Source organism: Nonomuraea sp. NPDC050202, assembly GCF_040656115.1.
Classification (GTDB): domain Bacteria; phylum Actinomycetota; class Actinomycetes; order Streptosporangiales; family Streptosporangiaceae; genus Nonomuraea.
The window spans coordinates 109,419-165,490 of record NZ_JBFALF010000016.1 but is presented as its reverse complement, the minus strand read 5'-3'; the positions used below and the strand labels follow the sequence as shown (position 1 = coordinate 165,490).

At 73.1% G+C, this 56,072-nt stretch carries 47 protein-coding genes (2 of these 47 cut by a window edge); 13 read left to right on the top strand and 34 right to left on the bottom strand.

The features are described 5' to 3' along the window. On the top strand, positions 1 to 327 hold the end of the coding sequence (locus tag AB0I79_RS34795) for a monooxygenase (protein WP_357882385.1). Its footprint begins 834 nt before the window's first position; the window shows 327 of its 1,161 coding nt (coding positions 835-1,161); its start codon lies beyond the left edge, outside the window; it ends in the stop codon at positions 325 to 327. A gap of 6 nt (positions 328 to 333) precedes the next feature. Here AB0I79_RS34795 and AB0I79_RS34790 read toward each other — a convergent pair whose 3' ends face one another. Genes AB0I79_RS34790 through AB0I79_RS34770 form a run of 5 tightly spaced genes read right to left on the bottom strand, consistent with a single transcriptional unit; the run spans position 334 to position 4,584 of the window. After that, entirely contained in the window at positions 334 to 1,800 is a 1,467-nt protein-coding gene (locus AB0I79_RS34790) for an aspartate aminotransferase family protein (RefSeq protein ID WP_357882382.1), read from the bottom strand. Further along, positions 1,797 to 3,113, bottom strand: a complete 1,317-nt coding sequence (locus tag AB0I79_RS34785) for an MFS transporter (protein ID WP_357882379.1) — start codon at positions 3,111 to 3,113, stop codon at positions 1,797 to 1,799. Before AB0I79_RS34785 ends, AB0I79_RS34790 begins: the two co-directional genes overlap by 4 nt. Continuing rightward, entirely contained in the window at positions 3,110 to 3,730 is a 621-nt protein-coding gene (locus AB0I79_RS34780) for a TetR/AcrR family transcriptional regulator (RefSeq protein ID WP_357882376.1), read from the bottom strand. The genes AB0I79_RS34785 and AB0I79_RS34780 overlap by 4 nt, the downstream gene beginning before the upstream one ends. A 56-nt stretch (positions 3,731 to 3,786) precedes the next feature. Then, entirely contained in the window at positions 3,787 to 4,167 is a 381-nt protein-coding gene (locus AB0I79_RS34775; protein ID WP_357882373.1) for a YbaB/EbfC family nucleoid-associated protein, read from the bottom strand. A gap of 27 nt (positions 4,168 to 4,194) precedes the next feature. Further along, complete coding sequence (locus AB0I79_RS34770) at positions 4,195 to 4,584, bottom strand: YbaB/EbfC family nucleoid-associated protein (protein ID WP_357882370.1); 390 nt, start codon at positions 4,582 to 4,584, stop codon at positions 4,195 to 4,197. Positions 4,585 to 4,723: 139 nt separating this feature from the next. Here AB0I79_RS34770 and AB0I79_RS34765 point away from each other — a divergent pair, with 139 nt between their 5' ends. From AB0I79_RS34765 to AB0I79_RS34755, 3 genes are read left to right on the top strand one after another with little or no spacing between them, the layout of a single operon-like run. Next, positions 4,724 to 5,038: a hypothetical protein gene (locus tag AB0I79_RS34765; RefSeq protein WP_357882367.1), complete on the top strand. Its 315-nt coding sequence runs from the start codon at positions 4,724 to 4,726 to the stop codon at positions 5,036 to 5,038. Then, complete coding sequence (locus AB0I79_RS34760) at positions 5,029 to 5,940, top strand: hypothetical protein (RefSeq protein ID WP_357882363.1); 912 nt, start codon at positions 5,029 to 5,031, stop codon at positions 5,938 to 5,940. Before AB0I79_RS34765 ends, AB0I79_RS34760 begins: the two co-directional genes overlap by 10 nt. 2 nt (positions 5,941 to 5,942) lie before the next feature. Then, complete coding sequence (locus tag AB0I79_RS34755) at positions 5,943 to 7,079, top strand: tetratricopeptide repeat protein (RefSeq protein ID WP_357882360.1); 1,137 nt, start codon at positions 5,943 to 5,945, stop codon at positions 7,077 to 7,079. Positions 7,080 to 7,187: 108 nt separating this feature from the next. On the opposite strand, the gene AB0I79_RS34750 is transcribed toward AB0I79_RS34755, so the two are convergent. The 11 genes from AB0I79_RS34750 to AB0I79_RS34700 form a co-directional block, all read right to left on the bottom strand. Further along, positions 7,188 to 7,607: a hypothetical protein gene (locus tag AB0I79_RS34750; RefSeq protein ID WP_357882357.1), complete on the bottom strand. Its 420-nt coding sequence runs from the start codon at positions 7,605 to 7,607 to the stop codon at positions 7,188 to 7,190. Positions 7,608 to 7,638: 31 nt separating this feature from the next. Continuing rightward, a complete protein-coding gene (locus AB0I79_RS34745) occupies positions 7,639 to 8,820 on the bottom strand; it encodes an ABC transporter permease (protein ID WP_357882354.1) in 1,182 nt (393 codons plus the stop codon). After that, positions 8,820 to 9,497, bottom strand: a complete 678-nt coding sequence (locus tag AB0I79_RS34740) for an ABC transporter ATP-binding protein (RefSeq protein ID WP_357882350.1) — start codon at positions 9,495 to 9,497, stop codon at positions 8,820 to 8,822. Before AB0I79_RS34740 ends, AB0I79_RS34745 begins: the two co-directional genes overlap by 1 nt. After that, the gene (locus AB0I79_RS34735; protein ID WP_357882347.1) at positions 9,490 to 11,223 is read right to left on the bottom strand and encodes a peptidoglycan-binding protein; all 1,734 of its coding nucleotides are present in this window, start codon (positions 11,221 to 11,223) and stop codon (positions 9,490 to 9,492) included. The genes AB0I79_RS34740 and AB0I79_RS34735 overlap by 8 nt, the downstream gene beginning before the upstream one ends. A gap of 10 nt (positions 11,224 to 11,233) precedes the next feature. Beyond that, a complete protein-coding gene (locus AB0I79_RS34730) occupies positions 11,234 to 12,127 on the bottom strand; it encodes a hypothetical protein (protein ID WP_357882343.1) in 894 nt (297 codons plus the stop codon). A 34-nt stretch (positions 12,128 to 12,161) separates the two neighbouring features. Further along, positions 12,162 to 13,058 (bottom strand): hypothetical protein, encoded by an 897-nt coding sequence (locus tag AB0I79_RS34725; protein WP_357882340.1) that lies wholly within the window; start codon positions 13,056 to 13,058, stop codon positions 12,162 to 12,164. Then, a complete protein-coding gene (locus AB0I79_RS34720) occupies positions 13,055 to 13,378 on the bottom strand; it encodes a PadR family transcriptional regulator (protein WP_357882337.1) in 324 nt (107 codons plus the stop codon). The genes AB0I79_RS34725 and AB0I79_RS34720 overlap by 4 nt, the downstream gene beginning before the upstream one ends. 57 nt (positions 13,379 to 13,435) lie before the next feature. Continuing rightward, complete coding sequence (locus AB0I79_RS34715) at positions 13,436 to 15,964, bottom strand: glycoside hydrolase family 9 protein (RefSeq protein WP_357882334.1); 2,529 nt, start codon at positions 15,962 to 15,964, stop codon at positions 13,436 to 13,438. Between the two features lie 171 nt (positions 15,965 to 16,135). Beyond that, entirely contained in the window at positions 16,136 to 16,360 is a 225-nt protein-coding gene (locus AB0I79_RS34710; protein WP_357882331.1) for a hypothetical protein, read from the bottom strand. Further along, positions 16,347 to 16,538 carry a hypothetical protein gene (locus AB0I79_RS34705; protein WP_357882328.1) on the bottom strand — a complete coding sequence of 64 codons (192 nt, stop codon included), beginning with the start codon at positions 16,536 to 16,538 and terminating at the stop codon, positions 16,347 to 16,349. The genes AB0I79_RS34710 and AB0I79_RS34705 overlap by 14 nt, the downstream gene beginning before the upstream one ends. Positions 16,539 to 16,599: 61 nt before the next feature. Further along, a complete protein-coding gene (locus AB0I79_RS34700; RefSeq protein WP_357882325.1) occupies positions 16,600 to 19,965 on the bottom strand; it encodes a BTAD domain-containing putative transcriptional regulator in 3,366 nt (1,121 codons plus the stop codon). Positions 19,966 to 20,135: 170 nt separating this feature from the next. On the opposite strand from AB0I79_RS34700, the gene AB0I79_RS34695 reads away from it, so the two are divergent. Next, positions 20,136 to 20,603 (top strand): hypothetical protein, encoded by a 468-nt coding sequence (locus AB0I79_RS34695; protein ID WP_357882322.1) that lies wholly within the window; start codon positions 20,136 to 20,138, stop codon positions 20,601 to 20,603. 134 nt (positions 20,604 to 20,737) lie between these two features. Continuing rightward, positions 20,738 to 21,925, top strand: coding sequence for a helix-turn-helix domain-containing protein (locus AB0I79_RS34690; protein WP_357882319.1), 1,188 nt, complete (start codon positions 20,738 to 20,740; stop codon positions 21,923 to 21,925). A gap of 40 nt (positions 21,926 to 21,965) precedes the next feature. On the opposite strand, the gene AB0I79_RS34685 is transcribed toward AB0I79_RS34690, so the two are convergent. The 4 genes from AB0I79_RS34685 to AB0I79_RS34670 all read right to left on the bottom strand — a co-directional run bounded on the left by AB0I79_RS34685 (position 21,966) and on the right by AB0I79_RS34670 (position 26,452). Further along, complete coding sequence (locus AB0I79_RS34685; protein ID WP_357882316.1) at positions 21,966 to 22,817, bottom strand: SGNH/GDSL hydrolase family protein; 852 nt, start codon at positions 22,815 to 22,817, stop codon at positions 21,966 to 21,968. A 190-nt stretch (positions 22,818 to 23,007) separates the two neighbouring features. Further along, positions 23,008 to 24,123: an alkaline phosphatase PhoX gene (locus tag AB0I79_RS34680; protein ID WP_357882313.1), complete on the bottom strand. Its 1,116-nt coding sequence runs from the start codon at positions 24,121 to 24,123 to the stop codon at positions 23,008 to 23,010. A gap of 161 nt (positions 24,124 to 24,284) precedes the next feature. Then, on the bottom strand, positions 24,285 to 24,947 hold the full coding sequence (locus AB0I79_RS34675) for a GNAT family N-acetyltransferase (protein ID WP_357882310.1): 663 nt from the start codon (positions 24,945 to 24,947) through the stop codon (positions 24,285 to 24,287). Positions 24,948 to 24,970: 23 nt separating this feature from the next. Continuing rightward, positions 24,971 to 26,452: an APC family permease gene (locus AB0I79_RS34670; protein WP_357882307.1), complete on the bottom strand. Its 1,482-nt coding sequence runs from the start codon at positions 26,450 to 26,452 to the stop codon at positions 24,971 to 24,973. Between the two features lie 315 nt (positions 26,453 to 26,767). Between AB0I79_RS34670 and AB0I79_RS34665 the strand changes: the two genes are divergently transcribed. Together AB0I79_RS34665 and AB0I79_RS34660 are read left to right on the top strand one after the other, a co-directional pair. Beyond that, a complete protein-coding gene (locus AB0I79_RS34665) occupies positions 26,768 to 28,453 on the top strand; it encodes a carbamoyltransferase C-terminal domain-containing protein (protein WP_357882304.1) in 1,686 nt (561 codons plus the stop codon). 88 nt (positions 28,454 to 28,541) lie between these two features. Beyond that, complete coding sequence (locus AB0I79_RS34660) at positions 28,542 to 29,339, top strand: N-acetylmuramoyl-L-alanine amidase (RefSeq protein WP_357882301.1); 798 nt, start codon at positions 28,542 to 28,544, stop codon at positions 29,337 to 29,339. Here the strand turns inward: AB0I79_RS34660 and AB0I79_RS34655 are convergent. Continuing rightward, complete coding sequence (locus tag AB0I79_RS34655; RefSeq protein WP_357882298.1) at positions 29,320 to 29,958, bottom strand: TetR/AcrR family transcriptional regulator; 639 nt, start codon at positions 29,956 to 29,958, stop codon at positions 29,320 to 29,322. The two genes, AB0I79_RS34660 and AB0I79_RS34655, sit on opposite strands and share 20 nt — an antisense overlap. Positions 29,959 to 30,059: 101 nt before the next feature. Between AB0I79_RS34655 and AB0I79_RS34650 the strand changes: the two genes are divergently transcribed. Further along, positions 30,060 to 31,160: a serine hydrolase domain-containing protein gene (locus tag AB0I79_RS34650; RefSeq protein WP_357882295.1), complete on the top strand. Its 1,101-nt coding sequence runs from the start codon at positions 30,060 to 30,062 to the stop codon at positions 31,158 to 31,160. 178 nt (positions 31,161 to 31,338) lie between these two features. Here AB0I79_RS34650 and AB0I79_RS34645 read toward each other — a convergent pair whose 3' ends face one another. Beyond that, a complete protein-coding gene (locus AB0I79_RS34645; protein WP_357882292.1) occupies positions 31,339 to 31,497 on the bottom strand; it encodes a hypothetical protein in 159 nt (52 codons plus the stop codon). Between the two features lie 262 nt (positions 31,498 to 31,759). On the opposite strand from AB0I79_RS34645, the gene AB0I79_RS34640 reads away from it, so the two are divergent. Then, a complete protein-coding gene (locus AB0I79_RS34640; RefSeq protein WP_357882289.1) occupies positions 31,760 to 32,578 on the top strand; it encodes an SAM-dependent methyltransferase in 819 nt (272 codons plus the stop codon). Here AB0I79_RS34640 and AB0I79_RS34635 read toward each other — a convergent pair. The 3 genes from AB0I79_RS34635 to AB0I79_RS34625 all read right to left on the bottom strand — a co-directional run bounded on the left by AB0I79_RS34635 (position 32,568) and on the right by AB0I79_RS34625 (position 37,726). Beyond that, positions 32,568 to 33,134, bottom strand: coding sequence for a hypothetical protein (locus AB0I79_RS34635; RefSeq protein WP_357882285.1), 567 nt, complete (start codon positions 33,132 to 33,134; stop codon positions 32,568 to 32,570). The two genes, AB0I79_RS34640 and AB0I79_RS34635, sit on opposite strands and share 11 nt — an antisense overlap. 33 nt (positions 33,135 to 33,167) lie before the next feature. Further along, positions 33,168 to 34,304, bottom strand: coding sequence for an FAD-dependent monooxygenase (locus AB0I79_RS34630; RefSeq protein WP_357882281.1), 1,137 nt, complete (start codon positions 34,302 to 34,304; stop codon positions 33,168 to 33,170). 113 nt (positions 34,305 to 34,417) lie between these two features. Next, the gene (locus AB0I79_RS34625; RefSeq protein WP_357882278.1) at positions 34,418 to 37,726 is read right to left on the bottom strand and encodes a BTAD domain-containing putative transcriptional regulator; all 3,309 of its coding nucleotides are present in this window, start codon (positions 37,724 to 37,726) and stop codon (positions 34,418 to 34,420) included. 265 nt (positions 37,727 to 37,991) lie between these two features. On the opposite strand from AB0I79_RS34625, the gene AB0I79_RS34620 reads away from it, so the two are divergent. Further along, positions 37,992 to 41,396, top strand: a complete 3,405-nt coding sequence (locus AB0I79_RS34620; protein WP_357882275.1) for a M28 family peptidase — start codon at positions 37,992 to 37,994, stop codon at positions 41,394 to 41,396. A 6-nt stretch (positions 41,397 to 41,402) separates the two neighbouring features. On the opposite strand, the gene AB0I79_RS34615 is transcribed toward AB0I79_RS34620, so the two are convergent. Then, the gene (locus AB0I79_RS34615) at positions 41,403 to 44,486 is read right to left on the bottom strand and encodes an AAA family ATPase (RefSeq protein WP_357882272.1); all 3,084 of its coding nucleotides are present in this window, start codon (positions 44,484 to 44,486) and stop codon (positions 41,403 to 41,405) included. A gap of 183 nt (positions 44,487 to 44,669) precedes the next feature. Here AB0I79_RS34615 and AB0I79_RS34610 point away from each other — a divergent pair, with 183 nt between their 5' ends. Further along, positions 44,670 to 45,248, top strand: a complete 579-nt coding sequence (locus AB0I79_RS34610) for a TetR family transcriptional regulator (RefSeq protein WP_357882269.1) — start codon at positions 44,670 to 44,672, stop codon at positions 45,246 to 45,248. Between the two features lie 108 nt (positions 45,249 to 45,356). Here the strand turns inward: AB0I79_RS34610 and AB0I79_RS34605 are convergent, their stop codons facing one another. Genes AB0I79_RS34605 through AB0I79_RS34585 form a run of 5 tightly spaced genes read right to left on the bottom strand, consistent with a single transcriptional unit; the run spans position 45,357 to position 52,118 of the window. After that, positions 45,357 to 46,991 carry a ricin-type beta-trefoil lectin domain protein gene (locus AB0I79_RS34605; protein ID WP_357882266.1) on the bottom strand — a complete coding sequence of 545 codons (1,635 nt, stop codon included), beginning with the start codon at positions 46,989 to 46,991 and terminating at the stop codon, positions 45,357 to 45,359. 12 nt (positions 46,992 to 47,003) lie between these two features. Further along, positions 47,004 to 49,016 carry a sugar-binding domain-containing protein gene (locus AB0I79_RS34600; protein ID WP_357882263.1) on the bottom strand — a complete coding sequence of 671 codons (2,013 nt, stop codon included), beginning with the start codon at positions 49,014 to 49,016 and terminating at the stop codon, positions 47,004 to 47,006. A 23-nt stretch (positions 49,017 to 49,039) separates the two neighbouring features. Then, complete coding sequence (locus AB0I79_RS34595) at positions 49,040 to 49,882, bottom strand: carbohydrate ABC transporter permease (protein WP_357882260.1); 843 nt, start codon at positions 49,880 to 49,882, stop codon at positions 49,040 to 49,042. After that, entirely contained in the window at positions 49,879 to 50,751 is an 873-nt protein-coding gene (locus AB0I79_RS34590; RefSeq protein ID WP_357882257.1) for a sugar ABC transporter permease, read from the bottom strand. The genes AB0I79_RS34595 and AB0I79_RS34590 overlap by 4 nt, the downstream gene beginning before the upstream one ends. Beyond that, positions 50,748 to 52,118, bottom strand: coding sequence for an extracellular solute-binding protein (locus AB0I79_RS34585; RefSeq protein ID WP_357882254.1), 1,371 nt, complete (start codon positions 52,116 to 52,118; stop codon positions 50,748 to 50,750). The genes AB0I79_RS34590 and AB0I79_RS34585 overlap by 4 nt, the downstream gene beginning before the upstream one ends. A gap of 137 nt (positions 52,119 to 52,255) precedes the next feature. On the opposite strand from AB0I79_RS34585, the gene AB0I79_RS34580 reads away from it, so the two are divergent. Continuing rightward, the gene (locus tag AB0I79_RS34580) at positions 52,256 to 53,281 is read left to right on the top strand and encodes a LacI family DNA-binding transcriptional regulator (protein WP_357882250.1); all 1,026 of its coding nucleotides are present in this window, start codon (positions 52,256 to 52,258) and stop codon (positions 53,279 to 53,281) included. Here AB0I79_RS34580 and AB0I79_RS34575 read toward each other — a convergent pair. The 3 genes in view from AB0I79_RS34575 to AB0I79_RS34565 are tightly spaced (each overlapping or abutting the next) and all read right to left on the bottom strand, a layout consistent with a single transcriptional unit that may run on beyond the window. Beyond that, positions 53,268 to 54,122 carry an MBL fold metallo-hydrolase gene (locus AB0I79_RS34575; protein WP_357882247.1) on the bottom strand — a complete coding sequence of 285 codons (855 nt, stop codon included), beginning with the start codon at positions 54,120 to 54,122 and terminating at the stop codon, positions 53,268 to 53,270. The two genes, AB0I79_RS34580 and AB0I79_RS34575, sit on opposite strands and share 14 nt — an antisense overlap. Further along, positions 54,119 to 54,712, bottom strand: a complete 594-nt coding sequence (locus tag AB0I79_RS34570; protein WP_357882244.1) for a DUF3159 domain-containing protein — start codon at positions 54,710 to 54,712, stop codon at positions 54,119 to 54,121. Before AB0I79_RS34570 ends, AB0I79_RS34575 begins: the two co-directional genes overlap by 4 nt. Beyond that, on the bottom strand, positions 54,705 to 56,072 hold the 3' portion of the coding sequence (locus tag AB0I79_RS34565; protein WP_357882241.1) for a bifunctional 3-(3-hydroxy-phenyl)propionate/3-hydroxycinnamic acid hydroxylase. Its footprint extends 483 nt past the window's final position; only the last 1,368 of its 1,851 coding nucleotides appear in the window; its start codon lies off the right edge, out of view; the stop codon is at positions 54,705 to 54,707. Before AB0I79_RS34565 ends, AB0I79_RS34570 begins: the two co-directional genes overlap by 8 nt.

Genomic DNA, 56,072 nt, shown 5'->3' with positions numbered 1-56,072 from the left:
GTCGAGGGCCCGTTCACGGTGCACGCGCTGGCGGGGCACATGCACCTGCTCGGGCGGGCCATCAAGGTCGAGCTCAACCCGGGCACCGCGAAGGCCCGGACGCTGCTCGACGTGCCCGAGTACAACTTCGACGACCAGTCGCTGCGGCTGCTGCCCGCGCCGGTCGAGGTGCGGAAGGGCGACGTCGTACGCGTCACCTGCACCCACGACGCCGGCCTGCGCGCCCTGCTGCCGCAACTGCGCGACACCCCGCCCCGGTACGTCGTCTGGGGCGACGGCACCAGCGACGAGATGTGCCTGGGCATCGCCATCACGTCGGCCGCCTGAGGCGGATCAGCGACCGTAGATGACCGACAGGAAGCGCACCAGCACCGCCTCCCTGGCGGGGGCGGGCAGCGCGTCGAGGACGGTGTTGACCATCGCCATCTCCGGCTGCCCCGCCCCCGGGCGCAGATCCACCCCGACCGACGCGCTCAGCTCCGCGAACGTCGCGTCGTCGATCGCCTCCAGGTCCAGCCCCGCCACCAGCTCGACCAGCCCGTCGGGCAGCACCACGGGCCCGCGCTCGCGCGCCGCCCCGGCCGATTCCGCGATCACCTTCAGCATGGCCTCGACCCCGGCCAGCGTGACCCCGGTGACCGTGATGTGCAGGTTGGCCGGGATGCCCGCGTAGGAGAGCTGCGGCTGCAGGAACCAGCCCCGCGCCCGCGCCTCGTCCGCCAGCACGAACACGTCCACGTCGTCCCCGGCGAAGGCCACCAGCGACGACTCGGGCTCCCCGAGCACCCGCAGCCCCGGGATCCCGGCCAGGCCCGCGCGCAGCCTGCGCGTCGCCTCCAGCGTGGCCCGGCCCAGCTCGGCGTACCCGGCGCTGCCCAGTGCCTGCAGGGTGGCCCAGGCGCCGCCGAGCGGCCCCGCCGACCTGGAGCTCTGCACGGTCGCGTTGATGATCGTGTATCCGGGCCAGGCCGCCGACGCGAAGTACGCCTTGCGCCGCGCCGCGGGATCGGCGAACAGCAGCACCGAGGCGCCCTTGGGCGCGTAGCCGAACTTGTGCAGGTCGCAGGAGAGCGAGGTCACCCCCGGCACCGACAGGTCGAACGGCGGGACCGCCGCGCCCGCCTCCCGCAGCCAGGGCAGCAGCCAGCCGCCCACGCACGCGTCCACGTGACACGGCACGCCCGCCGCGGCGGCCACGGCCGCCACCTCCTCGACGGGGTCGATCACGCCCTGCGGGTAGGACGGCGCGGAGACCACGACCAGGATCGTGTCCTCGTCGATCGCCTCCTCGACGTCGCGGGCCCGCACCTTGTACGTCGCCAGGTCCACCGGCACGGGCCTGACCTCGACGCCCAGGTAGTGGGCCGCCTTGTGGAAGGCGGGGTGCGCGGTGACCGGCAGCACCAGGTTCGGCCGGGAGCGGGGCGCCTCCCCGGCGGCCCGCGCTTCCGCCGCTCCGGACGGACGCCGGCCCAGGTCGCGGGCGGCCTTGACGGCCAGCATGATCGACTCGGTGCCGCCGCTGGTGAAGATGCCGTGGCCGCCGCCGAGCAGGTCCGCGACCGCCCCGACGACCTGCCGCTCCATCTCCACCACGCTGGGGAACGCGGTCGGGTCGAGGCAGTTGACCTCCAGCATCTCCAGGTACGCCCGGGTCGCGGCGTCGTTCACCTCGGCCCGGCCCGTGTCGTAGACGTAGGCGGTGACCTGGCCGCCGCGTACCGGCAGGTCGTGCTCCTTGAGCCGGGACACCTCGGCCAGCAGGTCTGCTACGGGCCTTCCCGTCGGCGGCAGGTTCACACGGTCTCCTTCGTCGTGAGCCGTCCGTACCAGGCGACGAACGGCAGGCTGATCAGCATGAGCAGGGCGGGCAGCGCGGTGAACCCGAGCAGCAGCCCGGTCAGCGCCTCCGGCGGCTGCGCGACCGGCGACTCGACCGGCGCGGAGACGAACCCCGACCCGGTCAGCACCAGCGCGAACAGCCCCGGCCCGAGCGCCAGCCCCGCGGTCTCGCCCGCTGTCCACAGCCCGGTGAACGCGCCGGCCTGGGCGTGCCCGGTGCGGGCGGCGTCGGCGTGCACGGTGTCGGGCAGCAGCGACAGCGGCAGCAGTTGCAGCGCCGCGTAGCAGACCCCGGCCAGCGCGGTCAGCGCCAGCGTGGCCGCGGTCCCGCCCGCCGCGACGGCCGGGACGAGCGCGACCGTGACACCGCAGAAACCGGCGGACGCGGCCAGGTAGCAGCGCACCGGCCCGTGGACGCGGGCCAGCCACGCCCATCCGGGCACGGCGAGCATGCTCGGCCCGACGAGGCAGACGAACATCACCGAGGTCAGGCCGTAGTCACCCAGCCGGTACGCGGCCACGTACGGCGCCCCGGCCAGCATCACGGCCACGGCCAGCGCCTGCGTCACGAACGCCGCCAGCAGCACGAAGAACGGCACGTTCCCCCTGGCCAGGCGGAAGGCGGCCACCGGGCCGAGCTGGCGGGGCCCCGGCCTGGACGGCACCCAGCGGGTGGCCAGCGTCGCCCCGGCCAGCGCCGCCGCCATGACGGCGCCGACCGTCACGCCCATCACGGCGTACCCGGCCCGGCCGCCGCCCGCCAGGCCGACCACGGCCGGGGCCAGCCCGCCGGCGACCAGGATGCCGGCCGTCAGGCACACCACCCGCCAGGACATGATCCTGGTCCGCTCGCCCTGGTCGGCCGACATCTCCGCGGGCAGGGCCACGTACGGGACCTGGAAGCAGGCGAACGCGGTGGCCGCCAGCAGGAACGCCGCCCCCGCCCAGAGCGCGCCGGGCACGTCGCCGGGCACCGCGAACATCAGCGCGAACGTCACCGGTAACGCGGCCGAGCCGATCGCCAGCAGGCGGGTCCTGCGGCCCGTGCGCACGGCCTCGCGGTCGCTGGCGGCGCCGACGAGCGGGTTCAGCAGCACGTCCCAGATCTTGGGCGCCACCAGCACGAAGCCCGCCACGGCGGCGGGCACGCCCAGCACGTCGGTCAGGTAGTACAGGAGCAGCAGGCCCGGCACCGCCGAGAACACGCCGGTGCCGACAGAGCCGATCCCGTAGCCCAGCAGCCTGTCCCTGCCGAGCCGCGACGCGGTCACCGGGGGTCGCCGGGCAGGCCGAGCGTGCGGTGCAGGCTCTGGTGCAGGTGGGCGCGGAAGCGGCGCAGCGCGGCCCGGTCGCCGGACGCCCTGCGGCGGCCCTCCGCGTCGAGCACGCCGCCCTTGGCGAAGCCGTGCACGGTCCAGATGACGCTCCACACGGTGTACTCGAGATCCGTCTCGGCGGCGATCACCCCGGCCTCGACCGCGGGGCGCAGCGCGGCGGTCACCGCGGCGAGCAGCGGCTGCACGTACTGGCGCTCCAGCTCGGTGACGTCACTGGCGTCGGAGAGCCAGCGGTGCATCCACAGGGCGGGCACCTCGGGGTTGTCCACGCAGAAGTCGAGGTAGTCGTCGGCCAGCCGGTGGACGGCGGCCACGGGGTCGTCGCCCGGCAGCCTGGCCAGCGCCTGGTCCAGCGCCGCCTTCTCCGCGCGGTGCGCGGCCTCCATGACGGCGAGGTAGAGCTCCCGCTTGCCGCCCACGTGGTAGTTGACGGTCGCGATGTTCAGCCCGGCGGCGTCGGCGATCTGACGGGTGGAGGTGCCGTCGTAGCCGAGCGCCGCGAAGAGCTGCGTGGCGACCTTGAGTATCGCGTCGGCCTGGCCGGAGGTCATGCGACCGAAGGTAGTTCGGCCGTGCCCTCCCGGTCAATCGCTTGATGGAGAACGGGTCAGCCCAGCTCGCCGTCCAGCAGCCCCTCCAGCTCGGCACGGGCCGCGACCGGGTCGTAGCCGGGCAGGGCCTCGCGCATGAGGTCGTGGGTCTGCCGCTCGGCGTCGGCGCTCGCCGCGCGCACCGCCGCGAGCGTCTCGTCCGCCAGCTCCATGCTGCCCATCCGCAGCGCGCGAGGGCCGTAGGCGACCTCGATGACCCGGCCGTTCGCGTCCACGCGCGCCCTGACCTGGCCCGACGGGCTCTCGCCCGCGCCGATGACCTGGTCGAGCTCCTCCCGTGCCGTCTCCAGCCAGGCCAGCATCCGCTCGCCCTGGCGGGCCGCCTCGTCGAGATCCTCGTCTCTGATGTGGGCGGGGTCGAGGTGCGGGCCGTACACGTGTTGCCTCCTTGAGAGGGTCGCCTGCTAGAGAAGGTCCTGGGCCGCCTGCTCGACCCTCGCTCGCACGAACGTCTCGTCGAGCGGCTCGGGCAGGGCCGCGCTGCTGCCCGCGACCTTGTCGGCGATCTCCTGCGCGTGGCGGGCGGCGTCCTCCTGGGCCGAGCGCAGGACCTCCGTCACCATCCGGCCGAGCGCCGCCTCGCCGGAACGCAGCGCCCGCGGGTCGATGCGCAGCCGGGTGAGCCCGCCGTGCCCGTCGGCGCTCGCCTCGATCAGCCCGTCGTCGCTGCGGGCCCGGCCCTCCACCTGCAGTATGGCCGCCCGCGCCGCCTGCAGGTCACGCATGATCTGGCGGCTCTGGGCGAGGTACTGGGCCAGGTACTCGGCGTCGTCATCGGGCGCAGGTGACCGCATGTCGACCTCCGTGAACGTCAAGGAACGGACTGATGGCCCAGTGTGGCACAAGCCCACCTCGATCTTGACAGTGAGATGTGCATCTCATGAACGTGGATAGTTGCGTGATTACCGGTATAAGTCGCTATGGTGACCGGCCATGACGGGATTCGAGATCGCGTCGGGTGCGGTGGGGCGCGAAGCCGAGCATGTCAGCACCCACGGGGCGGACTACCAGGCTGCGCTGCAGCGGCTCTGGGAACGGGGGAACGGCGTCTCCTCCTGGGGCGATGACGGGCTGTTCGGCGGGTTCGCCGCCGCCTACGCCGAGTGCACCCAGGTCTCGCTGATGGCGCTCCTCGGCGTCTCGGGAGAGATCGCCGGCACCGGAGAAGGGCTGTCCGCCACGGCCAGGAACACCAGCACCGCCGAGACGGCCATCGCCGAGGACGTGGGACGCATCTCATGGGCCTGATGCTCTCGCCCGAGCTGAACGGGTTCCTCGGGATGCTCGGCGTGCCGTGGCCGAACATCGACGAGGACGAGATCAAGAAGGACGCCACCGCCTGGCGTACCGTGCAGGCCGGATCGCAGCCGGTGGGCGAGGCCGCCGACGCGTCGGTCCGCAGGACCCAGCAGTACCACCGCGGCGAGTCCGCCACGGCGGCGGCGCAGCACTGGAACCGGGTCGGCGGCGACAGCGGCCACGTCGCGCAGGCCACGGCCGCCGCCCGGGTGGCGCCGGTGGCGCTCGACGGCACCGCCGCCGTGGTGAGCGCGGTGAAGGTGGCCGTGGGCATGCAAGCGGCGGCCGGGCTGACCTCGGTCGTTCAGGCGGTGGCCTTCGGCGGCGCGGTGGGTGTCACGGCGGCCACCGCACGGATGTACCTGACCCGCCACGCCATGGGCAAGGTGATGCGCGAGGGCGCCGAGGGCACCGGCAGGGTGCTGGCACCCGCGATGGCCCGCCGGGTGACCGACCCGATGCGCCGCATCCTGGACAACCTGCGCCGCCCGGGAGGCCCCGGCGGCACTCCGGCGCTGGCGGGCGCGGGCGGGCGCGGTGTCCCGATGCGCCCGGCGCCCGCGCGGCCGCAGAGCTTGAGCGACCGCATGGGCATGGCCCAGTTCGGCCGAAAGAACCGAAACAACAACAACAATAATAATAACAATAATAATAATAACAACGGGCAGAGCGGCAACAATAACAACAACGGCGAGGGCGAGAAGAAGAAGGGCTGGGGCCTCAACCAGCAGAATCGCAAGCCGCACGAGCAGGGTAAGAGCAAGTCGACGAGCGACAAGCACCAGAACGCCGACCGTCACGGCGGAAGGCGCCGGATCCCGCCGAACCCCAACAAACGCAAGAAGAATTGACCATGAGCGCGGTAGCGCAGGATGGGGGCATGGACGTGAGCGCCGACGATCTGCTCGCCAGGGCCGAGCGGTTGGCCGAGGCGGAGGATTACGCGGCGGCGGCCGCCCTGTACGCCGAGGCCGCGCGGCGCGGCATCCCCGGCGCCGCGACGGGCCACGGCGAGATGCTGTTCCACCTCGGCGAGGACGAGGCCGCCGAGGCCGTGCTGCGCGAGGCCCTGGCCAAGGGCGAGGAGGAGGCCCGAGACTGGCTGTCCGACCTCCTGGTCCAGACCGACCGGGCCGTGGCGGCCGCCACGCTCATGGAGCAGGCCGACGGCCACCCGCTGCAGGCGCTGCGGGCCGCCACCATCTGGGCCGACGCCGTGGGCGACCGCGAGCGCGCCGAGCACTGGTACCGCATCGCGATCGACCGCGGCGAGCCCGGCGCGCTGAACGACTTCGGCTCCTTCCTCAGCGAGGACGACTCGCGGCAGGAGGAGGCCGAGCTGCTGTTCCGCCGCGCCGCCGAGGAGGGCGATGCGCTGGCCTTCAGCAACCTGGGCGGCATGGAGCTCGACCGGGGCGACCCCGAGGCGGCCGCGGCCTGGTTGCGGCAGGGGCTGGAGGTCCAGGGCCAGTCCGGGTCCACGGCCCTGCTGAAGCTGGCCGCCGCCGAGGAGCAGATGGGCAACACCGAGGCCGCCCGCCTGCTGTACGACCGCGCCGCGGCCGAGAAGGTGGAGGGCGCTCAAGCGGCCCGCGCCAGGTTCCTGGCCGACAGCGGCGAGGACGACGCGGCGGAGGCGGGCTTCCAGGCGGCCCTGGCCGCCGGCGAGGAGGGCGCGCACTACTACTACGGTGAGTTCCTCGCCGGCAGGGGCCGCATCGACGAGGCCGTCGGCCACCTCGACCAGGCCGTCGAGGACGGCTCCACCGCCGCGCACGAGGAGCTGGCCCTGATCTACCAGAGCCGTGGCGCCACGAAGGCGGCCGAGGAGCACTTCAAGGAGAGCATCGCCGCGGGCTGGCTGAGCGCCGTCTACTCCTACGCCGAGCTGCTCCGCCAGGAGGGGCGAGAGGACGAGGTCGCCGGGTTGGCCCAGGAGGCCGAACGCCTCGGCGCCACTCCTGAGCAGCTCCAGGAGCTGACCTCCTAGCCCTGCCGCGATCCCGTGGGCGGTTCCAGGAGCTGACCTCCTGGCCCTGCCGCGATCCCGTGGGCGGTTCCAGGAGCTGACCTCCTGGCCCACCGCGCCGGGGCCTCGTCAGTCGGGGGCCCAGTACTTCTCCATGATCTTGTCCAGGTGCCGGACCACCGGCTGCCAGGTCGAGGGCAGGTCGTACACGCTGGCCCGCCGCTTGTCGTAGGCCAGCGTGAACGTGATGAAGTCCGCCCCCTGCGGCGGCCGCTGCGAGCGGCCGATCTTCAGGTGCCGCAGGTGGCCGCGCAGCCGGCGCTCCTCCTTGGCGGTCAGGCACTTGTCGATGGTCGGCCCCGTACGGCGGCTGAGCCGCGCGCACCCGTTGCCGAAGACGATCACGCGGTCGTTCAGCCCCGCGAAGCCGCCCTGCTTGCGCAGCTCCACGAGCACCCGCTTCGGGGCGACCTCCGCCTGCGCCGGAGCCATGGACGTGCTCAGCGCCGGCACGAGCACAGGCAGGAGCACGATTCGCCAGATCCTCATGTCCCTAGGACGTATCAGGGCCCCGATCGGCTCACCTGAGCGCGTCGACCGGCTCCATCCGGGCCGCGCGCAGCGCCGGGTAGAGCCCGGCCAGCAGCCCGACCAGGGCTCCCGCGACCGGCGCGGCGACCGCCAGCCGTGCGTCCAGCAGCGGCGTCCACTGCTGGACGGCCGAGACCGCGACGACCGCGACCACGCCCAGGCTCGCCCCGATCACGCCGCCGGTCAGCCCGATCAGCGTGGACTCCAGTAGGAACTGCGCGGCGACGTGCCGCCTGGCCGCGCCGAGCGCGCGGCGCAGGCCGATCTCCGGGACCCGCTCCATCACGGTGACGAGCGTGACATTGGCGATGCCGACGGCGCCGACGACCAGCGAGACCAGGCCGAGGATCAGGAACAGCGCGTCGACGTCGTCCTGCGCGCCGTCCCGCGCCCTGACGGGATCGGGCGGGGAGATCACCCGCAGCAGGTCGCCGTTGCCCGGGCTGAGCGCCGCCGGGGCCTGGCGGGCGATCAGCCCGGTGGCGCCCAGGCTGGTGTTGACCAGCACCCTGGTGACGTCGCGCAGCCCGAACTGCCGGCCCGCGGCGGGCGGCACGATCACGGCGGTGCTCAGGTTCTTCTCGCGGCGCAGCTCGCCGAGGATGCCGATCACCGTGTACGCGTGCTTCCCGATGAAGATCGCCGGTGCCCGGTCGAGCCGGGCGACGCCGAGCATCCTGGCCGCCTCGTCGCCGATCACCGCCACGCGGTCGCCACGCTCGACGTGCCCGGCGTCGTAGAAGCGGCCCTGCGTCATCCTGCCGCGCGCGGCCTCGGGCAGCCCCGTCGTGGCGGCCAGCACGGTCAGGGTCCGCGTGGTGACCGTGGTGGGGTCCACGAGGTCGTTGGAGCGTACGGCCAGGTCGGCGCCCTCGTCCGCGTCGGCCACCGCGGCGGCCGACTCCACGCCGCGCAGCCTGGTCAGCCGCTCGACGGCGTCCCACTCCACCAGCGGCGGGCCGGTCGTGGGCCGGGGCACCTCCACGGTGACGGCCGTGGCGACCAGCTCGTCGAAGTGGCCGACGATCTGGTTGCCCGCGGTGGCGGCCACGCCGAGCGTGACGACCAGCGTGGTGATCCCGAGCACCGTGCCGAGCGTGGTGAGCGCCGAGCGGACCGGCCTGGCGAGCACGCCGGCGACGGCCTCGCCGGCCAGGTCGCGCACGTCCATCACTCCTCCACCAGGATGCCGTCGGTGATCCGCACCCGGCGCCGGGCCCGCTCGCTGACCTCCTGCTCGTGCGTGATCACCACGATCGTCAGCCCCTGCTCCCGCAGCTCGGCGAACAGGTCCAGCACCGTCTCGGTGTTGCGGCTGTCGAGGTTGCCCGTGGGCTCGTCGCAGAGCAGCAGCGACGGGTCTCCCAAGAGGGCCCTGGCGATGGCCGCGCGCTGGCGTTCGCCCCCGGACAGCCGGCCCGGCGTGAACCCGGCCCGGTGTCCGAGACCCACCCGCTCCAGCGCCGCCAGGGCCCGCTCCCTCCTGCCCCTGCGCCTGCGCGCGCCGTACAGCTCGGCGAGCATGACGTTCTCCACCACACTGCGGTGGGGGAGCAGGTGGAAGGACTGGAAGACGAAGCCGATCCGGTCGCCGCGCAACCGGGTTCTGGCCCCGTCCCGGAGCGTAGTGGTCTCCGTGCCGTCCAGGAGGTAACTACCGCAAGAGGGACGGTCCAGGAGGCCCAGCACGTTCAGCAACGTGGACTTGCCGGAGCCCGACGGGCCGACGATCGCCAGGTGGTCGCCACGGTCCACGCGGAGCGAGACCTCGCGCAGGGCGCGGACGGGCGGCTGCGCCGGGAAGTCCTTGCCGACGCCCGTCAGCTCGATCACCGGTCGCTCAGGCACCGCTGATCACCACCCGGTCGCCCTCCTTGAGCGCGCCGCTGACCTCGACGTACCCGTCGGCTGTCAGGCCCGCGCGGACCTCGACGTCCCTGGTCCTGTCCGTGGCGTACTCGACCCGCACCCGCGCCTTCCCGTCCGCCGAGGTGATCACCGCGGCCACCGGCACCACCAGCACCGGCTCGTCCGTGGCCCCCACGGTCACCCGCGCGGTGACCGCGGCACCGGCCCGCAGCCCCTTGCTCCCCGACGGCGTGATCAGGACGGGTACGGAGCCCTCGGGCGGCTCCTCCCCGCCGGGCAGCCTGGCCTTCTCGCCGACCGCGGTGAGCCTGGCCGGGTACGTCCTGTCCGGGTCCACCTCGACGGCGGCCTCCATGCCGGCGCGCAGCAGCTCCGACTCGGCTGCCTCGACCGACCCCGTCACCGCGAACGTGGAGCTGGTCACGGTGGCCACCTCGTCCTCGACGCGCTGTCCCGCCTTGACCGACACCTTCCGCACGCGGGCGGGCAGCTCCGGCAGGAACACCACCTCGCCGGGCGGGATCGACACGCCGTACGTGCGGGCGTACTCGGCCAGCAGCTCCTTGGCCGCCGCCACGTCCTTGCCCGCGTTGGCCACCTTGAGCCTGGCCGGCGAGAGCTGTCTGGCCTGCCGCAGCGCCTGCTCGGCGGTGACCACCGCCTCCTTCGCGGTCCGCACGGCCTTGCGCAGCTCGTCGAGCTTGTCGTCCCTGGTCTGCCGCGCCTCCTCCCACGCCCGGTCGAGGGCGTCCTGGGCGGCGGCCAGGTCCGCCCTGGCGTTGGCCACCTTGAGCTCCAGCAGGCCCGTGTCGGCGGGCGTCCCGGCCGACGTGCCCGTGGCAGCGCCAGCCGGCGTGCCGGTTGGGGTGCCAGATGGGGTGGCGGTCGGCTGATTCCTGGCCGCCGCGAGCGCCTGCTCGGCCTCCAGCAGCCGCTCCTCGGCCGCTCTGACCGCCGATTCCGCCGCCGCCAGCCTGGTCTCGTCCGCGGGGGTGCGCTCGCGGGACCGGGCCTCGGCCAGCGCGGCCCGCGCCGACTTCAGGTCCTGCTCCGCGTTGTCCAGCCTGACCTTCAGCGGCAGCACGTCCCGGCTTCGGTCCAGGGCCTGCTTCTCGGTCGCGAGCGTCTCCTCGGCCGTCCGTACGGCCTTGCGCAGCGTGTCGTACATCTGCCGGTCGGCCAGTGCCGGCTGCTGCGCCTCGTAGCCCTTCGCGGCGTACAGCTTCCTGATCGCGGCGATCGTGGCCTGGTCGAACACGCCCGTGGCCGGTGCGGCGTACCCGAGCCTGCGCAGGGCCCGCTGCACCTGCTTCACGTCGTCCCCCTCGGTGCCGGGGGCGATCGTGCGGTGCATCGGTACGGCGCCGCGCAGCGCGAACACCGGACGGCCGTTGACCTCCATCAGCACGGCGCCTTCCACGATGCGGCCCTTGCGCGGTGCCCGGGTGGCCCGCTGCGGCTCGGCCGTACCGCCGACCACGCCGGCCAGGCTGATCGGCAGTGGCGAGCCGTACTCGAGGGTGCCGCTGAGCACCACGGTGCTGACCAGCTTGCGGCGCTCGACCGCGGCGGTGACCAGCGAGGCCGCGGGCGCGGCCCGGCGGGCCGCCTCGTCGGCGGGGGAGCGCAGCCGGGAGCCGACCGCCCAGCCCGCGCCCGCGACGACCACGACGCCGGCGACGACCCCGGCGAGCATCTTCCTCATGGCGGCGTCGTCAGAACGCGAACTGGTCGTTGACCCGCTGCTGGAGCGCGGTCTCCTTGGGCGCGTACGCCGCGTAGAAGTCCCTGCCGCACTCCAGGTCGTCGAGCGCCGCCTTGATCTCCTTGTCCAGGTACGGCCGGGCCTGCTGGGGAGTGAGCGTCGGCATGACGAGCTGCCGGGTCTGCTTGGTCATTTTCTCGCCCGCGACCACCTCGGGCCGCTGCTCACGGCCGATGGCGCTCTGCCGCTCCATGAACTCGTTCTTGCCGCGGCGCGCGATGGCCGTCGGCTTGGTGTCGGAGACCCGGTAACCCTTGCCCTTGAGGCAGGTGCCCATGGTGCCCGCCAGCTCCACCAGGCCGGCATCGCCGTCGAGCTCGGCCGCCTTGGCCCGCCTGTGCGCCAGGGCCATGTGGTTGAAGTAGTCGATGTTCGACTTCAGGTCCAGGCCGAGCACCTGCTTGCCGACAATGGCCATGCAGGCGTTCTTGGCCTTGTTGTAGGCGTCGAGCTGGGCCCCGGACAGGGACCCCTGGACCTCGGCGTTCGGATCGGCGATGGGGATCTCCGAGCCGGGGCCCTCGATCTCCTTGGGGTAGACGTGCACGGCGAACACCCCGAACCCGTACTTCTCGCGATATTTCAGCATTGCCTGGTAGTCGCCTGAATCGCGCTTTCGCTCGTCCTCGGTCGCGGCCTCCGTCGGCCGCACGTACGGCACGTACTTGAAGCCCTTCTGCTTCATGCAGTCGGCCTTGGCCGCCTCGAACTGGTGCCGCTTGTCCTTGGCGGCGGCGCTCGCCGCGGGCGAGGGCGGCGCGGCGCTCTCCGCGGCGCCCCCGCAGCCGCAGAGGAAGGCCGCCGAGCAGGCCAGGGCAAGTGCCAGGTGGGATCGCTTCGACATGGCAGGAGACCATACTTCGTTAAACGTAGTATGGTCAATCGAGGCAGTGCCTCCGCTGGCGGAGCGGCGCGAACGCGGCGGCCAGGAGCAGCAGACTGAGGATCCCCGCGTAGGCGAGGTGCTGCCTGGCGAGGTGTTCGGCGTGAAAGGCCAGGTCGCAGGAGACCACCAGGAGATAGATCCCCGACGCCAGCGCCCACCGGTAGTCGCGAGTCAGGTAACCCGCCGCCACCACCAGCCCGAACGCCGCCACCTCCACGGACATCCTGCTCAGGCTGATCAGGTACAGCGTGTCCTCCGGCATCCACGCGGGCCCCGCCCACGCGGCCGGCACGACCGCCGCCCACCACCAGTACGACCTGGCCCGCACCGGCCGCCTCGGCCACGCGAGCACCGCCAGGCCGATCAGCACGATCGCGTAGCCGACGGCCACCAGGAACGGGTCGCTGTCCTCGAACAGGGCTCGGCTCGAGAGCGGGTTCGGCAGCACCGGCAGCACGGTGACGTCGAACTCCTGCCGGCCGGCGGCGATCCCCACCGCCTTCACGCCGGCGAGGAGCGTGAGCGGGAAGGCCGTACGCGACCGGCCGCGCAGGATCGCCAGCAGTGCCAGCGCCGACACCAGCGTCCACAGCGGCAGCGCCTGCGCGTACGGCAGCAGCGCCGACAGGTTCACCGCCGCGACGGCCGTGACGCCGAGATGCAGGCCGTCCACCCAGGCGCTGCCGGTCGCCTGGTGTGTGATGCGGCTGCGCAGGCCGCCCGTCAGCAGCCCCCACGCCTCCCTGGGCACGGGGACCCTCTGGCCGGGCGCGGCCTCCTCCAGGAGCACGTCGAGCAGTTCGTCGCCGTGCGCCCGCCGGTACGTACGCGGATAGGCCAGCAGTAACCTGCGATAACGCCGTTCGAGAGGGTCGCAGGGCGCCGTCATGCGCCGGACGGGCGCAGGACCAGGGCGGCCGCCTCCTGCATCCGCCTGGCCTCGGCCTCCACGAGTTCCTGGCCCTCGGGGGTGATCCTGAAGTAGCGCCGGTTGCGGCCGTTGACCGTCTCCTCGCGGTCCACGGTGATCACGCCTCGCTCGTTCAGGCGCTCCAGGATGCCGTAGAGCGTGCCCACGGACGGCTGGACCCGCCCCCGCGACAGCTCCTTGATCTCCTTGCTGATCGCGTGGCCGTGCAGCGGGCCCGCGCGCAGTGCGGTGAGCACGAAGTACATCGGCTCGCTGACTTCAGAGGTTCCCCTGGGCATGGGGACGACAGTATTCCGTTCAACGAAGTGTCCGCAACGCCCAGGGGACTCTCGCCGTTACTTGCAGCGCACGCCGTTGAGGTGGAACACCTCGGGCGCGGGGTTGGGGCCGGAGGCGTTCGTGCCGTTGAACCCGAACGTCACCTTCTGCCCCGGCTTGATCTTGCCGTTCCAGCGCAGATCCCTGGCCGTCACCACCGAGCCGGACTGCGACAGCGCCGCACCCCAGGCGTGCCCGGCACGCTGCCCGCTCAGGAACGACCAGCGCAGGCTCCAGCCGTCCACCGGCTCCTTGCCGGTGTTCTCGATCACGACCTGCGCGGTGAACCCGCCCGGCCACGAGCCGTGCGCCGAGTAGCGCACCCGGCAGTCCGCGCGCCCGCCCCTGTCGGCCAGGAACGCCGAGACCCAGGCCAGCGGGGAGTTCCAGTTGATGGTCAGCTCGTTCGTCGCCCACGACTCGATGTGGTCGATGTAGCAGAACTGCGGCTTGCAGCCCGTGAGCAGCCGCTGCGCGAGCGGGTCCTGGATGGCGGAGTTCGGGCCGCCGGACAGCGTGCCGCGCGGCGGGTTGGGCAGGGTGGGGTCGAGCTGGCGGGCGTACCAGCGGCTGTGCTGGTTCTTCGAGGCCACCTCGCCGTAACCGGTGACGTACGACTGGTTGAGCGCGTTGCGGCCGAGGATGTAGTCCATGCCCTCACGCACGGCCGCGCGGTACTTCTCCTGGCCGGTCAGATCGTAGGCGGTGGCCATGACGACCATGTTGTTCAGCACCAGGTTGTTGGAGCCCCAGTCGAAGTCCGGCGGGTTGTACGGCAGGCCGTACGGGTGCGCGGTCTGGATCGCCAGGTACTTCTCGGCCCCCTCGACCACCGACTGCCGCACCCGGTCCCGGTCGGGCAGCGCGTTCGGCACGGTCGCCAGCTCCAGCCGGCCGAGCTGGGCGGTGTTGCCCCAGTCGAAGCCGCGCTCGCGCCAGACGTCGCCGGTGTGGTGCGGCGAGGCCAGCACGAAGTCCCTGAACTCCTTCTCGCCCGTCGTGATGAACAGCTCCGCCGCCGCCCAGTAGAACTCGTCGCTCACGTCGCCGTCGCTGTAGGCGCCGCCGCCGATGCCGTCGTTCGGGTCGGCGTACTTCTCCGGGTTGGCCCTGGCCGCCGCCCACGCCTTGCGGGCCGCCGCGAGGTTCCTGGCGGCGAACGCGGCGTCGTACGGGGCGTACAGGCGGGCCGCCTGCGCGGCCGTCGCCGCCAGGTTCAGCGTGGCGGCCGTGGACGGCGGGTGCAGCTCGCGCGGCTGCGGGTCCAGGTGCGGCAGCAGGGGCAGGCCGGTCCAGTTCCGGTCGTGGATCTTGTGGTGCGCCATGCCCGCGAACGGCTTGCCGTCCGGCACCTGCATGCTCAGCAGGAACTCCTGCTCCCAGCGGGCCTCGTCCAGGATGTCCGGCCGGCCGTTGCCGCTCTCCGGGATGTCGAGCTGTCCGTCCCCGAACGCGGCCTTGTCCCGCTCGTAGGTGGCCATGAGCTGGTGGACGGAGATGCCGCCGTTGACGACGTACTTGCCGTGGTCGCCGGCGTCGTACCAGCCGCCCTTGACGTTCAGGGTGTAGTCGCAGACGCCCGGCTGGCAGGGCACCTCCACGTCGCCCTGGTTCGGCTCGACGCCGACGTGGCCCGCGGGGCGGCCGTAACCCGGCCTGAGGTCGTCGCGGATCTCGATGCCGCTGCGCTGGGTGTAGTAGAACTTCAGCGCGTCCGCCGGGAGCTGGTCGTAGAGGTCGGCCGCGATGTCGAACGGCCTGCTCGTCTCACCGTCGGCCGTCAGCGTGTAGCCCTCGCCCGGCTTGCGGTAGGAGCCGAAGTCGAGCGTGTGGACGTTCTGCCCGGAGCTGGCGTCCACACCCCTGGGGACGGTCTCACCGGCGGCCACCGTCTCCTTGTCGGCGTTCTTCAGCTCCCAGGCCAGCGGCTCGGTGGCCTCGGTGACCAGCGTGGCCTTCTTGGGGCCCTCGGGGAGGTATCCGACCATGTTCACGCGGACGCGGGGGCCGGTGTCCGGCTCGTACTCCTCTGGCTCGGCGCCGCCCTTGAGCGACACGTCGTCCATGCAGAACCTCCAAGGCTCGGCGCTGCCGCCCAACTGGAAGACGACCTGCGCGTTCGGCAGCGACACCGGGGCGGTGAACGTGAAGGAGTAGCTGTTGCCCGAGACGCTCATCTCCGGCGCGGCCGACAGGTACTGGGTCCAGGGGTCCACGGGGAGCTGGATCAGCGCCCTGCCGACCTTGGCCGGGGTCGCGGAGGCGAAGAAGCGGTAGGCGTACGACTCGCCCTCCACCAGCGGGAGGTTGTCCTGGCCGATGATGACGTCCCACGGGTTGGCGGTGCCGCCGGGGATGTCGGCGCAGGCCCGGCCGTCCTGCACGGTGAGGGTGGTGTTGCCGGTGCTCCACCAGGGGGCGGTGCCGGCGTCGAAGGTGCCGTTCACGATCTGCTCGGGCCCCTCGTCCTCGGCCAGCGCGGCCGTGGCGGGGGTCAGGGCGACCATGGTGAGGAGGGCCAGTAAGGCGGCCCGGCATCGGGTCATGGAGGTCCTTGATGGGGCGGGGGGATTGGGAGCGCTCCCAAAACAGCGCGGAATCCGATCCTCCTTTGCGGGTGCCGCCACGTCAACGGGTGCGCACGGACCGGGGTTGAAGAGCGTGAAACTTTCAAACGGCGAAGCAGCTGCCCGACCGCTGTTGGTGCCAGCGAGCCGTCATCGGCGCCAGAAAGCGTCGTGGGCGCGCTGGTCGGCCACGTACTCCCAGCGTGCCACGACCAGCCCTCGCGCGAAGCCGTAGACGTTGAAGTTGTCCATCTCGACGCGCTCCCCACGGCGCTGCGCCGTCCAGCGGTGCAGGGTGACCGAGTAGGAGTCGTTGGCCTGTACGGAGAGCAGCCCGGTCTGGAAGGTGCCGCCCGTCTCTTCAGACACGAGCATGCCGAGCCTGATGATGGCGTCCTTGCCGCGATGCTCGCCTTGCCACGATGCTGTCGCCGCCGATGTGGAAGACGGCGTCGTCGGCGATCAGGTCGAGACAACCGGTGCGATCGCCATGGCCGATCAGCTCGTACAGGCGCCGGGTGAGCACGGCGTTCGGGTGGGTGTCAGGTCCCATGGGTTCACCATGCCGCAGCGGCGTGGCGAGACGGCATGGAGCTCTGGTCATTCGGGTGGGGTCAGCGGGTGAGCCGCTGGATGATCTCCTCGGCTCTGCGCTGGTCGTAGGGTGCGGCCAGGCGGGTCGCGGTGGCCAGCGCCTGCTCGGCCGCCTTGCGTGCCGCGCCGTGCCTGCCCGCGGCGGCCAGGACGAGGGCGCGGGCCCAGCCGAGCCTGGCCGCGGCGCCCGGGTTCCTGGTGGTGTACCTCGCCAGGTGGGTGTGGAGGAGGCGGGCGGTCGCCCGGTCCGGCCAGGGGTCGAGGGACCAGAGCAGCTCGGCGAGCCCCGACCAGCACTCCAGCATGCCGCGGTGCGCGGACGGCAGGCGCCCGGCCAGGGCGAGCACCTCGGCGAGCACCTGCCACGCGTCGCCGCCGGTCGCGGCGTGTGCCGGCTCCGTGGGCACGTGCCGGGCCTTGTCGCCGGTCGCGGCCTGTGTCGGCTCCGTGGGCAGGTGCAGGGTTCGGAGCCGGGCGGTGGCGGTGAGCAGGCGCATGTCCTGGATGGCGCGCATGACCGGGCCGTCCCGGAGGCCGAGCTGCTTCTCCTGGGAGCGGCGGTACTCGATCGAGGCGCCGGCCGCGGCCAGCACCTGCCCGATGCGTTCCGGGGGCGCCGTGTCCAGCCGCAGCATGGCTTCGACCTGGCCGAGCAGGCACCAGTGGCGGGCGATGTCGTTCCCGCCGAGGCGGCCGGCCGCCTGCTCCGCCGTGGCGGCGAACAGCCCCGCCGCCGTCTCGAACCGGCCCTGCCACAGTGCCGTCTCGGCGAGCAGGCCCGAGCAGTTCTCGGCCACGCGCGGGGCCAGCGTCCTGGCGCGGCACTCGGCGAACGAGCGGCGGGCCGCCTCGAACGCGCCCGTGTAGAGCTGGTCGAGGCCGCGCGCCAGGCGGGCGCGGTGCGCGGCCTCCGCGGCGTGCTCGACGTCCGCGAGAGCGCGGTCGGCCAGCCTGCCGTAGCGGGTGGCCAGGCGGTGGCGGCCGGCGACGCGGGTGATCGTGGCGGCGTTCGCGTACGCCTCCGCCCGCAGGGCGGCGTCATCGCTGCGCTCGGCGGCGTTGAGCTGGCGGAGCGAGGCGGCCAGCATCGTCGGCATGTCCTGCTGGTGGTAGGCGAGCCGGGCCAGCATGGTCAGGGCCTGCGCGGCCTCCCGCCCCTCGGGTGCCGGGCGGGGCGGGAGTAATCGGTGCGCGAGCTGACGGATGGCGGCGGCCAGGGTCGCGGCGGCGAGGCCGTGGCGCGACTCCGGGAGCGGCTCGCCCAGCGTCTCCAGCGCGGCCCTGGCCAGGCGGGTGGCCTCGTGCTCCCTGGCGAGCTGGTGTTCGCTGGTCCCGGCCATCCACAGGTGGCGGGCCCGCAGCCGGGGTTCCTCCACGGTACGGGCGAGGTGGCGGCGCAGGACGGCCGCCGACTCCTCGTACAGGCGCAGCCGCAGGCACAACGTCCAGTAGAGCTCCAGGAAGCGGGGCCGGCCCGACGCCGCCCAGGCGGGTCTGATGTTGTCCAGCTCGGTGCCGAGCACGCGGGTGACCTCCGCGTCCGACGCGTCCTGGAGAGCGGCGGCGTGGCGTTCGAGCAGGCGGCCGAAGTGGTCGCCGTGCCGCTCGCGCACGGTCCGGCGTTCCTCGGGGGTCAGGTGGGTGGCGGCGTACTGCTGGATGAGGGGGTGGATGGCGTACCGGCCTGAGGGGGTGAGCTGGATCATGCTGTGGTCCACCAGGCGGACGAGCACGTCCGGGCTGGTACGGGCGACCTCGAGGGCGGCGTCCAGCGTGCAGCCGCCGCCGAATACCGACAGCGCCGCCAGAGTGCGCCGCCCCGCCTCGTCCAGCAGGCGCCAGGAGGTCTCGAAGACGGTGCGCATGCAGGCGTGCCGCGGGCGGGCGGCGGGGCCGGGCACCGCCAGCAGGCCGAGGTCCGCGTTCAGGTGCCTGGCCAGCGCGGCGCACGGGACGGCGCGCAGCAGGCCGGCCGCCAGCTCGATGGCCAGGGGCAGGCCGCCGGTGGCGGCGCAGATCGCGGCGACCAGGGAGGACTCGCGGTCCGGGTCGAATCCCGGGCACGCCGCGGCCGCCCTGGCCGTGAACAGCGCCTCGGCGGCCGGTGCGCGCAGCCCTTCGACGGTGATCGCCACCTGGCCGGGCAGGTCAGGGCGCCGCCTGCTCGTCGCCAGGACGCGCAGAGCCGGAGCGGCGCGGAGCAGCTCGCCGATGACCGGGTCCAAGGCGGGGAGGTGTTCGAGGTTGTCCAGGACGAGCAGGAGCGGGCGCGGGCGCGCGGACAGGGCCGACAGGAGGAGATCGAGGGCGGGGCGCGGCGGTGAGAGGTCCACGTCCAGGCGGCGGGCCAGCGTGGTGACGGCCGCCTCGGGCCGCACCCCGGCGAACGACACGAACGCCGTCTCGAGGCCGGGACCGGGACAGGGGACGGAGCTGGGGCCGGGTACGGGACCGGGATGGAGACCGGGGACGGCTGTGGCTGCCGGTCTCGGGGTGGCTGCGGCGGTCGGCGTCCCGGCGTCGGGGAGCGGGGGCGGGGAGGCGCCGGCGATGGCGAGGCGGGTCTTGCCGATGCCGCCCGGCCCCACCAGGATGACCAGGCGCTCGCGGGCCAGCAGCGCGCGCAGCCGCCCGACCTCGGCGTCCCTGCCGATCAGATCCGTGCCGGGGACGGGCACGGGGGCGCGGCGGGCCGGGGCGGCGCAGGGGGCGAGCCGCTGCCTGACCGCGCGGGTCTCGGGCGCGGGCTCGACGCCCAGCTCGGCGGTCAGCCGCCGCCGCAGCTCGTCGTAGCAGGCCAGCGCCCCGGCCCGGTTGCCCGCCTGGGCGAGCGCCGTCATGAGCAGCCGGTGTGCCTCCTCGTCGTACGGGTCGAGCCCGGCCACGATGTGGGCCAGCCGCACCACCTGCTCGGCCGGCTCGTTCCTGGCCCGCAGCAGCACCTCGCGCAGGAGCAGCCGCACTCCCCGGCGCTCGCACTCCAGCCACTCGGCGAACGCGGGAGCGTCGCAGAAGGAGACCCCGGCCATGAAGTCCCCGCGCCACAGCCGCAGCGCCTCGGCCACGGTGGGTGCCTGGGCGAGGCGGTGGCGGTCCACGAAGCACCCGTCGGCCGCGCGCAGGCGTACATGCTCCCGGGTGACGTCCAGCCAGCCGCCGACCTCCTTGCGCAGCTCGGACAGCGCCAGGCGCAGGCTGCCCCTGGCGTTGGCGTCCGGCCGCTCGCCCCACAGCAGCGTGGCCAGCTCGGCGCGCGGCCGGGGCGCGGCCGTGGTGGCGAGGTAGCAGAGCAGGGCGCGGGCCTTGGCGGAGCGCACGCCCATGGGCATGCCTGCGACGGAGAGCTCCGGAGAGCCGAGCAGGAGCACGGTCAGCGACTCACTCATGCGCGAAGGGTAGGCGCGCACCCGCCGCCCGTACTGTGTGAAAAGTTACATCCGGCCTGTGCTCTACGTGACTCACCTGGGCGTTAACGGTGCGCTCACGGTGTCCTGCCCATCCTGACGCTGCGTTTCGCGACAGCCGCGGGGCGTTCGACACCAAGGAGAAACCGAGTATGCGCACTCCTCAACTGATCGCCGCACTCGCCCTCGCGGCGGGCGCGGTCGTGCCGGTGGTGGCCGCCGCCCCGGCGCACGCCATGGCGGGCTCGTGCGTCGTGACCCTCTACGACATCGAGCTCAGCAACCCCAGGGAGAACGACGGCAGGGACGAGCTCCGCTTCAAGGTCGACGGGAACTGGTATCCCAACAACGGTCACGTCGAGATGAGCAGCACGACCTGGGACCGCAATCCGGAGCACTTCGGCCACCCGTCCATGATCATCCTGCGTACCGAGAACAAGTCCTTCGACCTGCGTGAGGTGGACCCGCCGATCATCACGGGCGGCGACAGCCTCGGCGAGGCGTGGGCCCACGGCTACGTCTGCGACGACCTCAGCGTGGGCGAGACCACCGAGGAGATGAGCGTGCTGTCGTCCAGCAAGCACGATTACACGGTCTGGCTCAGGCTGACCGGCCAGTAGAGCTGACCGGCCAGTAAGGTGATCGGCCAGTGGAGCTGACCGGCCAGTAAGGTGATCGGCCAGTGGAGCGGAAGGCCCTGCCGGGTTCCCGGCGGGGCCTTCACCGATTCGCGGGGATCTGACAGGGTTCGAGCGTGGTTCTCACCCTGGCCGGGTGCCCGATGCACGAGCTGCTCGACCGCCAGACCGCCAAGCTGGCCAGGCGGCTCGTACGGGGCTTCGCCGAGCAGCTCCCCGTCTACCGGCGGCTGCCGAAGGAGGAGCTCGACGGCGACATCACGGCCATCACCGAGCACAACCTCCGCCTGATCTCCCGCGCCTTCCGCGAGCGCCGCCCGCCCACCAGGGCCGACCTGGTGCCGCTGCGGGAGTCGGCGGCTCGCCGCGCCCAGGAGGGGGTGCCGCTCGAGGCGCTGCTCGCGGCCTATCACCTGGGGGCGCGCATGGTGTGCGAGCGGCTGTTCGCGGGCGCCGAGCCGGACGACCTGGCCGACGTGCTGGAGGCCGGCCGGATCGTCCTGCTCTACATGGAGGCCGCCACGGCCGCCGTCTGCTCGGCGTACCTGGAGGAGCGCGAGAGCCTGCTCAGCCAGGAGCAGCACGCCATGCACGCCACCGTCGCCGCGCTGCTCGGCGGCGACCGGGCGGCCCTGGCGGGCGTGCGGCTGGCCCCGCGCTACCTGGTGCTGGCCGTCGCGGCGGGGCGGCATCCCGACGAGGACGGGCCTGGCGCGCCGGTCGCCGGGCGGCGCAAGCTGCACCGGCTCAGGACGGCGCTCCAGCGGTACGCGGCCGAGCCGGTGCTGCCCGCACTCGACACGGCGGGCGGGCTCGTGCTGGTACCGCTCCAGGGGGAGGAGCCCGAGCTCGGCGAGCTGGCGGGGGCGGCGGGGAAGGCGGCGGGCGTGCCCGTGTGGCTGGCCGCCGAGTGCGCGCCGCCGCAGGGCGTGCCGGCGGCGGCGCGGCTGGTGGAGGAGGTGCTGGAGGTGGTACGGGTCTTCGAGCAGCCGCCGGGCGGCTACCGGCTGGCCGACGTGCTGCTCGAATACCAGCTCACCCGGTCGAGCCAGGCCACGGCGCTGCTGGCGGCGCTGCTCGACCCGCTGCTCGACAACCCCGACCTGCTCAGGACGCTGACGGCGTACCTGGACACGGGCCTGGACCGGCGGCGCACCGCCGAGCTGCTGCACGTGCACCCAAACACCGTCGACTACCGCCTGCGCAGGGTCGTCGTCCTGACCGGGCTGGACCCGATGGACCCGGCCCACCTCCAGCGGATCGGGGCGGCCCTGGCGGCCCGCCGCCTCACTCCACCCCGGTGACCGCACCGGTGACGCCGGCCGTCACCGCGGTCGCGAAGCCTCACACGGCCCCGGTGACCGCGGCGGTCACGGCGGTCGCGAAGCCGCGCATGCCCGCCGCGTTCGGGTGGAACGGCGCGGCCGGCGAGGCGGGTACGTACGGCTCGATCCACCGGGTGCCGGCCGAGGCGCAGGGGTCGTGGCCGACGCTCGGCGCCTGCAGGTCGATGAAGCCCACCCCGGCCGCGGCGGCCTGCTCGGCCAGCATCTGGTTGAAGTACAGCAGCGTGGCCCTGATGTAGTTCGCGTCCGCCCTGATGATCGGGACGCGCGGGTAGCAGCCGTCGGGCCGTGCGTACGTGCCGTACCCCACCACGAAGATCCTGGCCTGCGGGGCGCGGGCGCGGATGTCGGAGACCAGGGTGGCCAGGCGGGGGCGCAGCGCGTCGGTGTCGACCCGCCACTTGTCCTGGCCGCCCACGTTGTAGTCGTCGTTGCAGGCGTCGCCGATCGGCGGGGGCAGCAGGTTCAGGCAGTCCTCGATGAAGTCGGTCAGCCCGACGTCGTTGGCGCCGATCTGCACCGTGACCAGCGTGGTGTCCTGGCTGAGCGCGTCGAGCTGGGGTGGCACGTCGCCGAGCTCGGTGCTCTGCGGCTGGTACATGTCCTCGGTCTCGGCACCCGAGCAGGTCACGTCGCGGAACCTGGCCGCGCCGATCGCCTGGGCCGTCAGGCGCGGGTAGTTGCGGTCGGAGCGCAGGCAGCCGAGGTGGATCTGGTTGGGCACCAGCGGTCCGGCGGCGGCCGAGTCGCCCAGGGCCACGTACACCTCGGCCTGCGCCGCGTGCGCGGGCGGGGCGAGGGAGAGTGCGAGCCAGACGGCGGTGAGGAGGAGGATCGTGCGTCGGACCATGATGGACTCCTTCCGGCAGGGGGTGGGGGGTGCGGAATCCGTGGTCGGCCGGCGCGGGGGAGAACCGGGCCGGCGCGGCGAGTGCCGGGTCGGCGCCGCGGGGGCCGGGTCAGCGCCGCGGAGGCCAGGTCGGCGCCGCGAGGGCCGGGTTGGCGCCCGCGGGGGCCAGGTCAGCGCCACGAGGGCCGGGTCAGCGGCGGAAGGGGCCGGTCACCTCGTAGGTGATGCCTCCGGTGCCCGCGGTCTCGCCGCTGGTGCCGCGCTGCGAGGAGAAGTAGAGCCGGGTCCCGTCGGGCGAGAACGCGGGCCCGGTGATCTCCGACCGCGCATGCCCGTCGAGGCGCATGACCGGGGCTACGACGCCGTCGGGCGTGATGATGTTGATCTCCATGTTGCCGCCGTCCTCGGCCACGTAGAGATCGCCTCTCAGCCCGGTGACGTTGTCCACGCCGTCGAGCGTGCCGGTGCCGTCGTAGATGGCGGTGACGGTCTGGCGGGCGGTGTCGTACGCCCACACCTTGCGGTCGCCCTTGGCGGTGAAGTAGCAGACCCCGGCGGCGTAGTGGCAGCCCTCGCCGCCGTCGAAGTGCCTGGCCTCCGGCACCTGGTGCCTGGTCTGGCGCTCCAGCACGCCGGGTGAGGGGTCGGGGACCTCGCGCCACACCGTGCCGTCGCCGCACAGCACCTCCAGCCGCCCGCTGGACAGGTCACCCCAGGTGGTGGGGGTGAACCGGTAGAAGCAGCCGTCGCTCTCGTCCTCGGTGAGGTAGACGACCCTGCGGTCGGGGTCGCAGGCGGCGGCCTCGTGCTTGAAGCGGCCCATGGCCGGGCGGGGCTGGGCCGCGCGCACGCCGTACGGGTCGGTCTCGTAGACCCGGCCGCGGAAGATCTCCTCGCACGACAGCCAGGTGTTCCAGGGGGTGGCGCCGCCCGCGCAGTTGAGGTTCGTGCCGCTCAGGATCCGGTACGCGCGCTCGATCGAGCCGTCCGCCCTGAACTTGATCGCCGAGGCGCCCCCGATCAGCGGCACCTCGGAGTTGGACACGTAGATCCAGCCGGCGCCGTCGGCGAAGCAGGCGCCGCCGTCAGGTGCGGGGTGCCAGAGCGTGCCGCCGACGCTCCGGCCGGTCCTGGCCACGACGCGGCCGGTGAAGCCCGCGGGTAACGCCATGCCGTTGGCGTCGGGTGCGCCGAGCGGCCCGTACGGGCTCTCCCCGGCTGACACCGACGCCACGGCCTCGTGCCACACCGCGCCGGAGAACGCCACCGATACGGGCACGGCTGTCAGGAAGGTACGGCGGCGCATGAGGGCTCTCCCGTGGTCGCGGTTGGATTCGCAGACACACGATGAGCCATGCTCGTCATTCTGTGAACTGGACAGGGGAGTAAATGTCGGCGGTCAAATCTGTGACGCCTCACAAAGCGAGCACGTCAGCGAGCGGATCAGCGAGCAGATCAGCGAGCGGATCAGGGTGAGCCCGGCCGCCACATCGGCCAGAACAGCGCGCCGTCCGGCAGCGCGAACGGTTCCCGCGCCTGGTAGCCGTGCCGCGCGTAGAGGTCGCGGTTGCGCGGATCGCTGGCCTCCAGGTACGCGGGCAGCCCGGCCAGCCGGGCGTGCTGGTGGCGCAGCAGGGCCGTGCCGAGCCCCTCGTTCTGCCGGTCGGGGTGCACCGCCAGGAACGCCAGGTGGTGGTGCGGCGCCGCCGGATGGTTCTGCTCGAACAGCTCGTCCAGCGTGCGGAACCGCTCCTCCCACGCGCCCGTGGCCGCGGCGAGCCTGCGGTCGTAGTCGTGCGGGGCGGGCAGCGGCGAGGTGTACGGGAACCACACCGCCACCGCGGGGCCGTCGTCGATGAGGTGGATCTCGCCGTGCTCGACGGCGTGCTCGACGAAGATCCGGAAGTTGGCGGCGATGATCCGGTGCCGCTCCCTGCGATCGGGCACCAGGTAGGCCATGGGCCGCAGCCCGGCGAACGCGGTGGCGATCAGCTCGGCGACCTGCTGCGCGTCGTCGGCCGTGGCCAGGCGGACGGCGGGCCGTAACGCGAACGCCGCCCCGCTCTCGCGGTGGATCACCGGCCAGGGCCCGAACGCCTCTGCCTGTCCTGTTCGGAACGTCTCTGCCATCGGCCCAGGTCTCCTCTCGTGGATCATGCGCCGTCGGGGACGGTGGCCGCCTTGGCGCCCGTCCCCACCGCAGCGTAAACGGCGGGTCGCCCGGCACGCAGCACGAACGCCCACACCACCCCGAGCGCCGCGGCGAGCCCGTAGACGGCCGGCAGCACCGAGGCCAGGGCGTCGCCCTCCGGCACGCCCAGCAGCGCCCAGAAGTTGTCGAGCGCGAACCACACCATCACGGCCAGTGCGATCGCGGCGGGCACGGGCGCGATCACCCGCCGGCCGAGCGTCTCGCCGCTCGGCTGCCGGGCGAAGAAGACGATGACCGCGATGGACGTCACGAAGATCAGCAGCAGCACGCCGAGCCCGCCGAAGGCGCCGCCGTAGAAGAAGAGCTGCACGAGCGGGTCGAGGCCGAGGATCGCGTACAGCAGGATCGTGGCCAGGCCGAGCACGCTCTGCGCGATCGAACCCGCCTGGGGCGCCCCGCTGCGGGCCCGCGTCCGGCCGAAGACGGCCGGCAGCACCCGCTCGCGGCCGAGCGCGAAGAAGTAGCGGGAGGTGGTGTTGTGGAAGGAGATCATCGCGGCCAGGACGCTGGTGGCGAAGAGCACCCTGGCGATGGACACCACGACGGGGCCCAGGTGCGCCTCGGCCAGCACGAAGATCGTGTCTGCCTGGTCCCGTCGCGCGGTGGCCACGATCTCGCCGGGCCCGATGGCGACCGTCATGGCCCACGACGACAGCGCGTACACCAGGGCGATGATCGCCACGGACGCGTACGTGGCGATCGGCACCGTACGCCGCGGCTCCCGGCTCTCCTCGGAGAACACCACGGACGACTCGAACCCGACGAACCCGAGCGTGGCCAGCACCAGCAGCGCCCCCACGCCCGGCACGAACAGCGCGGCCGGCGACAGCGTCTCGGCGGAGTATCCGGCGGCGGCCGGATTCATCAGGTCGGCCAGGTCGAACAGCAGGATGACCGCCACCTCGGCGGTCAGCAGCACGGCCAGCAGCCGGCCGTTGACGTCCACGCGCAGCACGCCGAGCACCGCGACCAGCGCCCAGGCGGCCAGCGAGACGATCCACCAGGCGGGCGTGACGCCCAGCCACGCTTCGAGCAGCGGCGCGCTCGCCACGCCGAAGGCACCGTAGAGCGCCACCTGCAGCGTGTTGTACGCGATGAGCGCCACCCAGGCCGCCGCGATGCCCGCGGGCCGGCCGAGCCCCCGGGTGACGTAGGTGTAGAACGCGCCGGCGTTGGCCAGGTGCCGGGCCATCGCCACGTACCCGACGGCGAAGACCGCCAGCACGGCGCCCACGACCAGGAAGGCGATCGGCAGCCCGGTGATCCCGGTGACGGCGTAGCCGGTGGTCACCACGCCGGCGACGACGGTGAGCGGCGCGGCGGCCGACAGGACGAAGTAGACGACCGTGGGCGCGCCGAGCCGGTCGGCGGCGAGTGTTCCGGCCGGGTCGTGCCCGGCGTCGATCGGGGTGGTACGCGACATGCTTCCTTCCAAGGGGGTGCGGAGGGCCAGGTGCGGAGGGCCAGGTGTGGAGGGCCAGGTGCGTGAGCACGTACGCACGTCCGTATGGTGCGGCGAATCGTCGATCTCGGCCAGCGTCCTGCGCGTCCCGCGGGGTTTACGGGCGTCCGAATCATGGCGACGTCATGTCCGGTCGAGGGTCGTGTCCGCGGCTCCCGGCCCGCTGACCAGCGGGCGAGGACAACCTCTGCTGACGTGTCCCTTACGCGGTTGGGAGATCCACTTGTTCCTCGCTGGGGTATCGGTGCCCGTGATTCCGATCAGGAGGCACTGCAGATGGCGGACTTTCCCATCGTTGTCGGTATAAATCGCACCCAGGACGGCTCCATCGCCGTCGCGGTGGGCGAGTCGGGCATGTACAGCCTGCAAAAGGAGCGCGTCAGCCGCCGCAAGCACCACTGGGGCCGCCTCGGTGACCTGCCCGACCGCTACCTGCCGGCCATGCCGCTGCTGAAGGAGCCGGTGGACCTGGTGGTGGAGAGCTACGCGTCGGACACCGAGATCGAGCACGCGCCCGCGTACCACGAGGAGGTGCGCAAGACGCTCGGCCTCAAGGACGGGGCGTCGATCGTGCTGGTCTCGCACCACCTCTCCCACCTCTACAGCGCGTTCTACCCCTCGCCGTTCGAGGAGGCGGCCGGGCTGGTGATCGACGTGCAGGGGAGCCACGTCCGGGACTTCACCGAGGAGGTCCCGCTGCCGCCGGACACCGGCGGCGACCTGCTGGAGGTGGCCTCGTTCTACCGGTGCAGGCGCGGGCGCCTGGAGTGCCTGGCCAAGCAGCTCTGGGACGGCGACTGGGCCAGGCCCGCCGGGCTCGGCTGCTTCTCCGCGCTGCTGACGAAGGCGATCTGGCCCGAGGGCGAGGGCAACGAGGGCAAGGTGGCGGGGCTGGCCCCGTACGGCGACCCGGACGCGCTCGGCCTGCCCGACCTCGACGTGCGCGGCCACGAGGTGCACATCCCGCCCGCCTGGCTGGAGGCGTTCGGCCGCCGCGACGCCTTCGTCTACGAGCCGGGCGGCGAGGACTTCCGCCGCGCCGCGAACCTGGCCGCCGCCGGCCAGCGCGCCTTCGAGCGGGCGCTGGGCCAGGTGGTCGCCTGGCTGCACGCCGAGACCGGCCTGGACGCGCTGGCCTTCGCCGGCGGCACCGCGCTCAACTGCTCAGCCAACGGCCGGCTCATCCGCGAGTCGCCGTTCCGCGAGGTGTTCATCCCGCCCAGCCCGCACGCCGGCGGCACAGCCGTGGGCTGCGCCCTGTACGGGCTCATCGCCTGCCTCGGCGTGGACAGCCGCTTCCGCTGGACGGACGACTTCCTCGGCCCCGACCCCGACGGGAGCGCGATCGAGGCGGCCGTGCGCGCCCTGCCCGCCGGCCTGTACGCCGAGCAGCCGGCGGACCTGGCGGGCACGCTGGTCACGCTGCTGGAGAGCGGCCGCGTGGTCGGGCTGCACCAGGGCCGCAGCGAGTCGGGCCCGCGCGCGCTGGGCAACCGCAGCATCCTCGGCGACCCGCGCGGCCCCGACATGCAGGACTACGTCAACTTCGAGGCGAAGGGCCGCGAGTGGTTCCGCCCGCCGGCGGCGCTGGTGCCGGCCGAGCACGCCGCGCGGCTCTTCGCGCTGGACCGGCCGGCCCCGTTCAGGCAGTACGCCGCCGCCGTCCGCCCCGAGCACCGCGACGGGCTGCCCGCGATCACGCACGTGGACGGCACGGCCAGGCCGCAGACGGTCACCCGGGAGAGCGCCCCGTTCCTGCACGCCCTGCTCACGAGGTGGCACGAGCGCACGGGCACGCCCGTCCTGGCCCACACCTCGCTGAACGGCCCGGGCGAGCCGCTGGCGGAGACGCCGGAGCACTCGATCGACACCCTGCTCGGGACCGGCATGCACGCATTGGCGATGCCGCCGTACCTGATCCGCAAGCGGGTGGAGCCGCCCCTGCCGGGAGAGCTCGCCTGACCTCGGCGACAAACCTTGCCCGCGACACGAAATCCCAGGTCAGTGCGGGTCTTGGGTTTCCGGGCCGGTGCCCGGTACGGTCGGTGGCATGCGCGCCTACCGAGCCGGACCCGTGGCACTGGCCATGCTCGCGGCGCTGTCCGCCGGGTGCGGCGGCGGCGCCGTGCCCGCGGCCCAGGAGGCGGCGCTGCCCGCCTCCCCACCGGCGAGCCCGACCGTGAGCGCGCGCCCGCTGGCAGGCAAGATCGTCGTGCTCGACCCGGGGCACAACGGCGGCAACGCCGCGCACCCCGAGGAGATCAACCGCCAGGTCGACATCATCACCGGCCGCAAGGCGTGCAACACCACCGGCACCGAGACCGACGACGGCTTCCCGGAGCACGCCTTCACCTGGGACGTCGCCGGACAGCTGAAGCCGATCCTGGAGGGCATGGGCGCCAAGGTCGTGCTCACCCGGCCGGACGACAAGGGCGTGGGCCCGTGCGTCACCGAGCGGGCCGCGATCGGCAACGAGGCCAGGGCGGACGCGGTGCTGTCCATCCACGGCGACGGGGCCGCGCCGAGCGGGCACGGGTTCCACGTGATCATGCCCGGGCTGCTCCCCGGGCACAACGACGACGTGGTCAAGCCGTCGGCCAGGCTCGGCCGGGCCGTCCGCGACGCCTACCGCGAGGGCACCGGCATGCCGTACGCGAACTACACCGCGAAGAACGGCCTGCAGACCCGCACCGACCTGGGTGGGCTCAACCTGTCGAAGCGGCCGGCGGTGTTCATCGAGTGCGGCAACATGCGCAACGAGGGCGACGCCGCCAAGATGTCCGACGCCGCCTTCCGCAAGCGCATGGCCGCCGCACTGGCCGACGGGATCAGGCGGTTCCTGGGCTAGCGTAGGCCCGCAGGAACGCGGCCACCCCGGCCTCCGCCAGGCGTTCGAGCTCGGCGTCGGTGTAGTGGGCGCCGCTGCCGGAGAACATCACCTTGTTCACCGGGATCCACAGCAGCAGGCCGACGAAGTGCTCGGCGGCCAGGGCCGGGTCGTCCGCGCGCAGCAGGCCGCGCTCGGTGAGCCGCTCGAAGGCCGTGGTCATGGTCTTGAGCGAGCGCTCGAAGCCCTGGGCGTACCAGGTGCGGCCGAGGTCGGGGAAGCGGTCGGCCTCGGCGATCACCAGCCGGCGCAGCCGCAGCACGTCGGGGCGCATGATGCGGGCGAGGAACTGGCGGGCCAGCTCGCCGAGGTCCTTCTCCAGGTCGTCGCTTCTTTCCAGCGCCGTGGTGATCATCCTGGCCAGCCCCTCCACCTGGCCGGTGGTGTCCATGATGATGCTGGTGAAGAGCTGTTCCTTGTCGGTGAAGTGCTTGTAGACGGTCTGCTTCGACACGGAGGCCAGTGAGGCCACCTCGTCCATGCTGGTGCCCACGTAGCCGTTGCGCAGGAACACCGGGAGCGCCGCCTCCAGGATCTGCTTGCGCTTGCGTGCCGTCCGGCCGTCTTCTTCCGCTGCCATGACCGCCCTCTCGTTCGCTTGCCAGAACAGTACTAGACAGTTCCGTACTGATGTGAGTACTGTACCGTCTAGTTCCAGCGACGGACAAGGACGGACACGCCATGAGTGATCTTCAGAAGCAGGTGCAGGAAGCCGCCGACAGGCTTGTCGAGTCGGGCGAGGAGCGCGGGCTCCAGGTGGCCGTCTACCAGGACGGCGTCCAGATCGTGGACGTGGTGGCGGGCGTCGCCGACCCGGAGACCGGGCGGCCCGTCACGTCCGGCACGCCCTTCTACAACTTCTCCATCGGCAAGGGCGCCACCGCGGCCGTGGCCCACGTGCTCGCCGAGCGGGGGCTGTTCGGCTACGACACCCCGGTCGCCGAGCTGTGGCCGGAGTTCGCCCGGCACGGCAAGGAGCGCGTCACCGTGCGGCACGTGCTCTCGCACACGGCGGGCGTGCCCGGCGTGCCGCTCGACACCACGCCCGAGGACGTCTGCGACTGGGGCAAGATGGTCGCCGCGCTGGAGGACGCGGAGCTGTGGTGGGAGCCGGGCACCAAGATGGGCTACCACGCCTACACGTTCGGGTTCCTCGTCGGCGAGATCGTCCGGCGGGCGACCGGCAAGCCCATCTCGCAGGTGCTGCGGGAGGACGTGGCGGGGCCGCTGGGGGTGGCCGGCGAGCTGTACTTCGGGATGCCGGAGCAGGAGCACGCGCGGCTGGCCCGGCTGGAGGACGCGCCCATGGACATGTCCGCGTGGGGCGAGATGCCGGCGGACCTGCCGATGCTCAAGGCCGGGCCGATGACGCTGATGCCCAACGCCGAGCTGGGCAACCGGCCCGACTACCTGTCGGCCGACATCCCCGCCGGCGGCAAGACCTCGGCCAGGGCCATCGCGCGGGTGTACGCGGCACTGCTCGGCGAGGTGGACGGCGTGCGGCTGATCACGCCCGAACGGCTGCGCGAGGTGACGGCCGTGGCGGCGAGCGGCGCAGACGAGGTCTTCGGCATGCCGTCCGCGTGGGGGCTCGGCTTCAACATCGGCCGTCCCGGCTCGACGCCGGAGCAGACCCCGACCGTGTTCGGCGTGGGGGGCGCGGGCGGCAGCACGGCCTGGGCCGACACGGCGACCGGCACCACGTTCGCGCTGACCAAGAACCGGCTCACCAACGACTTCGCGGCGGCCGAGCTGATCGGCGGGATCGTCACCTCCCACTGAGCGTGGACGGGCCTGCGGACGTCGGCCCTGTCACGGTGAACGGGCCTGCGGACGTCAGCCTTGTTGCGGTGAACGGGTCTGCGGACGTCAGCCTTGTCGCGGGCAACGGGCCTGCGTGGGGCGGCCGCCGCGGTGAACAGGCCGGTGCGGGCCGGCCGCCGCGGTGGGCAGGCCGGGGTCAGCCGTCGCGGCAGAGCGGCTCGCCGCCGACGACGCAGGCGATGTCGTCGAGCTCGCAGCTCAGCAGGGTGCCGTCCATGCCGAGCACGAGCACCAGGTCGCGCCGGTACGGATGGGCCAGCATGATCCGGCCGACGACGCCGTTATCCAAAATCACGGTAGGGCGGCCTGACGCATTGTCCATGCCCTCGTGACTCCTCTCAAGGTCCACGACGAGCCACGCGCCGGACCCGTCCCCACCAGGATGCACACGCCTTCCCCTCCTTCGCATCGGTCATGCGGCGGTATTTCCGTACGCCATCGGGAGGAGCCACCGGCTCATCGGCCGGTGAAGGGCTCACATGCGCCGGTGTGACTGACGAGTAATATGACGCACCAGGTGCACGATCACCCCGGCGGCAGGCGAAGGAGACGGCCTCGTGACCGAGCTAGAACGTGTTCCGCCCGGAGTGGACCCGACGGTCCCCAGCTCGGCCCGGGTGTACGACTACCTGCTCGGCGGCAAGGACAACCTGGCAGTGGACCGGGCGGTGGCCGACAGGCTGCTCGCCGTCGCCCCCGACACCCGCCTGGTGGCGCGGGCCAACCGTCACTTCCAGGTCGAGGCGGTCCGCCACCTGGCCGAGCAGGGAATCAGGCAGTTCATCGACCTGGGCACCGGCATCCCCACCACACCCAGCATCCACGAGACCGCCCGCGGAGTGCACCCCGCCTGCCGGGTGGTCTACGTGGACTACGACCCGGTGGTGCGGCTGCACGCCCAGGTGCTGCTGGCCGACGCCCCCGGCGTCGCCGGCATCCAGGCCGACCTGCGCCGCCCCGCCGGCATCCTGGCCGACCCGCACATCACCGGGCTGATCGACTTCGACCAGCCGGTGTGCGTGCTGATGGTCGGCGTCCTGCACTTCGTGATGGACGAGGAGGACCCCGCCGGCATCGTGGCCGCCTTCAGGAAGCGCATGACCGCCGGCAGCCATCTGGTCATCTCCCATGCCATGGCCGAGAGCGACCCCGAGGCCCTCGCCCAGCTCAGGATGGCCACGGCCGGCTCGCCGGCGCAGGCCACGTTCCGCACGCGGGAGCAGGTGCTGCGGCTGTTCGACGGGTTCGAGCTGATCGGGCCCGGCCTCGCTCCGGTCCAGGACTGGCATCTCGGCCCGGAGGAGGCTCACATCCCCCTGCTGGACGGCGTGCCGCGACTGCGCGTGGACGGCGGGGTCGGCAGGCTCACAGCTTGATGCCCCTGACGATGTCGGCGAGCTCCGGCACCAGGGGCCGGCTGGCCATCACGGTCACGACCACGCCCTTCCGCTCCACCCAGCCGACGTAACGGCCGTGGCCCAGCGCGCCGTCACCCTCCTGCCTGAGCACCTGGCGGCCGCCCAGCTTCACGGTTCGCGGGTCGCCCGTGAACCTGCCCAGCTCGACGGGCAGCTTCCTGAGCTGCGCGAGCCTGCTCGCCTTGGGCCAGCACACCACCCGCACCCACAGGGACCGGTGCGCGAGGTCGGTGGTGTCGCGGTTGTCGGACCAGACATACCCGTACTCGGTGACGCCCCCGCGCTTCGACGCCGTCAGCGTGCCGTAGGTGAAGCCCTTGGGGACGTGACGGACGCGCACGCCCCTGAGCGCCTTCGCGCCCTTGGCCGGCTCGTCGGCGTCCGTCCCCTTCAGCTCGGCCCTGGTCGGCGCCGGGCAGGCGGCGGAGGCGGTGGCGGCCTGGGCGGGGACGGCGATCAGGGCCGCGGCGACGGGCGCCGCGGTGAGGGCCGCGAGGGCGGCGATTGCTCTCATGCCGGGGTTGGATGCGGCCTGCGAGGCAAAAGTTCAGTACGACTTGAGCGCGAGGTCCGTGGCGAACTTGTCGCCCATCTTCGTCATCAGACCCATCAGGAAGCTCGACTTGAGCATCCGGTTGCGCATGCGCAGGCGTGACGGGGTAGCGGGCGCGAGGAAGGGGCCGGCGTTGCCGTTCTTGGCGATCTTGGCGTACGACTTGAACTGCCGCTCGTACTCGGCGAAGGCCGCGCGATGATCGCCGCCGGCCGCGGCCAGCTCGCCCGCCAGCACGTACGCGCCCACCACCGCCAGGCCCGAGCCGAACCCGCCCAGCGTGTTGCCGTACCCCGCGTCGCCCAGCAGCGCCACCCGCCCCTGGGCGTAGCGGTCGATCCTGACCTGGCTGATCGAGTCGAGATAGACGTTCCCCGACCGGCGCACCGCCTCCATGATCCGCGGGGTCTGCCAGCCCATGCCCTGGTACGCCCGCGCCAGGATCTCCTTCTGCTGCCCGCTGTCGTAGCGGTCGTAGGTCAGCGGGCTCGAGGCGAAGACGAAGAACGCCGGCGCCTTCGGCCCGCCCGTCGCCACCAGCCTGCCCGGCTCGTTGTACATCTGCGGCGTCCTCCCGAAGTCCTCCTCGATGTCCACCAGGGCGTAGTAGTAGCCGAGGTGCCGGACATGATCGGACTCGGGGCCGAAGGCGAGGCGGCGCACGTTCGAGTGGATCCCGTCCGCGCCGACGACCAGGTCGTACGTGCGGGGCTCGGTGCGTTCGAAGGTGACCTGGACGCCGCCGGGGGTCTCGGTGAGCGAGGTGATCGAGTCGCCGAAGACGTACTCGCAGTCCGGGGCGGTGCGCTCGTACAGGATCCTGGACAGGTCGCCGCGCTTGATCTCCAGGGCGCCGCCGGTGAACTCGCCGGACAGGACCGCCAGCCTGCGGCCGTTCGCGTCCACGACCTCCTGGTCGGTGCCGCCGGTCTGCAGGCGGCGCACGTCGTCCAGGATGCCCATGCGGCGCAGCACGGTGAGGTGGGTCTCGCCCTTGAAGTCCACCGCCTGGCCGCCGGGGCGCAGGGCCGGGGCCTTCTCGACGACCGTGACCTGGCAGCCGTAGCGGGTGAGCCAGTGGGCGAGGGCCGGGCCGCCGATGCCGGCACCGGAGATGAGAACGTTTCGCATGCTTGGCAGCTTCGCGAGCGCCGCTGACAGCCGGGCGACCGTCCGCTGACAGTGCGGGGCGCGAGTGTCAGCGGTGCTCCTGGCTCCCGGTCGCGCCGCGCCGCGCACGGCGGCTACCGGCCGGCGGCCTCACGCAGGGCTGTCAGCGCCTCCTCGCGGCTCATCGCCGCGCCCTTCGCGTACGCCGCCGCGAACGCCTCGGGCCCCAGCACGCGGGTGGCGCCGGCGGCGGTCGCGGCGACGTCATGATCCCCGGCCACGGCCGTGCCCCGGGCCGCCGCCCCGATCCCGAGCAACGACGCCGCCCGCCAGGCCGCCGCGTGCCGATGCTCCCCGGCCCGGCCCCCGTCCTGCTGCCCGTGCGTCGCCTCGAAGAGGGACTGGCCCGCCAGCCCCTCCGCGACCTCGGCCACGTCGTTGGCCAGCGGCGAGCCGAGCGCGGCGGCCAGCGCCTCGGCGTGCAGGCGTGCGGCCCGCTCCCCGTCACCCTGGGCCGCCGCCAGCCGGCCCAGCGCCGTGTGGACGCGTGACCTCGTCCCTCCGGCCGTGAACGCGCCGGTCTCCGAGCCGGACATCGCCGCGTCGAGCCGCCTGGCCGCCTCGGGGAGATCACCCTGGAGCCGGGCGATGTCCCCGAGCTGGAGCTGCACCCAGGCCATCAGCTCCGGCCGGCCCAGCCGCCGCTCCAGCTCGCCCGCCCGCTCGTTGTCGGCGCGCGCGGCCTCGGCGTCGCCCGCCCGCCAGTGCGCGTGGGCCCGCCTGCTCAGGACGTCCGCCAGCTCGTCGAGCGCGCCGAGCTCCGCGAACAGGGCGAGCGCCCGCTCCCACAGGCCCATCGCCCGCCGCCAGTCGCCGCGCCAGCTCGCGAGGAGGGCCAGCCAGTCCAGCGCCTGCCCCATGCCCCAGCGCTCGCCCAACTCCCCGAAGCCCGCCAGCACCCGCTCCAGCCCGGACTCGGCCTCGGCGAGCAGCCCGCCGTGCAGCGTCATCAGCGTGGTGCCGAGGAGGTTGAGCGCCCGGCTCCACGAGTCGGTGCCGAGCACCAGCCGCTCCCGCTCCGCCGTCATCCCGCCTTCGGGCGGTCCCGCGATCATGCCCCACAGCGCCACGCCGAACCGGTAGCGCATCGGCCGGTCGAGCGACGCGACGATCTCCTTCGCCCGCGCCCAGTGCGGCGAACCGGCGTCGGGCACGGCGTGCAGCACGGCCAGCACGTACTCCTCCGCCAGCCCGGCGGGTGGTTCGCCGCCGGTGGTGTCGAGGAGGTGTTCGGCATGCCGGATGGCCTGGCCGCGCCGCCCGGTCAGCCACCAGTACATGCCGAGCGTGCCCACCAGCCGCCACGCGGTCGGCCTGTCGTGCTCCACGCTCCAGCGCAGGGCCGCCTGAAGGTTGGCGTCGTCGGCCGACAACGAGGCCAGCCATTCGAGCTGCTCGGCCCGGTAGAGGCGCTCGTGCGCGCGCTCCGCGAACTCCAGGAACCAGGCGGCATGGGCCCGCCGCAGCCGCTCCTCCTCACCCGCCTCAGCCAGCCGCTCCAGGCAGAACAGGCGGATGGTGTCGAGCATCTGGTAACGCTCGCCGTCGGTCTCGACCAGCGACTTGTCCACCAGATCGGCCAGCGCGTCCGCCACGTCCGTCCGGGCACGGGACGCGCCGCAGACGCGTTCGACCGCCTCCAGCGTGGCGCCGCCGGTGAACACCGACAGGCGCCTGGCCAGCGCCTGCTCCTCGGGCCCGAGCAGGCTCCAGCTCCACTCCACCACCGCGTGCAGGGTCTGGTGGCGGGCGGCGGCCGTGCGGTCGCCGCGCGAGAGCAGCCGGAAGCGGCCGTGCTCGGCCAGCCGGTCGGCGATCTCCGCCACCCCGAACGTGCGCACCCGTGCCGCCGCCAGCTCGATGGCCAGCGGCAGCCCGTCGAGCGCGGCGCAGATCCGCAGCACCGCGTCCAGGTCGCGGGGCCCGGGCGAGAAGCCCTGCCGTACGGCCGCCGCCCGGTCGGCGAACAGCCGGACCGCCGGGTAGCCGAGCGGGTCCGGCGCGCCCGGGGGCGGCGTGGGCAGGGGCGCGAGCGGGACGAGGTGCTCGCCGGTGATGCCCAGCGGCTCCCTGCTGGTGGCCCAGATGGTCAGGCCGGGGCACGCGGCGAGCAGGCGGCGCGCGAGCGTGGCGGCCTCGGTGACGACGTGCTCGCAGTTGTCCAGCACGAGCAGCGATTCCTGCCCGGCCAGCGCGGCGACGATCCGCTCGACGGGATCGGGCCCGCCGGCGGCGGCCGGCCTGAGCGCGGGCTCCCGCAACCCGAGCGCCCCGACCACGACCTGCGCCACCTGCCCACCGGCCGCACCAGCGGCCGCCCCACCGGGTGGCCCGCTGGCCGCACCGGTGTCTGCCCCGCCGCGCGCACCGGCGGCCGGTCCGGCGGCCGGTCCGCCCGCCGGCCGACCCGCGAGGCCGCCCGACGGGGCGTCCACGAGCGACAGGTCTGCGAACGCGACCGCATCGGCGGCCGGCGGCCGGCCGGGTGGGCGGCGGGTGGCCGCCTCGATGGCCAGGCGGGTCTTGCCCGTGCCGCCGGGCCCGACGATGGTGACCAGGCGGGCCCCGCCCAGGGCGGCCAGCCGCGCGAGCTCGTCCTCACGGCCCACGAAGCTGGTGAGCTGCGCAGGCGGCGCCGTACGCGTCGTGCGTGCCCGCGAGCCGCGCAGGATCTCCAGGTGCAGGGCCGCCAGCTCGGGTGACGGGTCCGCGCCGAGCCCGTCGGCGAGCAGCCGCCGCCCTTCCTCGTACGCGGCCAGCGCCTCCGCCTGCCGCCCCGCCGCGTGCAGGGCCCGCATCAGCAGCCCGCGTGCCCGTTCGCGCAGCGGATGGGCGGCCACCAGCTCGCGCAGCCCGGCGGCGGGTCCGGCGTCGGGCAACGACAGCTCGGCCTCGTACAGGTCCTCGGTGGCGGCCAGCCGCAACTCCTCCAGCCGCACCGCCTGCGGCCCCGCGAACGGCGCGTCGGCCACGTCCGCGAACGCCGGGCCGCGCCACAGCCCCAGCCCTTCCCGCAACACCGCGGCGGCCCTGGCGTGCGACCCCGCCGCGAGCAGGCCGCGCCCCTCCCGCGCCAGCCGCTCGAAGCGGTGCGCGTCCACGCGGCCGCGCTCGACCGCCAGCCGGTAGCCCGTCCCGTGGAACTCGATCAGCTCGGCGGGCAGCTGCCGCCTGAGCCGGGAGACCTGTGCCTGCACGGCGTTGGCCGCGCCGGACGGGGGCCGGTCGCCGTACTGGCCGTCGATGAGCCGCTCGACGCTGACCAGCCGCCCCGCGTCGAGCAGCAGCATCGCCAGCAGCGCGCGCGGCCGGGGCCCGCCGACGGCGACCGGGTCCCCGTCGGCGCGCCACACCGCGAGCGGACCCAGGACGCCGAACTGCACGCCCCCGATTGTCCCCCACCTCACCTGGCGAAACGGAATTATCGGTATGCCTACCGATGCACCTACGTATTTTCCCGCCGTCACGGAGGGCTTAGCGTCGGGCGGCAACAAGGCGAAACGGTCCGCTCGCTTTCCCATCACCCCCCATCACCCCCCCTTTCCCTGACACCACCGCGAACCCAGGCGATCCCGGGTTACGCGCGGGCCGCCGCGCGCCCACCAGCGCCCGGCGGCTCAGGGAACCGCCGAAAGGAGCACGACAGCCGTGAAACGCAAAGCCTTACTCGCCGCGGTCGCGGGCGTCGCCACGGCCGCGACCGTGGTGTTACCCGCGAACGCCGCCCCTCCAGGGGCCGCCAGGTCACAGGAGAGCACGCTCGCGGCGGCGGCCGATCCCGCCTCGCTCGCGGCGGCGGTCGCCGACAAGGCCGTCTCCAGCCAGCTCGACGAGCTCACCAGGGGTCCGGACGAGGCGTACAGCAGGGTCTCGGTGACGCCGGGCGCGAGTGACATGTTCTACGTGGCGTACGAGCGCACGTACAAGGGGCTGCCCATGGTGGGCGGCGACGCCGTCGTGGTCACCGACGCGGCGGGGCACGTCAGGGACACGGTGGCGGCTTCGGGGCCGAGCCCGCGAGGCGTGCCGACCCGGGCCACGATCAGCGCCGAACGGGCCACGGAGGTCGCGAGGACCCGGCTGGAGCGGGTGGACGACACGGCCGAGCCGCGCCTGGTCGTGCTGGCCTGGGGCGAGCGGCCCAAGCTGACCTGGGAGGCCGTGGTCAGCGGCATCGCCGGAGGGCAGCCGAGCATCCAGCACGTGTTCGTGGACGCCCGCACCGGGAAGATCGCCGACTCCTACGATCTCGTCCGCGCCGGCACAGGCAACGGCTACTACAACGGCCAGGTGACGATCGGCACGAGCGGCTCCGGCAGCTCGTACTCGATGACCGACACCACCAGGCCCGGCATCCAGTGCGGCGGGCAGAACGGCAGCGCCTACACCGGCACGGACGACGCGTGGGGCAACGGCTCGGGCACCAACCTGGAGACCGCGTGCGTGGACGCGCTCTACGGCGTCCAGCGCGAGTGGGAGATGCTGCGTGACTGGCTGGGCCGCAACGGCATCAACGGCAGCGGCCGCGGCTTCCCCGCGCGGGTCGGGCTGAACCAGGTCAACGCCTACTGGAACGGCAGCTACACCAACTTCGGCCACAACCAGGCCAACACCGCGCAGGCCACCCCCATCGACGTCGTGGCCCACGAGTACGGGCACGCCATCTTCCAGACCACCCCGGGCGGCGCCGGCTCCGGCAACGAGAACGGCGGCATCAACGAGGGCACCGGCGACATCTTCGGCGCGCTCACCGAGCACTACGCGAACAACCCCAACGACCCGCCGGACTACCTGGTCGGCGAGGAGGTCAACCTGGTCGGGCAGGGCCCGATCCGCAACATGTACAACCCGGGCGCGCTCGGCGACCCGAACTGCTGGTCCTCCTCGATCCCGAGCACCGAGGTGCACGCGGCGGCCGGCCCGCTGAACCACTGGTTCTACCTGCTGGCCGAGGGCAGCAACCCGGGCGGTGGCAAGCCGTCCAGCCCGATCTGCTCGGGCGGCCCCTCGTCGGTCACCGGCATCGGCATCCAGAAGGCCGGCAAGATCTTCATGGGTGCGCTCTCCCGCAAGACCTCGACCTGGCGTTACTCGAACGTCCGCGCCGCCTCCGTCGCGGCCGTCATCGAGCTGTACGGCGCGAGCAGCGTGGAGTGCAACACCACCAAGGCCGCCTGGAGCGCGGTCAGCGTGGCGGCGGCGTCGGGTGAGCCCGCGTGCGGCACGCCGGGCAACGACTTCTCGCTCACGCTCAACCCGTCCTCCGGCAGCGCGTCGCCGGGCCAGCAGCTCACGGTCACGGTCAACACGCAGACCACCTCGGGCGGCGCCCAGACCGTGAACCTGTCGGCGTCCGGCCTGCCGTCCGGCACCACCGCGAGCTTCAGCCCCGCGTCGGTGACCTCGGGCAACACCTCGACGCTGACGGTGCGGGTGGGCTCGGCCACGCCGCAGGGCACGTACCCGATCACGGTGACGGGCGCCGGCTCGACCTCGCACACCGCCACGTACACGCTCACGGTCGGCCAGGGGCCGAACCCCGGTGACCCGCCGGACATCAGCCTGGCCAACGTCAAGGCGCACCTGACGCAGTTCCAGTCGATCGCGAGCGGCAACGGCGGGAACCGCAGGTCCACGGGCGGCGGATACCTGCAGTCGGTGTCGTACATCGAGGACAGGCTGCGCGCGGCCGGCTACACCGTGGTCAGGCAGAGCTGCACCACCTCCTACTGCAGCAGCGGCGCGGGCCCGAACCTGATCGCCGACTGGCCGGGCGGCGACGCCAACCAGGTCATCATGTCCGGCGCGCACCTCGACAGCGTGGCGGCGGGGCCCGGCATCAACGACAACGCCTCGGGCTCGGCGAACCTCCTGGAGGTCGCGCTGACCTTCGCGCAGCGCAACCCGACGCCGGCCAAGCACGTCAGGTTCGGCTGGTGGACCGACGAGGAGCAGGGGCTCAACGGGTCGGAGTACTACGTGGCCTCGCTCAGCGCCGCCGAGCGTCAGCGGATCCAGGTCTACTACAACTACGACATGACGGGCTCCACCAACGGCGGCTACTTCATCAACAACATCAACACCGCCGGGGCCGCGTACCTCAAGGAGTTCTACGACCGGCTGAACCTGCAGCCCGAGGAGAACGTCGAGGGCGCCAACCGCTCCGACGACGCCTCCTTCCGCAACGCGGGCATCGCCAGCTCGGGCGTCGCGGCCGGCGCCAGCGCCACCAAGACCTCGGCGCAGGCGGCCAAGTGGGGCGGCACGGCCGGGCGCGCGTACGACCCGTGCTACCACGCCTCCTGCGACACCACCAGCAACATCAACGACACCGTGCTCGACCGGGCGGCGGACGCGGCCATGTACGCGGTCTGGAAGCAGGCGGTCGGCGGCACCCCGCCCACCCGGGACTTCTCGATCTCGGCGAACCCCGCGAGCGGCACCGTGCAGGCGGGCTCGGCGGCCACGTCCACCATCGGCACCAGCACCACGGCCGGCACCGCCCAGACCGTGAACCTGGCGGCCTCCGGCCTCCCGACCGGCGCCACGGCCACGTTCGACCCGGCCTCGGTGACCTCCGGCGGGTCGGCCACGCTGACGATCTCGACCGCGCCCACCACCCCCGCCGGCACCTACACCGTCACGGTGACCGGCACGGGCGAGACGGCCACGCGGACGGCGACGTACGCGCTGACCGTCCAGGGCACGTCGGGCGGCAGGACGTTCACCAACGACACCGATCACCCGATCGCCGACTTCGGCAACACCCAGAGCTCGATCTCCTCCACCGCGACGGGCGCCGCGACCTCGCCGGTCCGGGTGTCCATCACGATCAGCCACACGTGCGCGGAGGACCTCGACATCTGGCTGCGCGGGCCCAACGGCACCTGGTACGCGGTCGACCGGTACGGCGGCACGACCTGCACCCCGTACGGGACCAGGACGTTCTCCGTACCGGTGAGCCAGCAGGCGGCCGGCACGTGGGTGCTCGACATCGAGGACGTCTACTCGGGTGACACCGGGTACCTCGACTCGTGGAGCGTCACCGTCTAGCCGCCCTCACGACTCGGGGGTGACGGGCCCCGGCCGGTCCTCCGGCCGGGGCTCTCTCACCTCCGCCCGCGTGCGCACGCCCAGCTTCTGCAGCACGCGGGCGACGTGCGTGTCCACCGTGCGCTGGGACAGGAACAGCACCTCGGCGATCTCCCTGTTCGTCCGGCCCAGCGCCACCAGCCTGGCCACCTCGCTCTCGCGCGGCGACAACACCCCGGCGCCGGCCTTCCTGCCGCGGCGGGCCGGCGGGCGGTCGGGGCCGAGCTCGCGCAGGAGGCGGCGGCAGCGGGCGGCGTCGTGCGTGGCGCCGAGCGACGCGTACCGCTCGGCGGCCTCAGCGACCAGCGCGGCGGCCCGCTCCCGGTGCGAGGTCCGCTCCGGATCGGCGGCCTGCTCTGGTTCCGCGAGTGCGCGGCGCGCGGCGGCGTCCGGTCCGGTCGCGCCGCTCTGGCTCGCCGCGGCCAGCCAGGCGTCCGCCTCCAGCTCGGCCGCGCGGGCCGCCGCGTACGGGCGCGGCATCGCCAGGTACGCCGCCCGCGCCCGCGCGTAACACCGCGCCGCCTCGTCGGGTCGGCCCGCGTCGGCGGCCAGCACGCCTCTGGCCAGGTCGTGCCCGGCGTGCGCGGAGGGCGCGTCCCTGCCCTCGATGCCCGCCGCGAACTCGCCGACCAGCCCGGCCGCCTCCGCCGACCGGCCCGCCTTCACCAGGGCGGCGACGGCCGCGGGGACGAGCTGGTCGCCCCACACCCACACGCCCTTGCGCCGCAGCCGGGTGACCGCCAGGTCGGCCGCCGCCAGCGCCGGCTCCAGCGCGCCCCTGGTCAGGTGGAGCTCGACCAGCCCGCTCGACCCCGCCACGGCGACCGGCAGGAACCCCGAGTCCAGGTCCCGCACGCCGGCCGCCTCCAGGTGCTCGCCTGCCTCGTCCCACTCGCCCCTGGCCAGGGCCAGCACGCCGAGCGCGAGCCGGGCCTCCACCGCGAGCAGGGGCGCCTCGTACGTCATCTCGACGGCGGCCAGCGCCCGCTCGCGCAGGCCGTCCCAGCGGCCGGTCAGCAGGTCGAGCCGGATCGACGACATCTCCACCAGGAACGCCGGGTACAGCGCGCCGGTCTCCTCGGCGACGCGCCTGCTCCGCTCGGCGAACCGCCCGGCGGCGGCGTAGTGGCCGAGTGCGAGCGCGGCGTCGTACAGGTTGGAGTAGCCGCGCGCCACCTGCCTGCGCACGGCGGTGGACGGGTCGTTGACCGGCAGCGTGCCGGCCAGCTCGAACGCGTCGGGCAAGCCGACGAGCATGGCCATGCTCACCTTGTTGGCCTGGACGGCGGCCGTCAGCTCGGGATCCTGGCCCTCCACCAGCAGCTTCTCCGCCTGCGCCATCCACTCCTCGTGCATGGCCAGCGGCTCGCCGCCCCACACGGGCATGGCCAGCAGAGCCAGGCCGCGGGCGGCCAGGCAGGGGCTGTCGGCCAGGTCGGGGAGCGCGGCGAGGATCTCCTGCCGGCCCGCGGTGATCGCGCCGGCCTGGTTGGACAGCAGCACGCCGAGGTTGAGCCGGGCCTCGCCGCGTACCCGGCGGGACAGGAAGTCGTCGGACAGGAGGTGGCGCAGGATGCGGACGACGCGGCGGTGCGACAGGCCGATGGCGGCGACGCGGCTGAGCCTGAGCGCCAGCGGCCCGCGTGCCTGCCTGGGCAGCTTCGGGTCGGCGAGCAGCCCTTCCAGCAGCTCCACGGCCAGCGGGATGTCGCCGATCGCGGCGGAGTGATCGGCGGCGGCGCTGCCGTGCCGCTGCCACGCGGCGAAGTCGCCGGCGTGGCGGGCGTGGTGGGCGAGCTGGACGAGGGGCGGCGGGTCGAGCGCGGCCAGCGCGACCATGGCGCGGCGGTGCGTGAGCCTGCGGTCGGGGCCGGGGATGGCGTCGTAGACGGCCTGCTGGGCGAGGGCGTGGCGGAAGCCGTACAGGCCGTCGGGCTGCTCGCGCAGCACCCCGGCCCGCAACGCCTCGCTCAGCCCTGACTCGCCGTGCGGTGCCTGCCCCGGCTCCTCGGGGCGGGGCCGGTGCGGTCCCGATGCGCCTGCCCCGCCCCAGGGCTGGTGCGGTTCCGAGGTGCCGGCCTCGCCCGAGGGCCGGTGCGGTCCCGGGACGCCGGAGACGGCGTTGATCAGCGGTTCTTCCGCGGGGAGCCGGAGGACGGCGGCGGCGCGGACGGCGTGGAGTGCGGCGGGTGACAGCCCGGTGAGGCGTTCGGCCATGGCCTCGCGCAGCAGCACCGGCACGCCCATCCGGTCGAGCGCCTCGGGCTCGGGCAGGCGGCCCTCGCCGTCCAGCAGCGTCCGGACCACCTCCTCGATCACGAACGGCACCCCGGCCGTGCGCTCGTGCAGCTTGGCGGCGAACGCCATGCCGGGGTTCGACGCGAGCAGCGCCCCCGCCAGCCTGCGCACGCCCTCGACGTCGAGCGGCGTCAGCGAGATCACCTCGCTGCGCACCCCGGGCGCCCGCCGGTACGCGTGCCCGAACGGCAGCCCAGGCACCGGCAGCTCCTCCCGGCGGAACGTCACCACCAGCGCCAGCCCCTCGGGCGGCTGGTCGGTGAGGAAGCGCAGCAGGTCCCGGGTGCCGTCGTCGGCCCAGTGCAGGTCCTCGACGACCAGCACCACCATCCCGGCAGCGCCCAGCAGCGCGTGCACGGCACGGAAGAGGTGGTGCCGCTCGGCGCGCGGGCCGCCCATGGGCGGCGGGGACGGTGCGGGCGGTAGGTGTCCCGCCAGCTCGGGCAGGTAGCCGCGCAGCGCTCCGGTGACCGGGCTGAGCCGGTCGCGGCCGGGCAGGGCCGCCGCGACGTGGCGCAGCGCGTCGAACACCGGCCCGTACGGGAACGGCTCGCGGATCTGGTGGCAGTGGCCGATCAGCACGGTCCTGCCGGGCGAGGTGAGCGGCTCGATCGCGGCTCGGACGAGGCTGGTCTTGCCGATCCCCGCCTCGCCCTGCACCTGGATGACGGCGGGCGGGCAGGTGATGGCGCCGATGAGTAATCGCAGCGGGGTGTCCCGCCCGACCAGCGCAGGAGAAGCCAGGCTTGCCATCGGGGTCTCCGTAACAGTGGCAGGTTCTCTCCATTCACCTCGCGAGTGTGCTGGCTTGTCACTGTTTCGTCCATCCACCCGTGCGAGGTCCCACAAGTGATCTTGATGCGCGATAATGATCTTGTGCGAGCCCTGACCGCAGCCGGGGCTCGCACGCCCGCCACAGGTAGGCTGACGTCCATCATGGAGACCACGGTGGGGCTGCGGGAACGCAAGAAGGCCGAGACCCGTCAGGCCGTGCACGAGGCGGCCCTGCGGCTCGTGGTCGAGCACGGCCTCGACGCCGTCACCGTCGAGGCGATCGCCGACGCCGCCAACATCTCGCGGCGGACGTTCTCCAACTACTTCTCCGGCAAGGAGGACGCGCTCCTCTACGGGGAGGAGCAGCGCATCCTCGCCCTGGTCGAGCAGGTGCGCGCCCAGCCCGCCGGGCTCACCGCCTGGCAGGCGCTGCGGGCCTCCGTCGAGGATCTGTACCGGGAGCTGGGGGAGCCGGAGCGCGAGTGGGCCCTGCGCGCCCGCCTCGCCAAGCGCCACCCCTCGCTGCTGGCCCGCCAGCTCGCCAACCACGCGGCCCTGGAACGCGACCTCGTCGAGGCGGTCGGGGACCGGCCCGCCACGGTGCCGCCCAGGGTGCTGGCCGCGGCCTTCCTGGTGGGGCTGCGGGTGGCCACGCACCTGTGGACCGAGGAGCGCGAGGCGCGCACGTTGCGCGAGGTCATGAACGAGACGCTCGACCAGATGGCCCAGCCGTTCGCCTGACCGGGCAAGGGCGGAGGGCGCGGTGACCTGCTCGCCACGGGGGGCGCGGTGACCTGCTCGCCACGAGGGGCGCGGCGACCTGCTCGCCACGCCCCCGGCGTTTCCCCGTTAGGCGGGGATGGTCCACTGCTGCGGGAACAGGCCGTTGCAGTCGTAGATCTGCAGCTTCGTGCCGTTGGCGGTGGCGCCCTGCGGGGCGTCCAGGCAGCGGCCCGACTGCGGGTTGAACAGGGAGCCGTCCGAGCGGTGCGTCCACTTCTGGGCGCCGCTGCCGTTGCACTCCCAGAGCTGCACCTTGGTGTGGTTGGCGGTGCCCTGCGCGTCGACGTCCAGGCACTTGCCGAAGGCGCGCAGGCTGCCCTCGGGGTGCTTGGACCAGCGCTGGCCGGTGGCGACGCCGCAGTCCCAGAGCTGGGCGGCGTTGCCGTTGGCGTTGGTGTTGGTGTCGACGTCCAGGCACTTGCCGCCGGGGCCGGTGACCCGGACGGCCTTGCCGGGCAGCGTGCCGAGGCCGTACCTGACCTGGCACTGGTTGCCCGTCAGGTGGGTCGCGGTCAGGTAGAGGAAGCCGGTGCCGTTCGCGGACGGCACGATGGGCGAGCTGTAGCCGGGGCAGGACGGCTCGCCGGGGTTGTAGCCGCCGGTGGGCGAGGTGATCGCCGGCGCCTCGATCTCGGTCCACTCGCCGGCGCCCAGGTTGGTGTTGGCGAACAGCACCTGGCCTGACTCGCCCAGCACCGTCTTGTTGCCGGTCGGCCCCGCCACGACGCGCTGGCCCGACATCAGCAGCGTGCCGTTGGCGCCGCCGCCCGGCAGCCAGGCGACGTACGGGGTGTGCAGCAGCTCCCGCTGGTCCGCGGTGCGCACGAGGGTCCCGGCTCCCGAGCCCCAGTTGAGGCCGTCGGAGCTGGTCTTGACGTACACCTCGCACGCGTGGTCGGCGTCCGTGGCGTCCCTGCACAGCTCGTACGCCATCAGGAACGTGCCGTTCGGCAGCCCCGTCACGATCGACATGCCGGGCCTGGCCAGGTTGTCGGCGGGGAAGGCCACGTCCAGGGTCATCGTGGCGCTCCAGGTCTGGCCGCCGTTGGTGGAGGTGTAGTGGCCGATGACCTGGTTGTTCGTGGCGCTGCCCGCGGGCCGCTCGTCGGAGATGAAGCAGGCCAGGGTGTTGTTCGGGGCGAGCAGGAACCACGGCTCCCAGATGCCGTGCCCGATCGTGTCGGGCAGGCCGCTGGTCTGCGTGCAGTTGGACAGGTACGTCCACGTCACGCCGTGGTCGGTGCTCTTGAACACCTCGACCTTCTGCGCCGTGTAGTCGCCGTCCACCCAGGCGGTCCCGGCGGCCAGGATGTCGCCCTGGCTGAGGCCGTTGGCCGTGCGCGGCACCTCGTACAGGACCGGCGCCCCGATTCCCCAGCCCGGGGTGTGGGAGGTGATGGTGGAGATCGGGTTCGCCGACCAGGTCCGGCCGCCGTCGGTGCTGCGGTGGACGGGGAACGAGGCGGGCGCGTTGTGGCCGCGCTTGGCGAACGTGGCGAGCATCGTCTCGTTCGCCGAGCCGTCGTGGTCGAGCCTGATCGCCCTCGGGTAGCTGGCGTCACCCAGGGGGAACGTGGTCAGGTTCGGGGAGTAGAGCACCTGGCCGGCGGGGGCCGCCGAGGCGGGGCCGGCCAGCGCTCCGAGGCAGGTGGCGATGAGGGCTAACGCGGTCACGAGCCGCGCGGGGGGTGTAAGCCGCACTACTGGTCTCCTTTAGCGGTTATCTCCGATGACGAAGCCGGTGTAGGTGTCGACGTCCACGGCGGAGCGGGCCACGACCGTGCCGTCGCTGATCAGGGCGATGTGCAGGCGCCCGCTGGTCCAGCCGTCCGGCAGCTCGGCGCGCACCTCGGCGGCGGCGCTGAGCAGGAACGGCTTGGCCTCGATCCACGGGCCTTCCGCCCCGGGGGCAGAAGGCGCGGGGCCGAAGACGGGGGTCCAGGCGGTGTGCAGGTGGCCGTTGACCGGCTCGCCGCCGTGGTGCGAGACGCGTACGGGCACGCTCACCTCGCGCGACTCGCTGAGCAGGTCGCGGCCTGGCGCGACGGGCACCACGTCGAGCACGAGCGTGGTCGTGGCGTTCACGTCGGCCGGGTCCACCCCGGCCAGGTCCTTGGCACGGCGCTCGAAGTCGAGCAGGCCGGCCGACTCGTGCTCGATGTCGTACAGCTCGGTGTAGACGTAGCCGGCCACGCGGTCGTGGCGGCGCAGCTCCTGGGTCTGCCAGCGCAGCTGCCAGCCGCGCTCGACGGAGGTGAAGCCGGTGCCGTACTCGCTGTTGAGGTTGGGCAGGCCGCGCAGCGGCTGGCCGGGGGCGCCGGCGAGCTTCTTGCGCACCACGAAGTCGGGGCCGAGCTTGACGGGGAAGTCGTCCTGCTCGCCGTTCAGCAGGGCGGCGACCGTCTTCCCCCAGGAGGCGGCGGACTCGTCGTAGTAGTGCCAGTCGAGCAGGTCGGTCTTGACGTGGGTCCAGCCGGAGTTGTCGACGGCGGGCCTGCTCGCGTCGAGCGCCTTGAGCAGGTCGTACGCCTGCGCGGTCGCCGCCTGCTTGGCCGGGTCGCCGGGGATGTCCCAGTCGAGGCCCCACTCCTCGTTGTACAGGCCCCAGATGATGACCGCGGGGGAGTTGCCGTCGCGCTCGACCATGGGCGCGATCTGCTCCTCGAACGCCGCCACCGAGTCGGCGGAGAAGCGGCCGGTCGCGGCCGGCTCGGCCCACACCAGCATGCCGAGCACGTCGGCGTGGTGGACGAAGCGCGGGTCCTCCAGCTTGAGGTGCTTGCGCACCAGGTTGTAGCCGGCCGCCGCGGCCAGTTCGAGGTCGCGGCGCAGCGCGGCGTCGTCGGGCGGGGTGATGCCGGTCAGCGGCCAGTACCCCTGGTCGAGCACGCCGCGCACGAACAGGCGGCCGCCGTTGAGGTACAGGTCCTCGCCGATCACCTCGATGCGGCGCAGCCCGGTGTAGGCGGCGACGGTGTCGGTGCCGTCGGCCGAGGTCAGCGTGGCGTCCACGTGGTAGAGGTGCGGGTCCTCGGGCGACCACAGGCGCGGCCCGGCGACCGGGATCACGGTCTCCGCCAGGCCGTTCACGACCGGGACCTCGACGCTCACGTCGGTGCCGCGCAGGCTCAGCACCAGCGTGGCCTCGGCGGCGCCGGACACGCGGGCCTCGACCTCGATGGCGTCCAGCCCGTCAGCCGGGCGCAGCTTCAGCCCCGCCAGGTACGTCGCCGGCCTGGCCTCCAGCCAGACGCTCTGCCAGATGCCCGAGGAGGGCGTGAAGCAGACGCCGTCGAAGTCGTCGCGCGGGATGCTGCGCTGCTTGCCGTGCGCGATCTCGCGCTTGTCCAGCGGCGCCGAGACCCGTACGACCACCGTCTGGTCGCCGTCCCGGAGGGCATCGGTGATGTCGGCCTCGAACGGCGTGTACCCGCCGCGGTGGCGGGCCACCTCGATGTCGTTCACCCACACGGTGGCCTCGTGGTGCACGGCGCCGAACTGGATCACGACCCGCTGCCCCGCCCAACCGGCGGGAACGGTGAACGTGCGGCGGTACCAGGCCACGGGCAGCCAGTGGGCCTCGATGCCCGACGCGGGGGTCTCCCAGGCGAAGGGCACGGTGATGGTCCGGTGGTAGTCCTGCTCGGTGTCGGCCCGGAAGTCCCAGTCGCCGTTCAGGCTCGACCAGGAGTGTGACCGGTCGAAGTGGGGGCGGGGGTACTCCATGATGCTCTCTTTCATGATCCGGGTCAGCCCTTGACGCTGCCCGCGAGGATGCCGTTGATGAAGTGGCGCTGAAGCAGTACGAAGATCACCAGCAGGGGCAGCATGGCGATGCTCCCGGCGGCCAGCAGCTCGCCCCACACGGTGGCGAAGTCGGCGCCGATGCGGTTGCCGGTGACGTTCTGGGCCAGCGTGGACAGCACCACCTGGAGGGTCTGGTGCGCGGTGTCGTTGACGGCGACGACCGGCCAGACGAAGTCGTTGTAGATGTTCATGGTGGTCAGCACGGCCAGCGCGGCCAGGCCCGGCCGGATGACCGGCAGCACGACCTTGTAGAAGATGCCGAACTCGCCGGCCCCGTCCACCCGCCCGGCGTCGATCAGCTCGTTCGGGATGGCGGCGATCGTCTGCCGCATCCAGAAGATGCTGAACGCGTCGACGCTGCCCGGCAGGATCAGCGCCTGGTACGTGTTCACCCAGCCCAGCGCGCTCATCTCCAGCAGCAGCGGGATGATCAGCACCAGCGTCGGCAGCATCAGCGTCAGCAGCACGACGCCGAAGAGCAGGTTCTTGAACGGGAAGTCGTACTTGGCGAAGGCGTAGCCGGCCAGCGGGCAGAAGACCATCGTCATCCCGCCCTTGACCAGCAGCACGATCGCCGTGTTCAGGAACCCGGTGCCGATCGGCACGTCGGCGAACATCGCCCGGTAGTTGTCCAGCGTCAGCTCGCCGATCGACAGCGGGCTGGCGATGATCTCGGCCGCCGGCTTGAGCGAGGAGCTGACCGCCCACCAGATCGGGTACAGGAACACGATCGCGAGCAGCGTCAGCAGCACGTACTGTCCGACTCCCGGCCTGTTCTGGCTCATGACACCTCGTCCTTCGGGCGCAGCATCCTGACCGAGACCAGCGACAGGCCGAAGACCAGCAGGACCAGCAGGAACGAGTTCGCGGCGCCGGTGCCCAGGTCGGAGGCGGTGATGTGGTCGTAGAGGTAGAGCCCCGCGGTGGTGGTGGAGCCGTACGGGCCGCCCTCGGTGACCACGAACGGCTCGGCGAACATCTGGAAGACGGCCAGCGTCTGGATGACCACGAGGAAGGCCATGCTCCGGCGCACCAGCGGCACGGTGATCGACCAGAACTGGCGCCAGCGGGAGGCGCCGTCGAGCGAGGCGGCCTCGTACACGCCGCCGGGGACGGCCTGCAGGCCAGCGAGCAGGATGATGATCGCGAACCCGGTGGTCTTCCACAGGAACAGCAGCGCCAGCGTGGGCTTGGACCACGCCGTGGAGGTCAGCCAGCCCACGTCGGGCAGGCCCACCAGGTTGAGCAGGTAGTTGATCAGGCCGTAGTCCTGGTCGAAGACCACGATCCACACCTGCGCCATGGCCACCAGCGGGGTCACGAACGGCGCGATGAACGCCACCCGGAAGAACCCGCGCAGCCGCAGCTTGGCGTTGGCCAGCAACACCGCGCCGCCCAGCCCCGCCACGATCTGGATCGGCACGATGAGCAGCCACATGACGGCGCTGTTGCCCAGCGAGGCCCAGAACTCCGTGCTGGTCAGCAGGTAGAGGTAGTTGTCGAGGCCGACCCAGCGGGCCCCGCTCCCGCCCCGCCAGCGCATGAAGCTGAGCTGCAGCGCGTAGATCAGCGGGTAGAGCCCGAACGCGCCGAAGACCGCGAAGAACGGGGCGATGAACAGGTACGGCGTCAGCCGTACGGAGCGCAACCTCATGAGCGGTCGATCAGGTTCTTCTGGATCTTCTCGGCCGACTCGCTGATCACTTGGTCCGGAGACATCTTGCCTTCCATCAGGCGTTGCATGTTGTTGCCGAGGTAGTCCACCGACTGCGCCCACCACCACGGGATCGGCGCGGCGGCCGGGATGCTCGCGCCCGCCTCGACGGCGACCTTCCACAGGTCCTGGCCGCCGAGCGCCTCGATCGGCTTGAACAACGGCTTGGCCGGGTCGGCGGCGGGGGTGTAGCTGGGGATCGAGGTGGACAGGCCGCCGGGGTAGACGTCGTTGGGGCCGTACACGGCGGTGTAGCCGGGCTCCTTGAAGCACAGGAACTCGTACAGCAGCCAGGCCAGCTCCGGGTTCCTGGCCTTGGCGGGGATGATGAAGCTGCTGCCGCCCATCGCGCCGCTGCGCGCGCCGCCCGGCGTCCAGGCGGGCAGCGGCGCGGCGCGCCACTTGCCCTTGGTGTTCTTGAGGAGCTGCTGCGGGGCGAACGACCACCAGATCGCCCACGGCACGAACACCTGCTGGCCGTTGTCGAGCGTGTTGACGTCGGCCTGCTCCAGGTAGGGGGCGTGGGTGACGAGGCCGTCCTTGACCGCGGTCTGGATCCAGGTGAGGATCCGCCGGTACTCCTCGGAGTCGAGCCGCAGCTTGCCCTGCGCGTCGGTGAGGCTCGTGCCCTGCTGGTTGGCCAGCATCTCCAGCCAGAGCTGGCTGAGGAACGGGGTCTTCTCCAGGTGGATGGGCCTGGTCCTGGGGTCCTTCTCCTTGATCGTCCTGGAGGCGGCGAGCAGGTCGTCGTACGTGGCCAGGCTCGCCGGGTCGACGCCGGCGCTCTCCAGGATGTCCTCGCGGTACCAGAGCAGGCCGGGGTCCAGGTCCCACGGGACGCCGTAGATCTTGCCGTCCACGGTGTTCACCGACAGCTTGTACGCCGAGGTCTGGTCCTTGTACGGCGCGATCAGGTCCGTCAGGTCGAACAGGTGCTCCGCCTGCCCGCCGATCTTGGCGTCGTCCCAGAAGCTGCCGTCGGGCACGTCGGTGCCGCTGATCAGCGTGTTGGCCAGCTTGGCGTCGATGTCCACGGCCTGGTGGACGACCTTGACGTTCGGGTACGCCTGGCGGAACTTGGCGATCGCGGCGTCGAACACCTTGAACAGGTCCCCCGACCGGTTCCAGATCGTGATCTCGCCCTTGGCGGCAGAGCCGGACGCGGTCGGCGCGGCCAGCTTGCTCGGCTGCGCGCTCGTGCCGCCCGGGGCCGCGCACGCGGCGGCCAGCGAGCCGGTGGCGGCGAGCGCGCCGATGCCGACGGCTCCCTTGAGAAAGCCGCGGCGGCCAATGGGGGATGTAGTCATCTTCGACTCCTCGCCGGACGGGGAAGGGCGTGGTGAGCGCTCTGCAACGATGCAGACATAATGCATACTCGTCTGCAACGATGCAAGGCCAGGTTTAGGATCTTCCCAAGAACGGCACCCGGAGGTATAGGAGACGCATGGCCGGTCCAACCCTGCGCGACGTCGCGAAACTGGCGAACGTGTCCATCCGTACGGTGTCCAACGTCGTCAACGGTTACGCGCCGGTCTCCGACGAGCTGCGGGCCCGGGTGCAGGTGGCGCTCGACGAGCTCGACTACCGCCCCAACCTCATCGCCCGCAACCTCAAACAGGGCCGCACGGGCATGATCGCCCTCGTGGTGCCCGAGCTGGACGTGCCGTACTTCGCCGAGCTGGCCCGCGAGGTGATCAAGGCCGCCCGCGCGCACGGCTACGTGGTGATGATCGACCAGACCGACGGCGACGGCGACAGGGAGCGCGAGCTGCTCGGGCGCGACTCGCGGGCCACGATGTTCGACGGCCTGCTGCTCAGCCCGCTGTCGGTCTCCGCCGAGGAGCTGCGCGCCCGGGGCAACCGCGTGCCGATCGTGCTGCTCGGCGAGCACATCTTCAACGGCAGCTTCCCCCACGTCGCCATCGACAACGTGGCCGCCGCCCGCGACGCCACCGCGCACCTGCTGGAGCTGGGCCGCCGCCGGGTGGCCGCCATCGGCGACCAGCCGTACGCGACGGGGGAGACGGCCCAGCTCCGCACCGCCGGCTACCGGCAGGCGCACGCCCGCGCCGGGCTGGACGTGGACGACGAGCTCATCGTGCCCACCGCGCACTTCCACCGGCGGCTGGGCGCCGAGGCCATGGAGCGGCTGCTGGCCCTGCCCGAGCCGCCCGACGCGGTGTTCTGCTACAACGACCTGCTCGCCCTGGGCGCGATCAGGGCGCTGACCAGGGCGGGCCGCCGCGTCCCCGACGACGTGGCCGTGGTCGGGCTGGACGACATCGAGGAGGGCCAGTACAGCACGCCCAGCCTGACGACGGTCGCCCCCGACAAGGGGGAGATCGCGCGGCGGGCGGTGGACACGCTGCTGGAGTCGATCCGGGGAGAGCTCGGCACGCCCCCCGAGATCGTGGTGCCCCACCGGCTCATCGTCCGGGAGAGCACCGCCGGGGAGGTCAGTCCACGGTGACGGACATCAGGTCACGGCCCACGCTGACCCGGCCGCCGTAGCCGCCGGAGCGCACGTCGGCGACGAACTCCGCCTCTCCCGCCTCGTCGTCCGGCGCCGGGATCAGGTGGGTGAGCACGAGATGCCCGACCCCGGCGCGCCCGGCCAGGCCGCCGAGCGCCACCGTGTCGGCGTGGTAGGAGAAGATCTTCTCGAACGGCGTGCCCGCGATCGCCCCGCTCAGCGCCGTCGTCCTGCACGCCTCGTGCACCAGCACGTCCGCGCCCCGGCTCAGCTCCTCGACCTCCTCGCACACCCGCGTGTCACCCGAGATCACGACCGTGGCGTCCGGGGTCCTGATCCGGTACGCCACCGCGTCCGGCACCGGCTCGTGGTGCACCGCCACGGCCTCCACCGTGACGTCGCCGCCCCGCCACACCTCCTGCGGCGTGGCCTTCGCGGCGAACGTCCGCAGCCGCGTCTCGGGCGGCACCGCCTGCACGTGCTCCATGCGCAGCGCGATGTCGGCCGCGTACGGGTCCAGCATGCGATCCACGAACCCGGCCGCCTCGCCCTCCGGCACGTGCAGCTCCAGCGGGCCCGTCCGCCACACGTGGTCCTGGATCCACCGGCCCATCACCACGTCCGGCAGGCCGATCACGTGGTCGCTGTGCACGTGCGTGACGAACAGCGCGCTCAGCTCGTGCAGGCCCGTGCCCGCCTCGGTCAGGCGCAGCACCGTCGCGCGGCCCGCGTCGAACTGCAGGGCCGTCTCGCCGTACCTGACCAGCACGCCCGCCCCGGCGCGGCCGGGCGAAGGGATCGGCACGCCGGTGCCGGTCAGGGTCACGGTGGTCGTCATGAACGTACTCCTCGGGTCAGTCGACGGTAGCCGGCCCACATCAGGGCCACCATCAACACGTGCAGGGGGATCTCGACCAGCAGCTTGAACGCGCCCATGGCCACGGCCCTGTCGGCCAGGTACAGGCGCGCCTGGTTGGCCACGAGCGCGCCCTCGCCGAGCATCCAGCCGAGGTTCACGATCGTGTACGCCCGCAGCCGCACCGGGTCGCGGCGCCAGCCGTGGCCGCGCCCGGTCAGCACCCCGGCCGCCACGGCGACCGGCGGCAGGCGGACCAGCAGCAGGATCGGGGTCACGGCCACGACCGTGCCCCGGATGATCAGGACGGGCAGGAAGAAGTCGGTCGCCTCGCCGGACAGCGCGGCGATCGCCGCCGCGCCCGCCGCCAGCCCGAAACCGCCGATCGCGGGCAGGAGGCTGCGGGCGTGCGTGAACCGGTAGACCGCCACCCCCGCCGCCAGGCACAGGGCCACGGTCAGGGCCAGGGGGAGGCGCTGGGTGGTGGCGTAGACGAGGGTGAAGCCGAGCACGGGGGCCGCCGTCTCGACGACGTGCAGGCCCGCGCGGCGAAGCAGGGCGAGGTCACTCATGGGTCTCCAGGAGGTCGAGGGGAACGGCGCCCGGGGTGCCGGCGCGGTCGGCGGCGCGGAGGGTACTCGGGGTGTCGGTGGCGCGGGCGGTGCGCGTCGGCGGCAGGAGGGGCAACCATGCGGCGGCGTCGCGGGCGATCGCCGCTCCGACCGGCCCCGGCCGGCTCGGGAAGGGCGCGGCGGCCAGGACGACGCGGTCCGGCCGCACCAGCACGGCCGCCGTCCGCGCGTCCCGCAACCACCGTTCGAGCGTTCCGTCGGCGACCACGACCGCCGTGTCACCCGCGCACACGCCACCAGCACCGCCGGTGCCACCCGCGCTGCCAGCCTGGCCCGTGCCGGCCGCGCTGCCAGGGCCACCCGCGCCCCCAGCCTGGCCGGTGCCACCCGCGACGGGCGGCCGGCGCACGTGGACGACGACCGCTCGCAGGCGGCGTGCCAGGGCGGCCAGGTCCTCGTGGAGCGGGCCGAGGGCGAGGACGGCGAAGGAGTCGCCGAGCAGGTCGTCGAGCCGGACCAGCCGCTCGCCCGCCTCCCCGCGCACCTCCACCCACGGCTGCGGCGCCAGCGTCCCGGGAAGCCCGGCCACGCCCCGGACGAGCGGCCCGGGGCGCAGGCGGGGCGACGTGCCGCGGGCCGCCAGGGTGTGGGCGGCGGGCAGGCGCCCGGTCCGGCTGAGCAGCAGCCGCCGCACGGACGCGCCCCGCTCCCGCCCGCCCGTCATCGCCCGCCCGATCGTGACGGCCAGCCGGACGGTCCGGGTGACGTGCGGCGCCCGCTCGGCCTCGTAGGTGTCCAGCAGCCGCTCGGAGCCACCCTCCGACAGCACGAGCGCCAGCTTCCAGGCGAGGTTGGCCGCGTCCCGCAGCCCGGCGCCCATGCCCTGCCCGATGAACGGCGGCGTCAGATGCGCGGCGTCACCGAGCAGGAACACCCGCCCGCGCCGCCACCGATCCGCCACCTGCGCCCGGAAGGTGTAGGCGGCCTGCCGCAACACCGTCAGCCTCTCCAGGGGCACGCCCGCCACCCACGGCGCGAGCAGCCCAGCCAGCCGCTCGGGCCGGGTCAGCTCGGCCTCCGTCTCCCCCTCCCGCATCCGGAACTCCCATCGGTACCGCTCCGGCCCGATCCGCATGAACGTGGCCGCCCGCTCCGGATCGCACACCTGGTACGTGCCGTCCCAGACGTCCAGCGGCTCCACGCACCGCACGTCCACCACCAGCCACCGGTCGGCGAACCCCAGGTCACGCATGCGAGCCCCGATGCCCCGCCGGATCAAGCTGTTGGCCCCGTCGCAGCCGAGCACGGCGTGCGCCCACACCTCCCGCTCCCGCCCGCCGCCGGCGTCACGCAGCAGGAC

What these genes read in the sequence shown, in the direction of transcription:
- AB0I79_RS34735 (WP_357882347.1), bottom strand. Translation starts at nt 11,223, where the DNA reads ATGAGGAAGATGCTCGCCGGGGTCGTCGCCGGCGTCGTGGTCGTCGCG.
- AB0I79_RS34610 (WP_357882269.1), top strand. Translation starts at nt 44,670, where the DNA reads ATGGAGACCACGGTGGGGCTGCGGGAACGCAAGAAGGCCGAGACCCGT.
- AB0I79_RS34705 (WP_357882328.1), bottom strand. Translation starts at nt 16,538, where the DNA reads ATGGGACCTGACACCCACCCGAACGCCGTGCTCACCCGGCGCCTGTAC.
- AB0I79_RS34750 (WP_357882357.1), bottom strand. Translation starts at nt 7,607, where the DNA reads ATGAGGATCTGGCGAATCGTGCTCCTGCCTGTGCTCGTGCCGGCGCTG.
- AB0I79_RS34655 (WP_357882298.1), bottom strand. Translation starts at nt 29,958, where the DNA reads ATGGCAGCGGAAGAAGACGGCCGGACGGCACGCAAGCGCAAGCAGATC.
- AB0I79_RS34755 (WP_357882360.1), top strand. Translation starts at nt 5,943, where the DNA reads ATGAGCGCGGTAGCGCAGGATGGGGGCATGGACGTGAGCGCCGACGAT.
- AB0I79_RS34600 (WP_357882263.1), bottom strand. Translation starts at nt 49,016, where the DNA reads ATGGAGTACCCCCGCCCCCACTTCGACCGGTCACACTCCTGGTCGAGC.
- AB0I79_RS34595 (WP_357882260.1), bottom strand. Translation starts at nt 49,882, where the DNA reads ATGAGCCAGAACAGGCCGGGAGTCGGACAGTACGTGCTGCTGACGCTG.
- AB0I79_RS34670 (WP_357882307.1), bottom strand. Translation starts at nt 26,452, where the DNA reads ATGTCGCGTACCACCCCGATCGACGCCGGGCACGACCCGGCCGGAACA.
- AB0I79_RS34700 (WP_357882325.1), bottom strand. Translation starts at nt 19,965, where the DNA reads ATGAGTGAGTCGCTGACCGTGCTCCTGCTCGGCTCTCCGGAGCTCTCC.
- AB0I79_RS34770 (WP_357882370.1), bottom strand. Translation starts at nt 4,584, where the DNA reads ATGCGGTCACCTGCGCCCGATGACGACGCCGAGTACCTGGCCCAGTAC.
- AB0I79_RS34765 (WP_357882367.1), top strand. Translation starts at nt 4,724, where the DNA reads ATGACGGGATTCGAGATCGCGTCGGGTGCGGTGGGGCGCGAAGCCGAG.
- AB0I79_RS34635 (WP_357882285.1), bottom strand. Translation starts at nt 33,134, where the DNA reads ATGAGAGCAATCGCCGCCCTCGCGGCCCTCACCGCGGCGCCCGTCGCC.
- AB0I79_RS34675 (WP_357882310.1), bottom strand. Translation starts at nt 24,947, where the DNA reads ATGGCAGAGACGTTCCGAACAGGACAGGCAGAGGCGTTCGGGCCCTGG.
- AB0I79_RS34650 (WP_357882295.1), top strand. Translation starts at nt 30,060, where the DNA reads ATGAGTGATCTTCAGAAGCAGGTGCAGGAAGCCGCCGACAGGCTTGTC.
- AB0I79_RS34695 (WP_357882322.1), top strand. Translation starts at nt 20,136, where the DNA reads ATGCGCACTCCTCAACTGATCGCCGCACTCGCCCTCGCGGCGGGCGCG.
- AB0I79_RS34660 (WP_357882301.1), top strand. Translation starts at nt 28,542, where the DNA reads ATGCGCGCCTACCGAGCCGGACCCGTGGCACTGGCCATGCTCGCGGCG.
- AB0I79_RS34665 (WP_357882304.1), top strand. Translation starts at nt 26,768, where the DNA reads ATGGCGGACTTTCCCATCGTTGTCGGTATAAATCGCACCCAGGACGGC.
- AB0I79_RS34760 (WP_357882363.1), top strand. Translation starts at nt 5,029, where the DNA reads ATGGGCCTGATGCTCTCGCCCGAGCTGAACGGGTTCCTCGGGATGCTC.
- AB0I79_RS34615 (WP_357882272.1), bottom strand. Translation starts at nt 44,486, where the DNA reads ATGGCAAGCCTGGCTTCTCCTGCGCTGGTCGGGCGGGACACCCCGCTG.
- AB0I79_RS34715 (WP_357882334.1), bottom strand. Translation starts at nt 15,964, where the DNA reads ATGACCCGATGCCGGGCCGCCTTACTGGCCCTCCTCACCATGGTCGCC.
- AB0I79_RS34780 (WP_357882376.1), bottom strand. Translation starts at nt 3,730, where the DNA reads ATGACCTCCGGCCAGGCCGACGCGATACTCAAGGTCGCCACGCAGCTC.
- AB0I79_RS34725 (WP_357882340.1), bottom strand. Translation starts at nt 13,058, where the DNA reads ATGACGGCGCCCTGCGACCCTCTCGAACGGCGTTATCGCAGGTTACTG.
- AB0I79_RS34745 (WP_357882354.1), bottom strand. Translation starts at nt 8,820, where the DNA reads ATGGACGTGCGCGACCTGGCCGGCGAGGCCGTCGCCGGCGTGCTCGCC.
- AB0I79_RS34585 (WP_357882254.1), bottom strand. Translation starts at nt 52,118, where the DNA reads ATGACTACATCCCCCATTGGCCGCCGCGGCTTTCTCAAGGGAGCCGTC.
- AB0I79_RS34575 (WP_357882247.1), bottom strand. Translation starts at nt 54,122, where the DNA reads ATGACGACCACCGTGACCCTGACCGGCACCGGCGTGCCGATCCCTTCG.
- AB0I79_RS34590 (WP_357882257.1), bottom strand. Translation starts at nt 50,751, where the DNA reads ATGAGGTTGCGCTCCGTACGGCTGACGCCGTACCTGTTCATCGCCCCG.
- AB0I79_RS34680 (WP_357882313.1), bottom strand. Translation starts at nt 24,123, where the DNA reads ATGCGCCGCCGTACCTTCCTGACAGCCGTGCCCGTATCGGTGGCGTTC.
- AB0I79_RS34720 (WP_357882337.1), bottom strand. Translation starts at nt 13,378, where the DNA reads ATGCCCAGGGGAACCTCTGAAGTCAGCGAGCCGATGTACTTCGTGCTC.
- AB0I79_RS34730 (WP_357882343.1), bottom strand. Translation starts at nt 12,127, where the DNA reads ATGTCGAAGCGATCCCACCTGGCACTTGCCCTGGCCTGCTCGGCGGCC.
- AB0I79_RS34570 (WP_357882244.1), bottom strand. Translation starts at nt 54,712, where the DNA reads ATGAGTGACCTCGCCCTGCTTCGCCGCGCGGGCCTGCACGTCGTCGAG.
- AB0I79_RS34630 (WP_357882281.1), bottom strand. Translation starts at nt 34,304, where the DNA reads ATGCGAAACGTTCTCATCTCCGGTGCCGGCATCGGCGGCCCGGCCCTC.
- AB0I79_RS34710 (WP_357882331.1), bottom strand. Translation starts at nt 16,360, where the DNA reads ATGCTCGTGTCTGAAGAGACGGGCGGCACCTTCCAGACCGGGCTGCTC.
- AB0I79_RS34580 (WP_357882250.1), top strand. Translation starts at nt 52,256, where the DNA reads ATGGCCGGTCCAACCCTGCGCGACGTCGCGAAACTGGCGAACGTGTCC.
- AB0I79_RS34685 (WP_357882316.1), bottom strand. Translation starts at nt 22,817, where the DNA reads ATGGTCCGACGCACGATCCTCCTCCTCACCGCCGTCTGGCTCGCACTC.